Source organism: Spirosoma migulaei, assembly GCF_054776855.1.
Window position 1 is genome coordinate 431163 of the sequence record NZ_BAAHBG010000002.1, and the last position, 57553, is coordinate 488715.

Genomic DNA, 57553 nt, shown 5'->3' on the forward strand with positions numbered 1-57553 from the left:
CCTCGATGCACTAGCTGCGTTGAAAGAGCAAATGGAAGGTCGTAACTAAGCTTTTTAGCTTTGGATTATAGAATGCCCCTGGACTTTTTTGGTTCAGGGGCATTTTTTTGCAATTGACTTTTCTACATTAAAGATAAAATCGTATGTTTGCACTCCCGAATCCAAGACCTGTCATGTATTCGGTTTTATAAGGTTCCGTGGCCGAGTGGCTAGGCAGAGGTCTGCAAAACCTCGTACAGCGGTTCGAATCCGCTCGGAACCTCAAATGCATACCTTATTACTACGTTATTTTTGCCATTTTGCTACCGCTCAAAATTGAGCCTAGGCAAAATGGCATTTTTTGTAGTAAAAACATCATTGCTAAGCAGTTGTATAGGGAAAAAACGTGGTTATTTTTGTCGTTAATTAGAACCAATATAAATAAAAACGGTGGCACAAATAACTAAACATCAATTTTTGCCTATACAGTAATCGTGTCGTACTTTTGGGCGCTAATAAAAAAGCAGTGGTGATTATGTTGATTCACTCAATTAATATAGTTCATAAAATGAGTTGTTTATACAAGCTTTGCGGAGTCGTAGTTCTATCACTTATGCTGCTGGTTTCCGGTGGCCAGGTGAAGGCACAAGATGCTGCCCCGGCTGCAGCTGCTCCAGCAGGCGGTGGTGATGCTGAAAAAGGAAAGACCCTCTTTACAAACAACTGCGCCCAATGTCACGCAGTAAGTGCTGAAAAAGTTGTAGGACCTGGTCTAAAAGGAATCGAGAGCCGTGCTCCAAGTAAAGATTGGCTGCACAAATGGATTCGGAATTCATCTGCTGTTATCGCTACAGGTGATGCCTATGCTAATCAGGTATTCAATGCAAACGGCAAGGTGCAGATGTCTAGCTTCCCGAACTTAACGGATGCTGACATTGATGGAATTCTGGCCTATATTGACCAGGCTAACAAGCCAGTAGTAGCCTCTACAGGAGGTGGTGACGCTAAAGTTGCTCAAAATACTGGTGGTGGTTCTGCATCGACAGGAGGTCCATCAGAACTCTTCACATTTGTACTGATTGCCCTCCTACTTGTTATGTTGCTGGTACTGGGCGTTCTACTGGTAATCGTGACCATTCTGTCGAAAGCTGTAACACCTGCTACGGATGGAACCCAGGTTACTTCTTCGTTTGGTCAACGGTTAAAGACAGGTTTGTCGGATGCCTTTAACAACCCAACTCTTCGTTCTATCGTAATTTGGTTGTTTCTGTTAGTGGCAGCAAAAGAAACGATTGATGGAGCTTATGGAGTTGGTATTCAACAAGGGTACGCCCCTAAGCAACCAATTGCTTATTCACACAAGCTTCATGCAGGTCAATATAAAATTGACTGTAATTATTGCCATACCGGTGCTCAGAAAGGTAAGAACGCTACCATTCCTGCTGCCAACATCTGTATGAACTGCCACGGTGTAATCAAAAAAGAATCGCCAGAGATTCAAAAAATTTACACCGCTATTGAAGAGAATCGCCCCATCGAATGGATTCGGGTTCACAACCTGCCTGATCTGGCTTACTTCAACCACGCCCAACACGTAAACGTTGGTAACGTAGCCTGCCAGACCTGCCACGGCGAAATCGAGAAAATGGAAGTCGTTGAAGCTCGCTCGTCGTTAACTATGGGCTGGTGTATCGACTGTCACCGCCGGACGGAAGTGAACACCAAAGACAATGCTTACTATGACAAGCTCGTTGCTCTTCACCGGAAAGAAAGCAAAGAACCACTCAAGGTTGCCAATATCGGTGGTCTGGAATGTTCTAAATGTCACTATTAATCCACGGGGCCATATAGGCCGGGCCTCATAAGGCCAGCTCATCCAATAGGGTACTTACCGCATACAACACGCATGGAAAATACATCTAAACGGTATTGGAAAGGGGTTGAGGAGTTACGCAATGACGCTACGTTCGTTAAGAACGCAAATAGCGAGTTTGCTAACCCTGACCTGAGCGAATCGTCGAACGACCTGGATGGTTTGCTCGGTGGTTCGAACACCCAACGCCGTGACTTCCTCAAAGTAATGGGCTTTGGTATGGCTGCCGTATCGCTGGCAGCCTGCGAAACACCAGTCCATAAAGCCATTCCGTATATTAACAAACCGGAATTTACATTCCCATCTATATCTGATTATTACGCATCTACCTTCAGTGAAGGTGGCGATTATGCGGCTATTCTGGTAGAAACCCGGGAAGGGCGACCCATTAAAATAGAAGGTAACCCATCATCGAGCATATCAAAGGGTGCTACTACCGCTCGTGCTCAGGCATCGGTTCTGTCACTTTATGATATCGACAAGCTGAAAGGACCAAAGCGTGGCGAATCAGATATTGACTGGGCCACTGCCGACAAGGAAATTATCAGTCAATTGAATTCGGTTGCTGCCAAAGGGGGCGCTATTCGTATTATTACGTCTACCATCCTTAGCCCAGCAACCAAAGCTGTGGTTGCTGATTTCGTTGCAAAATATCCAACCACTCGCCACATTACCTACGATGCAAACTCCGTATTTGGTCTTGTACAGGCCAACCAAGCGTCGTTTGGCAAAGCGGTTATCCCATCGTATGATTTCAGTAAAGCCGAGACAATTGTTAGTGTTGGGGCTGATTTCCTGGGAACCTGGATTGCGCCTATCGAGTACATGGGGGCTTATGCAAAAGGTCGCCAAATTGGTGCAATAGGTGGTGGTAAGAAAACCATGTCTCGGCATTACCAGTTTGAGACAGGGTTGTCCATGACGGGCTCTAACGCTGACTATCGGGCACCTATCAAGCCATCTCAGGAAGGACTGGTTGTTGCTGCTCTCTATAATAAGGTAGCCGCTAAATTAGGTGGAACGGCCATTAGTGCTCCATCTGTTGAGGTTGCGCATTTAGATAAAGCTGCTACTGATCTAGCAAATTCGCGCGGTAAAGCATTGGTCGTATCTGGATCAAATGATCCAAACGTACAGATTGTTGTTAATGCGCTCAATAATTTACTAGGTAGCTACGGCTCAACAATCGACATCAACTCGCCGGTTAATTACCGTCAGGGTAATGACCAGCAGATGAATGCCTTTATCAATGAGGCTAAATCGGGTCAGGTTGGAGCTGTATTGTTCTTCGGTGCAAATCCAGTTTATGACCACCCGCGCGGTGCTGAACTGGCTGAAGCATTGCCTAAAGTTGCTCTTTCTGTTTCATTTGCTGATCGGGCCGATGAAACCGCTTCATTATCGAAGTATATAACACCAGCTCCCCACTTCCTGGAATGTTGGAATGATGCTGAGCCAAAGCAAGGTTTTTATAGCCTAACGCAGCCAGCCATCACGTTGATTTTTAAAACCCGTCAATTCCAATCGAGCCTATTGACTTGGGCTGGTAAGCCAAGTGATTATCAGACGTATCTGAAAAATTACTGGCGTTCAACGCAGTATCCAAAAGCTTCGGGCTTTAGCTCGTTCGATGCCTTCTGGGTAAAATGCCTTAACGATGGCGTATTTGAGCCAAACAAAGGGGCAGTAGCCGCTGGTGGCGCTTCGTTTGCTGGAAATGTGGCGCAAGCCGCTTCGGGAATCGCACAACGCTACAAACCAACGACCGGTATGGAGCTGGCGTTGTACGAAAAAGTTGGTGTTGGAACAGGGTCTACCGCAAATAACCCCTGGTTACAAGAGTTACCTGATCCCGTTTCAAAAGCGTGCTGGGACAATTATGCGGCCATTTCTCAAAAAACGGCTCATGATATGAGCCTGGCTCAAAATGATCTGGTTACGGTAACAGTAAATGGTAAATCAGTTGAATTGCCTGTATTAATTCAACCCGGTCAGGCCGACAATACGGTTTCCATCGCTATCGGTTATGGTCGTGAGAAAGCAGGTAAATCAGCCAATGGAGTTGGTAAGAATGCCTACCCATTTGTAAGCATCACGGGTGGTTACATTACTTATTCTGCGTTTACTGCAAAAGTAGAAAAAGCAAGTGGCTCACATGTGATTGCTCAGACCCAGACTCACGATACTGTAATGGGTCGTCAGGCTGTACTGCAGGAGTCTATTCTGGCTAAATACCAAAAGAATCCGAAGGCAGGTCGTTATGAGCCTAAAGTACAAACATCAGTAGGTCCAACCGATCCAAACGATATTACCCTGTGGAACGGTTATGGTAAACCAACCCATTCCTGGGGTATGGTTATCGACTTAAATTCCTGCATCGGTTGCGGTACTTGTGTAGTTGCTTGTAATGCGGAGAATAATATTCAGGTAGTTGGTCGTCAGGAAGTAATTAACCGTCGCGAAATGCACTGGATGCGTATCGACCGTTACTATAGCAGCGATGGCGAAGCAGAAAACTACTCAGCAATGGAAGTGGCTTCGGCTAATCCAGAAGTAACGTTTCAACCAATGCTTTGCCAGCATTGCAGTAATGCTCCCTGCGAAACGGTTTGCCCAGTTCTTGCTACTACGCACAGCACGGAAGGTCTAAACCAAATGACCTATAACCGTTGTATTGGTACCCGTTATTGCGCTAACAACTGCCCTTATAAAGTACGCCGGTTCAACTGGTTCAAATACTTTGATAATGATAATTACGATTATCATTTCAATAATGATCTTGGCAAAATGGTCATTAACCCAGATGTAACTGTTCGTTCACGAGGGGTTATTGAAAAATGCTCTTTCTGCGTACAGCGTATTCAGGAGAGCAAACTGACTGCCAAGAAAGAACGCCGTAAGTTAGGAGCTGATGAAGTTCAGACCGCTTGTTCGCAGTCTTGCCCTACTCATGCTATTACCTTCGGTGATATGAACAATCCAGAGAGTACAATCTCTAAAATACTTGAGGTTGAATTAGACGGGCGGGCTTTCCATGTGCTGGAAGAAATCAATGTGAGACCACAAATCTCATACCTGACAAAAATTCGGAACAAGGACGAAGAGCCTGAAAAGGAAACCAGTAAAGAGTCACACGCATAAACTAATTACGATTTATAACAAGTGAGTTGCAATCAGTAAAACATTGTAATTTCACAAAGCGTAAATCGTCTATCGTAAATCGTAAATACAATAAGTATATGTCGCATGTTACATCAGCCGTAAGAACTCCCCTTATCACCGGTGGCAAAACCTACGCCGACGTGACGGAGGATATCAGCAAGCAGGTTGAAGGCAATCCCACACGCGAGTGGACCATCGCCTTTACCATTGCGGTGATTGTGCTCATTTACGGAGCTGCCTGCGTATTCTGGACCTGGTGGGAAGGCTTAGGCGTTTGGGGCCTGAACAAGACCGTTGGTTGGGCGTGGGACATCACTAACTTCGTTTGGTGGGTTGGTATCGGACACGCCGGTACGTTGATCTCGGCTATTTTGTTATTATTTCGCCAAAAATGGCGGACAGCTGTAAACCGGGCGGCAGAAGCTATGACCATCTTCGCTGTACTATGTGCAGCCAGCTTCATTATGATGCACGCGGGTCGCCCATGGGTAGCTTACTGGTGTTTACCATTGCCTAATACACTGGGCTCGCTTTGGGTAAACTTCAAATCTCCGCTCGTTTGGGACGTATTTGCGATCAGTACCTACTTTACCGTATCGCTGGTATTCTGGTACATGGGTCTTATTCCTGACTTGGCTACAATTCGCGATCGAGCAAAGAGCAAAGTATCCCGTTATATCTACGGTGCCTTCTCATTAGGCTGGAATGGTTCGGCCAAAACCTGGGCTCGTTATGAGTACATGAGTTTAATTCTGGCGGGTCTTTCTACTCCACTTGTACTTTCTGTACATACGATTGTAAGTATGGACTTTGCTACATCGGTTATTCCGGGTTGGCACACCACTATCTTCCCTCCTTACTTCGTTGCGGGTGCTATCTTCTCCGGCTTTGCCATGGTACAAAACCTGGTACTGATTATCCGGGTCGTATTCAAGCTTGAAGATTATATTACGCTAGAGCACATCGAGTCAATGAATAAGGTCATTACCCTGACCGGTTCGATTGTGGGTGTTGCTTATCTTACAGAATTCTTCATTGCCTGGTATTCTGGTGTTGAATTTGAAAGCTATGCATTCATTAACCGTGCTACTGGACCATATTGGTGGGCATATTGGGCCATGATGACCTGTAACGTAATTACACCGCAGCTTTTCTGGTCTCGTGCTATTCGTCGAAGCATTGTTTGGACGTTCGTGTTATCGGTAGTTGTAAACATTGGTATGTGGTTTGAGCGCTTCGTAATTATTGTAACCTCTTTACACCGCGATTACCTGCCATCGAGCTGGGCCATGTTCCACCCAACGCTGTTTGATATTAGTGATTATATTTTCTCGTTCGGTTTCTTCTTCACTTTGTTCCTGTTGTTCTCGAAATTCCTACCAGTTGTGAACATGGCTGAAGTTAAAACGATCATTAAATCATCGTCTGAGAAACTGCCAATTTCGGTATCTGGCGTTGCTAAAGGCGAGCGCGTTGCTAACCCAACGTTCAATAAAGACGTAGAATAAAACAGTTATAAGTTTCTGATTTCAACCTCTAAGCAGTGGAGGTTGAAATCAGAAAATCTGAAATAGACGAACAAAAGGTATGTCAGACGTACATGGTAGCGGTAAATTCTTAGTCGGCATTTTTGATGATGACGATGTAGTATTAGCGGCCGTTAAAGAGGTTAAAAATGCAGGGGTGCGGATTCACGAAGTCTACACGCCATTCCCGATTCACGGATTAGATGTTGCGCTTGGTCACCCACGTAGTCGTCTGGGTATTGCTGCTTTTATGTTTGGCCTGTCGGGGACGCTCACAGCCCTTGCCTTGACATTTTACACAGAAGGCTTTGACTGGCCAATGATTGTTGGGGGTAAAGATTCTTACTCACCAGTCATATACGTACCGGTTATTTTTGAGCTAACCGTTCTCTTTTGTGCCTTAGGCATGGTTGGTACATTCATCGTATCAAATGGTATGGGACCCACGGTAAAACCGTTAATGTACGATCTGAGAACGACCGATAATAAATTTGCAATGGCTATCGACCTAAGCAAGAATAATATTGGTGAGGGTGATATTGAGCAGATTCTGAAGAAATCAGGCGCTGCTGAAGTAAATGTTAAGCAGTTCTAATGTTCAGGATGGGAATGATTACTAAACATACGAGCGTAACAGCACTGGCTATTGCTGGACTCCTATTTGTGGGAACATCCTGCAAAAAGGGACATGATAACACAGGCGTTGAGTACGCCCCGCAGATGTATGATGCTGTAGGTTATGAACCCTATCGTCAGATCAAGGCAAACACCATAAATCCTCAGGGGTTAAATATGCGCCTTCCTGCACGTGGTACAGTAGCCCGGCCTAATTATCATACTACATTTGGTGAAGGCAGTGATGCTAAAACCGATTTAATGATGTACAACATTCCGGCTGATAGTATCGGAATAGCAGAACGAGTATTGATAAATCCGATTCCGGAGACTGAAAAAACGCTCGCAGAGGGTAAAATCATATATACCCGTTATTGCAGTCATTGTCATGGTGAAACAGGTAAAGGTGATGGGCTAGTTGCGGCACAATATAAAGGTGTACCTAACTACTCGACTGATGCTTATAAGACAATGAATGATGGCCATATTTTCCATGTAATTACACACGGAAAAGGCCGGATGTGGCCTCACGGTTCACAAATTACGCCAGAGGATCGATGGAAGATTGTGCAATACGTGCATAAACTTCAACAAGGTTAACACAATGCCAGACGCAGTGATAGACACTGACATAGGCAGTTTCTACTAATAGACGTCAAACGTCTTTTTATTAATTGACAACCAAATAAGAATGGCATCGGCTCACGCAATACCGTCCTTAGACGAAGAATTTGAATTTACTGCGGAATCCAAGCGTCGGCTTTTGATCGGCATCGGAGCAGGGGTCGCGATGGTAGCAATTGGCGCGTACCTACTGGCATCAGGTGCTGGTTCGCATGAAGCCCACGGAGCTGCCCACGCTGCAGGAGCGCATGAAGCCCATGGAGCAGGGCATCATGAGTACAAATGGACAACCCGTATTTGGGCTAATGTCTGGCTTAACGCAATTTATTTTACAGGAGCATCTGTTATAGGCATGTTCTTCATGTCTTATAATTACTTAGCACAGGCTGGGTGGTCAGTTGCTTTTAAGCGCATTCCAGAAGCAATGCCTGCCTATTTGCCATTTATGTTAGTAGCGATCCTGGCTACATTTTTTATTGCTGGGCATGATATGTTCCACTGGACAAACCCAGCTTTATACGACAAAGCCAGCCCTGAGTTTGATCCCATTATCAATGGCAAAAAAGGTTTTTTAAATACGCCTTTTTACTTAGGCCGTATCATAGTCTATTTTGGTCTTTGGTACTTCCTCTGGCAAAAGTTACGTAGTTTTTCACTTCAGGAAGATTTGTATGGTGGTACATCTTACTACGAAAAGAGTATCAAATTTGGTGTCGCATTCCTATTAGTCTTTGGCGTAACCTCCTCTACTTCAGCTTGGGATTTTGTCATGTCTATTGACACTCACTGGTTCAGCACCATGTTTGGTTGGTATACATTGGCAAGCTGGCACGTAACTGGTTTGGCTATCATTACCTTAACGGTAGTAACGCTAAAAGAGCGAGGTTATATGCAGTGGGTCAATGAAAGCCACTTACATGATCTTGGTAAGTTCATGTTTGCCTTCAGTATTTTCTGGACGTACGTGTGGTTTGCCCAATTCATGTTGATTTACTACGCGAACTTACCAGAAGAGACAATCTATTATCGGGAGCGCTTTAGCGGTTACGGGGGAATCTATAAAGCTCCATTTTTCGTAAACATATTCTTAAACTTTGTATTTCCATTCCTCGTTTTGATGACACGGGACGCAAAGCGTACGTATATTATTTTGAAAGTTGCCGCCTGGGGTATTATTGTAGGTCACTACTTTGATTTTTACACCAACATTATGCCAGGAACAGTAGGTGCGCACGGTGGTTTCGGCTTCGTTGAATTTGGCATGATTCTGATTTTTGCCTGTGGGTTTATCTGGAGTCTTTATTCACAACTGACAAAAGCAAACCTGATTCCTAAGAATCACCCAATGTTAGAGGAAACTCTGCACCACGATATTTAATCCTTAATCCATATTAAATCATGGTTTATATAGTCGCTTTGTTATCGGTAATCTTTTTGGGACTAGCGGCAGTGGTCGTTTCCCGAATGGCCACCGTTGTAAAGAACGCCAATGGCCCGGTTGAAGAAGGGCATATTGGAATGAGTAACCGAATCAATGGGTTACTTATGATTGTCTTCTTTGTTGTAGGCTTAATTGCTGCAGTATGGTCATTCCTGCATGCTAAACAATTTTTTCTACCAGAAGCGTCTTCGCCACACGGACGTCATACCGATTTTCTGTTTTGGCTGGGAATGAGCATAATTACGGTTGCTTTTATTGTAACCAACGCTTTGTTATTCTTTTTTGCTTGGAAATATCAACATAGAGAAGGGTATAAAGCAGCTTACTACCCAGAGAATCATAAGTTGGAATTAATATGGACAGTTATTCCTGCTGTTGTCATGGCCTTGCTAGTTTTCACCGGATGGAGAGCCTGGCGAGATATCATGGCTGAGGCCCCTGAAAATGCGCAAGTATTTGAAATTGTGGGTAAGCAATTTAACTGGATTGCGCGTTACCCTGGTGTTGACAACAACAAACTGGGAAGCTTTAACTATAAGTTGATTGACAATAATAACGAGACGGGAATTGACTATACAGATGAAGCATCGTTCGATGATTTTGTATCAACTTCTGAACTGCACATTCCTGTTAATAAGCCAATTTTGTTGAAGATCCGCGCTCGGGATGTGTTACACAGTGTATTTATTCCTCACCTACGGGTGAAAATGGATGCAGTACCAGGTATGCCAACACGCTTTCAATTCACTGCTGATAAAACAACAGATGAAATGAAAAACATTACGGGCAATCCTAACTTTACCTACGAAATTGCTTGTACAGAAGTCTGTGGGCAAGGACACTTCTCAATGCGTATACGATTGGTTGTTGAAGATGAAGTGTCATGGCAGGCATGGTGTAAGAGCCAAAAACCTTTGCTAACCTCAACTCCAGAATTAGCAAATCGGATACCTGCAAATTTAAAGGCTAAGGCTGCGAAATATTTGCCAGCCGACGCTACGGCTGCACCAGCAGATAGTGTAACCGCATCCGTATTACCATTACCAAAGGGCGTAACAGTAGCTAGTGCTGTACTCCATTAATTTCTAAACTTACAACAAACCAAAACTATGGCGACTGTATCAGCTAATTCGGCAACCGTGGCACATGCAGCAGAGCATGAGCACCATGAGCCGCAAAGTTTTTGGCGCAAATATATTTTCTCGGAAGACCATAAAACCATTGCCAAGCAATATCTGATCTCGGGTATCTTTTGGTCAATCATAGGTATTAGTTTATCGGTCATGTTTCGACTTCAGTTAGGGTTTCCTAATATGAAGTTAGATTTCTTACGGCCAATTCTAGGTACCTGGATTAACGATACCGGTAAGCTTGACCCTGATTTCTATTTGGCATTAGTAACAATGCACGGTACGATAATGGTGTTCTTCGTACTTACGGCAGGTTTGAGTGGCACATTCTCTAACTTCCTCATCCCGTTACAAGTAGGCGCACGTGACATGGCTTCAGGCTTCCTGAACATGTTATCGTACTGGTTCTTTTTTATGGCCAGCGTTCTAATGTTCGGCTCATTGTTTATCGAAACAGGGCCAGCATCGGGTGGATGGGTTATTTATCCACCACTAAGTGCTTTACCACAAGCTCACAAAGGGTCTGAACTGGGAATGACGCTGTGGCTGATTAGTATGGCTCTATTTATCGTATCGCAGTTGCTGGGTGGTATTAATTACATTACTACCGTTATTAACTTGCGAACGCGTGGTATGTCATTCAGTAAGTTACCATTAACAATCTGGGCTTTCTTATTGACTGCTGTTCTTGGCCTAATCTCATTCCCTGTATTATTATCGGCGGCCCTGCTTCTTATTTTTGACCGTAGTTTTGGAACTAGCTTCTATCTGTCTGAGATTTATATTAAAGGAGAGGCATTGCCAAATGTGGGTGGTAGTCCAATTCTGTTCCAACACTTATTTTGGTTTTTAGGACACCCTGAAGTATATATTGTATTGCTCCCAGCGCTCGGTATGACTTCAGAAATCATTGCAACAAACTCTCGGAAACCAATTTTCGGGTATCGTGCCATGATTGCCTCTATGATGGGTATCGCGTTTCTGGCCTTTATTGTATGGGCGCACCATATGTTTGTGACGGGGATGAATCCATTCCTGGGTTCTATATTCATGTTCCTGACACTTATCATTGCGGTTCCATCTGCTGTAAAAGCTTTTAACTACATTACCACGCTGTGGCGAGGCAACATCCGGTTCACTCCAGCTATGTTGTTCTCAATTGGCCTGGTATCATTCTTTATATCAGGCGGTCTAACCGGTATTATTCTGGGTAACTCAGCACTTGATATTCAACTGCACGATACCTACTTCGTAGTAGCTCACTTTCACTTGGTAATGGGTGCTGCATCGGCTTTTGGCTTACTGGCGGGTGTTTACCATTGGTTCCCCAAAATGTTTGGCCGCATGATGAATGAGAAGCTTGGTTATATTCACTTCTGGCTGACGTTCATTGGTATCTATCTTGTATTTTTCCCAATGCACTATATAGGTATTGCTGGTTTTCCTCGCCGATATTATGCGTTTACAAGCTATGATTTCACGAAGAATATCTTTGCTGATATGAACGCGTTTATCAGCTTGGCCGCTATTTTTACCTTTACAGCCCAGTGGATATTCGTCTATAACTTTGTTTATAGCTTAATTAAAGGAAAGAAATCTCCACAGAATCCTTGGAAGTCGAACACGTTGGAGTGGACGGCACCGATCAACCCTGGGCATGGCAACTGGCCTGGTGAAATTCCAGCTGTATACCGGTGGCCATATGATTATAGCAAGCCAGGTGCAAAGGATGATTTCATTCCCCAAAACGTGCCATATTCACAAACTCCAGAATCCAACCTGCCCCATGAAAATGAGCTTATAGGTTTGGAAAAAGAGATTGAGGCACAAAACCTGAATGACCAGTTTAATCAGCCTCACTAATAAACAAGAACAGCGTTTCCGGAGCCTGGCGTTTCTGACAATTATTGTTATCTATCTGGTTATTTTGGCCGGTGGGATTGTTAGAAGTACAGGCTCTGGAATGGGCTGTCCAGATTGGCCAAAATGCTTTGGACGTTGGGTGCCCCCTACGGAAATCTCACAGTTGCCGGTAAATTATCAGGCAATCTATGGCGCAAAGCTGAAGGGAGAGGTTGAATTCAATCCCTTAAAAACCTGGATAGAATACGCCAATCGACTAGTAGGTGTCTTATCCGGTTTTTTCGTTTTTGCTACTCTTATTGCTTCTTTGTCCTATCTACGCAGAGACAAAGTCATTTTCTGGGGGAGTCTTGGTGCTTTTTTACTGATTGGCGCTAATGGTTGGCTGGGTTCTCGAGTGGTGGCTACTGAGTTAGCTCCTCATATGATAACAATACACATGTTATTAGCCATTGCCTTAGTTTTTGCCCTCCTGTTTGTACTACTTAGAGCAAGTGCACCAAAACAGCCTAGAATACTTAATGCAGCATCACAGCAACGGTTATTACTAGTTGCAATAGCTCTAACGTTAGGGCAAATTGTATTGGGCGCGCAGGTGAGAGATGCGCTTGATGTAGTAGCTAAAAGCTTTGATTATACCAATAGAGAAAGCTGGATTGATCAATTAGACTGGCGGTTTTATATTCATCGTTCATTCTCATTGGTACTGCTCGCTTTTCATCTATTTGTCATTTACCGCCTTCGTAAACTAAATGTAGTTGGTAGAATATCAGATTTGATAAAAGCGCTATTCGCTGTTGTTGTCATCGAAATAGGAACTGGTGTCTTGATGGCATATTTCGGTGTCCCGGCAGTAGCACAGCCAATCCACTTAGTACTAGCCTTAGTCATGATTGGATTACAGTTTTCGATATGGTTTCTGGTAACGCCAACGTTATTAGTGGCTAATCAACTATCTCAGAAATCTCGATTTGTAGAGGTATAATATGGAAAAGGTAGTAGCAGTAACACTTACTAGCGTAAAAGCGAAAGCGTACATTGAGTTATTGAAATTAAAACTTACGCTGGCGGTCGTATTCTCTGGCGTATTTGGATATTGTCTGGCTGTAGATCAGATTAGTTGGTTGAAAATTGCCATTTTGGTTATTGCTTCAATAAGCATTACTGGTGCTGCAAATATTATCAATCAAATTATCGAGAAAGATTCAGATAAAGTAATGAAGCGGACGGCTACACGCCCCTTGCCAACTGGCCGATTAACCGTGCGTGAAGCAGCTACGTTTGCATTTGTTTTGTTTAGTGCTGCTTGCTATTTATATGTCCAGTTCTTTAATATTCGGGCAGCTGCACTAGCTGTACTATCCTTATTGCTCTACGGGTTTGTTTATACTCCATTAAAACGTAAAGGTCAGATTGCCGTATTTGTAGGTGCCTTACCAGGTGCATTTCCGCCAATGATTGGTTGGGTAGCAGCCACAAACCACTTTGGCTGGGTACCAGGAATATTATTCGCTGTACAGTTTTTTTGGCAGTTTCCACATTTCTGGTCAATTGGTTGGTTAGCTTTTGATGAGTATAAAAAAGCTGGGATACAGATGATGCCTGGTGATGGAAAGACAACCGAAACAGCCTTCAAAATCATGATTTATACACTATTCCTGATTCCTGTAGGTTGGTTGCCTTATCTACTTGGTGTAACAGGAATTACATCGGCATTAGTAGCTATGCTGGGCGGAATCTTGTTCCTTGCACAAACGTTTCACTTGATGAGAACCTGTACCGATAGGGCCGCCCTGCAAATGATGTTCGGGTCATTGCTGTATTTGCCTATCGTACAGATTGTATATCTGTTAGATAAAGTATAACAACAAATCATGAGTGAATTAGTAAATGACATTTCAATCCTAGAAGAGCCTCAGGAAACGCTCTCAATGAATCCCAGAAAGTTTATACTCTGGTTGTTCATCGTTAGTATTATCATGCTCTTCGCAGCTATGACCAGTGCCTATCTGGTACGCAGAGCCGAAGGAAACTGGCTGGAATACGATATTCCTTCCATATTTTCTTACAGTTCAGTGGTTCTTATTATGAGTAGCCTGACAATGCATTGGGCCTACTTATCTGCAAAAAAAGACAACTTTGGCAGTTTGAAAATTGCGATAACTGTTACTTTTGTGCTTGGAGTGATTTTCCTATACATGCAGTTTCAGGGTTGGGTTGAATTAGTGAATGAAAACGTGTTTTTTGTTGGAAATCCGGCGGGCTCGTTCATGTATATATTCACAGGATTGCATGGGTTCCACCTGATATCAGGACTAGTTGTATTAGTGGTTGCATTAATAGCTTCTTTCCGGCTACGGATTCATGCCAAAAGCCTGAATCAAATTGAAATTGCTGCCGTTTATTGGCATTTTTTAGACATTTTGTGGTTGTATTTGTTTTTCTTTTTAGTCTATTTTCATTGATAATCTCTTAGACGCATGGCGGCTACTGTAACACACGATACCTTGACGACCGACTCGGAACAAGTGTTCGACAAAAAAACCTGGATGGGTGGTGTTGAACCTATGAAAGTGAGCTACGGCAAGCTGATGATGTGGTTCTTCCTAATCTCTGATACCTTCACGTTCTCTGCCTTACTGGTTACGTATGGCCTGATTCGCTATAGCTATCCAGCTTGGGATCCGGCCATTTATGGGGAAGTGTTCAAATTTTCGAACCTTTATTGGCCAACACCCGAAATGGTGTACGCATCTGTACCATTTTTACATGGTGTACATGCGCCACTGATTTTCGTCGGGATCATGACATTTATCCTCATTTTTAGTAGCGTTACTATGGTACTTGCCGTAGAAGCAGGCCACCGTATGGATCGGGCTGATGTGGAAAAATATATGCTCTGGACGATTCTGGGTGGTTTGACTTTCTTGGGAAGTCAGGCTTGGGAATGGTCACACTTTATCCATGGGACAGAAACCGGTACAACCATTAGCGAAATTGTGAATGGCCAAACCATACAACGCACTATTTTTGGTGCTAACTTGGTAGAAAATCAATATGGCCCTCCAGCTTTTGCCGACTTGTTTTTCTTTATCACAGGTTTTCACGGTACGCACGTATTTAGTGGTGTTGTGCTCAATATTCTGATTTTCTATCGGGCTGCAACAGGTTTATATGATCGTCGTGGTCATTATGAAATGGTTGAGAAAGTAGGTCTATATTGGCACTTTGTCGATCTTGTTTGGGTATTTGTTTTTACGTTCTTCTATCTGGTCTAATAACTGCATTTCTACAATGTCTGATCACTCACACGGAACCCACGAGGTTGGAGAAATTCCACCCGCTAATACAGGTCTTATCTGGCGTACGTTTATAATTCTATCTGTCATTACAGCATTTGAATTTACGCTGGCTTATTTAATGAAAGCTGGTGGTTTACGGACTTCCATCTTCGTCCTAATGACGTTGGTAAAAGCTTTCTATATTGTTGGCGAATTCATGCACTTAAAGCATGAAGTTAAAAGCCTCATTTGGGCCATTGTCATTCCGGTAGTTTTTATCATCTGGTTACTGGTTGCTCTATTAACTGAAGGTGGTGCTATAGGCAACGCAGTTTTTGGATTTCATTAACGTATGACAACTACTCGGAAAGCCGGGATCCTGCTCGCTACGCTGCTGGTCCCGGCTTTGCTGTATCTATTCCTCAGGTTTGGTACGCAGAATCACTATGTATTGGGCAGGTATTTACCCAAAATAGACTCAACAAAAGGTGAACCCCTAATGGGCAAGGTCAAACTCCCAGATGGAAGTGTAGTAACCGATACCCTATATAATCATATTCCTGACTTTAAGCTGATTGATCAGGACGGTAAAACGATTGATCAATCTATAGTAAAGAATAAGATTTACGTAGCCAGCTTTTTCTTCACACGCTGTGGTACAATTTGTCCTCGAATTTCATCTCAGCTTACCCGAGTACAGGATATTTTTATTAACAACCCTACAATCCTGTTTCTATCACATACGGTAGATCCAGAACATGATCGCCCGGAACAACTTAAAGCCTATGCGCAGAAATACCATGCTATCCCTGGCAGATGGTATTTTCTAACGGGTAACAAAACAGATATTTATAATCTGGCAATGCATGGGTATTATCTGCCAACCGTAGATGCAGGCTTAAAAGAGGGCAAACCCGACGAAACTTTTATCCATAGCGAAAAGTTGGTATTGGTAGATAAAGAGGGGATTGTCAGAGGATTTTACGATGGCACAGATAAAGAAGATGTAGACCGTTTAGTGCTAGAAATTAGAGTGTTATTGGATATTTACAGTAAAGAATAATTCATTGAAGCATGCAAACTGTACAACCAGTTCAGGAACAAAAAGCGAATCGAGTAATTAATGCGCTGGCACTGGCTATCCCAATTGCTGTAGCAGTCTTATTAGGTATACGCCAGAAAGTTGATTTGGGAGATTGGACAACTTATTTACCACATATAAATGGCATTATTAATTCACTAACGACAGTCTTACTATTAATGGGATTTTATTTCATTAAACAGAAAAATGTGGAAGCGCATAAGCGAACTATGTTAACCGCTTTCGCCTTTGGGTCGTTGTTTTTAGTGAGTTATGTGCTCTATCATCTAACAAACGAATCAACACCGTTTGGTGGAGAAGGATGGATTCGTCCGGTCTATTATTTCCTGTTAGTATCACACATTGCCCTGTCGGTGGTTGTTGTGTGGTTTGTATTAAGGGCCGTTTATTATGCCATAAGTGGTCAAATTACACGCCATAAGCAGACGGTAAAATATGCCTTCCCAATCTGGTTATACGTTAGCATTACAGGAGTGATTGTATATTTGATGATTAAACCATATTACCTTCACTAATTAAGAAAAGGTATGAGAAGCTGGAAAGTATGTTTGGTAGTTATAGCATTATTGGCTGTTACGCCTGACTTGATGGCACAATGCGCCATGTGTAGAGGGACCGTTGAGAGCACCGTTAGCAATGGGCGTAGTATTGTAGCATCTGACCTGAATTTGGGCATATTATATTTATTAATGGCTCCTTACCTTATTGTTGCGTCAATCGCCTATCTATGGTATCGGAACAGTAAACGAGAGCATGGAAGACGTATCGAAATTACAGGCCGCGTTAAACGGGCTTTGTCCCAGGTGTAGAAAAGGCAAAATTTTTAAAAAGCCATTCTACTCACCAAAAGGATTTGATGAAATGTATGAGCATTGCCCGCATTGTGGGCTACGCTATGAAGTTGAGCCAGGCTATTTTATTGGAGCCATGTATGTCAGTTATGCCATTTCCGGTGGAGTGGCTTTAGTAATTGGCTTTTTATTGTTTTACCTGGGTCATGATCCAGAAGGCTGGGTGTATGCAGCCGTGGTTGCACCTGCGATGCTCGTAATTGCTCCAATAAACTTTCGAATATCGCGCGTTATTTGGCTACACTATGTAGCAGGTATTAGATATATAAAAGGGCTTTAAGAAGCCCTTTTTTTATGGGCAAAAAAAAATTGTAGCTCATGCAACCTATACACTACTATCTTGCATCTTGCCAGTGAACCTAAACAAATATGCTTCGACTTATACCGTTTTTTACGACTGAAGCGCAGTTGATTGCTGCCTTAAAGCGTGGTGAAGGCCGCGCTCATAAAGTCGTATATGAGCGGTTTGCCGGTAAGATGCTAGCCGTGTGCACACGTTATTGTGCTAACCGGGACGATGCCGAAGAGGTAATGCTGGATGGGTTTATGCGGGTGTTTGAAAAAATTGAACAGTTTCGGGAGGATGGGAGCTTTGAGGGCTGGATACGGCGTGTGATGGTGACAGAATCACTTATGTTTTTACGGAAGAATAAACAGTGGCGACAGGAGATACCAATTGAGGATGTTGTGGTAGAGCCTGATTATGTCTGGGCAGACACGGCAGTCAATGAAAATGATTTACTCCGAATTGTGAATCAATTACCCGATGGCTATCGTACTGTGTTTAACCTGTATGCAATTGAGGGGTATGCACATGCCGAAATCGCGGAAATGTTAGGTATTTCTGAAGGAACATCAAAATCACAATTGAGCCGGGCAAGAACGTTGTTACAGGCAAATTTGAAGAAATTAGAACACGAACCATCACTGCATCAGCGGGTTGGCTAACATAATTGCTATGAAAAAACAGTCAGAAAATCAGCCAATTGATGATCTGTTTGCCCGGAAATTGGGTAATATGTCCCTGCCGCCAAGCGCTGATGGCTTTGAGCGGCTACAGGCGCGTATGGGCAAAGGTAAACAGGAGGAACGGGTAGTATTCTGGCGTAATCCAGACATACAGCGCTATATGGCTGCTGCTGCCTGCCTGCTCTTAGTGTGCTTGTTTGGATGGCTATATTGGCCATCAGGTAGTAAGGTCACTATTGATGGAATACAAGTAGCGACTACTCAAACGCATAAAACCACTTCAACGGTTAAAAAGCCAGATCAACATGTAGAGAAGCGTGTGGATCAATCAATCGACCCAGACGCAATCCATACTCGTCCAAAACAGAATATAGCTGCCGAACAGCTGGCGGAGGTGAATAAACCACAGACGATTCATGAACGAAATATCGTTTCCAAGAACCCGTCTGCTGACGTTTTTAAACCAGCTCGTAAGTCTGTATCAATTGACCGAAATGAACCAGTTCTGGCGCAGACAACCCCAGTAGCTCCTAAACCCAAGCCAGATGTAATAACGCCAGTTGTAGTACTACCAACTAACCCGTCAACAACTGAACAGGTAGCCGACAATAAGCAAGTGATAAAATCTGCACCAGCCGCTGAACGGGTTCTGGTTGTAACGATTGCTGAACCGGAAGCGTTAGTTGCTGCTCGCCAGGCTGCTAAGGCGTCCATTGATGAGAAGCCCGTAGTGGCAGTCAGTGACAAACCAGAAAAAGAAACCAAAGCGGGTGGTTTGTGGCAGCAGGTCAAACGGATTAAACAAGGGGAAGTATTTGCTCGTCAGGATAACCCAAGCGATGATGAACGGGGTTTACTCGGCCGGGCATATAGTGGGTTGAAACACAGTTTAGATAAAGATAAATCAGCTAAACAATGAATAGGGGATTGTTTTTGGTCGCAGCAGCAACCATATTTTTCATGACGTTAGCGACTCAGGCTAAACCACTCAGCCCAACCGATTCGTTGGTCATTCGGTTTGCGAACCGCACGCGTTTGGTAATTTATGGGCCGGATAAGGCTAGTATTCAGGCCTTGTCGAATTATGACCTCAATAAAATCGTGCGCGAAATGGGCATGAAACTGGATTCTGTACCCGGTGGGCCAACCGCTATTTCGCAGGATGGTGGACGCTTTCTCAAAGATACCGTTCTTGTCGTAACCAAGAAAAAAGATGGGGTTACGATTGTTATTAATGGTAATAGCGACACGACTAAACTAGCTGAATCGCAAAAAGATAGAGATAAAAAGCAGTATGAAGAAGCCTCTCAACGAGCGAAACGTAGGAGAGAGGGAGGGAATTTTGATTATGGGGTGAGTATTGGGTTGAACAACTTCATTCAGCAAAGTACATCCGTTGCATATCCTGAAGATAGTTATGATCTACAGCCTTTGGGTTCACGTTACTTTGCACTATCTATGGGAGCAATGCCAACAATTATCCGCGGAAAATATGCATCATTGAAGTTATACTACGGCGTTGAAGTAGCCTGGAACAACTTCATGTTTGAAGGAAATAACGTGGCCGAAAAGACGGCTACAGGTGTAGCTTTTCCTGATGCAGGCCGTGATCTACAAAAAAGTAAGTTGACCGTTTGTACCATTGGGGTTCCGGTTGTGCCACGGGTTACGTTCTATAATAGTGATGGCCGCAAGGTTTGCCACATCGGCCTGGGTGGTTATGTAAACTACCGACTTGATAGTTATCGGAAGATCAAAGAAGCGGATGGAAGCAGAGACCGTCGGCATTCGGATTATTACCTAACTAATATTCGCTACGGGTTGATGGCTCATTTGGGTATTCGTAGCCTGGATTTTTTTGTGAAGTATGACATGAGTCCATTATTTGAAGCAGGTAAAGGGCCGGATGTTCGCACTTTAGCATTTGGTATTGGCTTCTAAACTATGCCAGAAAAATCTATTTCTATCATTGGCCTGGGTTGGCTAGGGCTGCCATTAGCTAAGCAATTACTAGTGGCAGACTTTCGGGTAAAGGGCAGTACAACATCAGTTGAGAAAGCTACTTTGTTAAGACAGAATGGCATCGAGACATATTCACTCCAGCTAACCCCTGAGCCAGTTGGCGACCTTACTCAATTACTTCAGACTGATACGCTGATTATTAATGTTCCACCCAAAGCTGGAAAACTAGGCGAAGATTTTCATCCGACACAGGTTAATTCTCTAACGGATGCAATACGCCAATCGTCAATAAAGCATATCATCTACGTTAGCTCCACATCCGTTTATCCTGAACTAAATCGGATTGTTGTCGAACAGGATGTTACAGAAATTCAGCAATCTGCCTCACAAGGAATAACTAAGGCTGAACAGTTGGTGCAAAGCCTTACTCCCAAACGGCTTGTAACGATACTCCGCTTCGGAGGGCTGATGGGTTACGATCGTATTCCAGGTAAATACATTGCTGGACGGACGGTTGACAGTGGAAATGTACCCATCAACTACCTTCATCGCGACGATGCTGTGGGAATCCTGACAGCTATCATTCGACAAAAAATAAGTGGAACGTTCAATGCTGTTGCGCCGGAACATCCTACGCGCGAAGCGATCTACCGGAAAAGCTGCGCTGATTTTGGGTATGAACTGCCCACATTCATTATTCCTGCTGACCCAGTCCCATACAAAGTAATTGGCGTACAGAAGCTGATTCAGGAAACGCAGTATCAGTTTCGGTACGCTAATCCACTAGATTTTTTTTATCACCTATGACCGAAGTAAATGCCGAAGTCGAGTTTGCAAGAATCCTCCCGATGATGGCTTGCTTCGTGGGGTGATTGCACGGTTTAGCGAGGCCAGAAACAGAAAGTAGCCCTGGGCGTGCCAGGTTCGAAAACGCTCGCTAAGCTGTTTATCATACTGAGGTAAGTAATCTATCAATTTGGTCAAGTCAAAGCGGTCTGAGGCCACACCAACGCCCGCACGCTGACCGTCGATGGCATTGCAAGCCTGTTCATAGTGATTCGATTGGGGAATCATGAGCGCGGGTTTACCAAGATAAGCCGCTTCACACACAGACTCGAAGCCCGCTGTAGTCACAATGGCCTTGCAACGGGCCATAAATTCCAGAAAGCGTTTGCCATCAATCGCATGAAAGGTTAGTGTTTCGTCAATAACCTGATCGGCAACAGGTACCCCAGAATGAAATCCGTCCATGCGGATGTCAGGATGTTGTTCATGCGCTTTAAGTAGCTCTACTTTCAGGCCGGACTGCGTAACATAGGCCAATAGGAAATCGCCCACAGATGGTTTCAGTTCTGTTACTTCCTGCCGAAGCAAGGGCGGTACAATACGCAGTCGCTGGCGGGGCTCGTCAGCTTGCTTGTCGAAAGACAAGGCGAGTAGCTCTTGCGCGCCAAAACAGGTTAGCCGCGTATTTAGTTTGAAGGCCTGCCGATAAAACCATTGTCCTTTGGGGCGTTGAAAATTCGGATGAAAAGCCATGTATTGGTGGGCAATGCAGATCATCGGCACGGATGGGCGCAACAAAGCATAAGTCATTCCCCCAAGCATTTCGAAGAAATTAACGACCACATTGGGCTGCTCTGTTTCAATTATATCGCGCACTTTTTGCAGGCTACGCCAGAATGGTTTAGCGTAGCGGATCCCCTGCATAGTAGTTTTGAAGGGTTCGAGTTCATTAGTACCCGCATTATAAACCAACCCTGGGCTAAAAACCGGGGTAATGGGGGCAGTGAATTTCTCACTAAAAAATGCGGGCACATCCCGTTCAGCAGTTACTCCAACGATGGCGCCAATAACTTCATGACCCGCTATTTTTAACAGCTGAGCCAGCGATAGAGCCTGCGTCAAATGGCCTCGTCCTTCACCTTGTACTAAGAATAAAACACGCATAAATCAAAGAGAGATTAAATTGTCGGGATAGGAAGTGCGCTATTAATGAGGTTAGTAACTGGCCTGCTGGATTGTATTTGTGAATTGATTTCGGCCTCTTGCGTTAAATCCATCGTGTAGTACAGAAGACTCCAGTTGCCATCATGGTCTTCAACCAATGCACTCAGCGACTCAACCCAGTCGCCGGAGTTCATGTAAATAATACCGTCGAGTTCTCGGATGGCGGGTTGGTGAATATGCCCGCAGATCACTCCGTCGCAGTTACGAGCGCGGGCTAGCTCAGTTAATTTTTGCTCGTAATCAGAGATATAGCTAACAGCCTGCTTGATGCGCGATTTAATCAGTTGAGATAGGGAATAATAGGGTAGACCGCGCCAGTTTCGGTAGTTATTATAAAACTTGTTGACCCAAAGCAGAAAGGTGTAACCTATATCGCCCAGATAGGCCAGCCACTTCATTTGGGAGGTAATAGAATCGAAGACGTCGCCATGGGTGACGTAGAACTTTTTGTCGCCTGAGCTGAACGTATAATCTTTGCGAATTGAAAAATTCTTACCCACTTTGAGGGGCATTACCTGATCCAGAAAATCGTCGTGATTACCCCGTAGGTAAACAACTTTTGTATTGTAGTGAACGATTTGTCGTAAAACCGTTTTAAAAAAAGCAGTGTGTTTTTTCTTCCAGGTACCGTATTGTTTCAATTGCCAGCCATCAATGATATCGCCATTCAGGATAAGCTTTTGACAAGAGTAATTTCGTAGAAACTCGGTGGCCTCTTTTGCTTTCGACCCGGCAGTGCCGAGGTGAATATCGGATAGCACAATTGTGCGGAACTGGGTGCTTACTTGCATGAACGAAACTAGACATCATACATGACGTAAGATTTATCACACTGTTACTAAATTGACAAGATTATAGCTCTAAGAGCGCAATGGTTCATATTGACTTAACAAACAACAACTAATGGAGAATCCAGTGCTTATTTTCGGGGCGGGGAGCCTGGGCCTGACGGCTTTAGACCTGTTTCAGCGTAACAGTGTGGTGGTTTACGGACTGCTGGATGATAATAAAGAATTGCACGGTAAAGAGTTTGGCGACGTATCGGTGCTGGGTGAAACCGATGATGACGGCTTCCTGAAACTAATAGGACATAAGTGCGAAGCCTTCGTGGCTATTAGTGATGCCCGCGTACGAAAACGCTTAGTCAAGATGCTGAACGAACGACGGAAAGTGCAACCGGTAAATGCAATTCACGACACGGCAACGGTTTCCATCATGGCTACAATTGGCCACGGAAACCTGATTGCAGCCCGCGCCGTCATTAATCCGTATGCAGAAGTGGGGCAACACTGCATTATTCAGTCCGGTGTAATAATTGAAACCCAGGCAAAACTTGGTGACTACGTCCAGGTTGGAACGGGTAGTGTAGTAAACAGTGGCGTAACGATTGAAGAAGGAGCTTTTATTGGCACCGGTGCCATATTAATTTCCGGCATTACAGTTGGCAAAGGGGCACGCATTGGAGCGGGATCAGTTGTAGTAGAAAACGTAGAGGCTGGAGCAACCGTATTTGGAAACCCTGCTAAGAAATTGTAAGAAGCGTATTTAAGTGGAGTAGGTAAAGTAAGTGGAGTGAGTTTAGTGAGTGCGTTAGATGTCGTCCACTCGCTAAACTCACTCCACCTACTTTACCCAAATACTATTATTCGACATAGAGAACCTCATTGGCCAGAAAATCCTGGTAGGTGCGTTCGAGGCCCTCTTTTAGTTCGGTTTTGTGTTTCCAACCCATATTATGAAGACGGGAAACATCCATAAGTTTTCTTGGGGTACCGTCTGGTTTATCAGTATTCCAGCGTAGTTCACCTTCGAAGCCTACGATTTCTTTGATGAGTTCGGCTACTTGTTTGATCGTTACATCTTCGCCCGTACCAATGTTCACGAACAACTCGTCGTTATAATGTTCCATTAAAAAGAAACATGCGTCGGCGAGGTCGTCGGCGTGGAGAAATTCGCGCATCGGCGAACCCGTTCCCCAAACTTCTACCGTTGGCTGGTTGTTAATTTTTGCTTCGTGGAACTTCCGGATCAACGCAGGCAATACATGTGATCCTTGCAGATCGTAATTGTCATTTGGGCCATACAGATTAGTGGGCATGGCCGAAATGAAGTCACAACCATATTGGCTTCGGTAAGATTCACACAATTTAATACCCGTAATTTTGGCAATAGCGTAGGGCTCGTTCGTTGATTCAAGGAAACCGCTCAGCAGGTATTCTTCTTTGAGGGGCTGTGGGGCTAGCTTTGGGTAAATACATGATGAGCCCAGGAACAACAACTTCTTAACACCTGTTTGATAAGCATGATGAATAATGTTCGATTCAATCATGAGATTATCGTACAGAAATTCGGCACGATAGGTGTTATTAGCCATAATGCCACCGACTTTGGCCGCAGCCAGAAACACATATTCGGGGCGTTCCTGCGCAAAAAAGTCGGCAACAGCCGTCTGATTACGCAAATCCAGCTCAGACGATGTTCGGGTTATAATAGTAGTGTAGCCTTCAGCTTGAAGTTTACGAGTAATAGCCGAACCGACCATGCCTCGATGTCCGGCAACATAAATACGGGCCTGTTTTTCCACGAGAATTGATTATAAACAAACCGCCAACTATTGGCGGACGAGTTGATAAAATAATAAGACTTTATAAAGCGTTGCAAAACTAACAAACTTCAGGGACCAATCGTTTGCCCGTACTATGTTTGCTTATACCTTAAAACTACCGATTTTTTTCATACTGGCAATCGGTATGACCATTTCTGGTGCTCAGGCGCAACCTGCAAGTACTGCGCCGTCTTCACTCACAACGGCGTCGAAACCAGTTTTGGCTCCATCCGGTGCGGCTCCATCGCCCTTTGCCCCGTTCACATCTGTGCCTTCATCACTTACAACGCTTGGTTTACCAACCATGTCGTCGTTAAAGGAGCAAAAGGATGCTTACGTTGCTGGTATAATGCCCGATTTAGGCCTGAAAGTGAAGCAGTTAAAGAAGCTAAAAGCTGAGAAAAAATCTAAAAACAAGCTATCGAAGACCGAATATGAAGGCTTGTCGATGGTCAAGGCATATACAAAATTCGGCAGTGGAGATCGGACTATTGTTGAGGAGTTTCACGTCCTGCGCGATAACGATGCGGCTAAACCGTTGCCTTACGTTCGGGAAATCTTTCGGTATTATCAGAAATCAGCCCGGGTAACAAGTTCAATTGTCAAGGACGAAGGCGCTGGATTGTTACTACACGGTTCTTATAAACGCTATCAGAACGGTGATTTGGTAGAGGAAGGATTTTATTATGCGGGGATGAAAGATGGCCGTTGGGAGAAGTATGATGCTAACTTTATGCTTGTCGACAAAACCCACTGGCATTGGGGCGTACCCGCCGAGTCACAGTTAGTGTATTATGATTCTACCCACCGTAAGATCAAGGAAATTGTTCCGAAAGAGTACGGGAAGGTAAAAGGCACCTACATGGCGTTCTATGAAAATGGTCTGCTAGCCGAAGAAGGAAAGTATGACAATGGCGTAAAAGTTGGCCGCTGGACAGAGTATTATCCTATTAATGCAAGTGGCCGTCGGATGCGACGAAAACTCATTCAATACGCCAGCGACCAGTGGGATACCGAATTTGAACCTTACACCATAACCGAATGGGACGAAAAAGGCAAAGTTACCTTTGAGCAGTCGAAGAAAAAGATTGTACAGGACGACGAAACGGAGAATTAGTTTTGGTGGAGTAAGTAAAAAAGTGGAGTGGGTGTAGTAAGTGCAGTGAGTTAATCAACTCGCTGCACTTACTACACCCACTCCACTTTTTTACTTAAAAACCCCCTTGGGGTCTGGCTGTTTAGCCATTAATTCGTTGAGGTAACCAAAGTCGAGCACCGAAAGATCAAGCTTGTGAGCCTGGTGAAAATACTCCCACGCTTTGGGGTAATCTGCTTTTAAATACTGGACAAGCGATAGTTTTTGAAAGGATAAGGCATTCGGATTAAGGGATACCGCTCGCTCCAAATGCCCTTCGGCATCTGACAATACATCCTCATTTGGCTTTTCCTGATATTGCTTAATTTCTACAGTTGCCAGATCGGTCATCAGAACGGTATTAATATCGTCAACAGCTATTCCTTTCTTCATCATTCGGATAGCATCGGGTAAGCGATTCTTCTGATAACAGACCACGCCTAATCCCCAGTAGGCATCGGCGTTTCGGTCGTTAAGCAACCAGGATAAATTGAAACGGTGGGCGGCTGTATCTAACTGGCCGCTGGCAATATAATCCCAGCCCCGAGCTGCAAAAAAAACACTAGCTTCGGTTCGAGTGCCGAAATTACGATCGCAATCATTCAGAAAATGAATTTCCTCATCGATCTGCGCTGTGGTTTTTGGCCGTTCACCAAACAGAGGGAGCGTATTGACTGATTCACCCGTATCGGCAGGGCCGCCAATTGACGTGGATTCCGTTGCTAAAGCAGCTTCCTCCAGATTTTCGTGTACCGATTTAGACTGCCGAACCGGGTCGCCCGAACGTGCCGACGTAATGAACTGCTTAGTTTGTGCAGCCGCCAAAAACGGTAACGCAACTAAAGTACACTGTATCAGCTTGATCCGAACGCTCATAGGAAATCACTATACCTAAGGTATATGCTTTGGTAAAACGAAAGGAGCATCTAAATTAGTGCATTATCTGCAAATTAGCGACGCCCACCCCGAGGCCCAGACCGCTTTGCCCCGCCAACTTTATGGCTGGATCCACCCGGACGAGGTCCTGGTTTACGCGAGAAGGGTTTCTTGACACCGGCTTCTTTTGCTTCGGCTATTGATCTGGCTTTTCCGGGGGGTAGATTTTTTGCTTTCTTGTCATGAAAAGCGCCCAGAAACTCTGGATTATCTTTTCGGCGTTGCTCATCAATTTCCCGAAGCATTGCCTGTTGTTCATCAAACGGAGTTTCTGTAACCTCAACATTAGCCGGGAGCGGTTCCCTGGGAATAGTCATGCGGATAATTCGTTCAATTTTCTGCACATGATACTCCTCTGCCGTAGTCAGAAACGTAATAGCCGTTCCCGTATGATTAGCTCGACCAGTCCGACCAATCCGGTGCACATAGTCTTCGTAGATCAGCGGTAAATCGAAATTGATAACATGACTCACTTCGGCCACATCAATGCCTCTGGCGGCCACGTCTGTAGCTACCAGCACCTGCACGTTCCCTTCTTTAAACGCATCCATGGCATTGATCCGTGTATTCTGGCCTTTATTGGCATGAATAACCCTGATCTTATCGGTCTCTACCACTTTACGTGCCAGAAATTTATAGATGTTCTCCGCAGTGCTTTTCGTTCGGGCAAAAATGATAACCCGTTGGAAGGCATCTTTATTAATCAGATAATCCAGGAGATTAATTTTCGTGCGAAAATTTGGCACTTCATAAATTACCTGACTCACCATTTCGGCAGTTGATGCCTGTGGAGTTACTTCTACTTTGACCGGCGCTTCCAGAAACTCAGCCGATAGCCGTTCAACCCGTCCACCGAATGTTGCTGAAAAGAGCAAGTTTTGCCGTTTTGTTGGAATAATCTCCAAAATTGACCGGATTTGGGGCATAAAGCCCATGTCCATCATTTTGTCAGCTTCGTCGAGCACCAGTGTACGAATATCTTTTGTGACGATCTCGCCAAGCCGGTACAGATCCATAAATCGCCCAGGTGTAGCAACTAGTAAATCGACTCCTTTGCGAAGTGTTTCAATTTGTGTTTTAGGACCTAAACCACCGTAAAGTGCCAGATGGCGTAAGCCAGTATATTTGCCTAACTCACTCACCGCTTCATTAATCTGCATGACTAATTCACGCGTTGGGGCCAGAATGAGCGCGCGAGGAGCAGTACCTTGTGCGTACTTAATTTTCATGAGCAGCGGTAGTAAGTAAGCCGCCGTTTTTCCTGTGCCGGTTTGGGCAATGCCCAGCACGTCATGATTACCCAAACTCAGCGGAATAGTTTGCTGCTGAATGGGGGTTGGTTCTGTATAGCCGAGTTCCGCCACAGCATTAAGTAGCTGACGGTTCAACTCGAACTGCTCAAAAGAGGTGATTTCCATAGGAAGCAGTCGGTAAGTCGGTAAGTGGGTAAGTCAGTAAGTGGCTGGTTCGAGCAGGATACAATTGTGTCAGCCACTTACTGACTTACCGACTTACCGACTTATCAACTTTTTTAAAACTGTTTCAGTATTCGTTCCACGCCACTAACGTAACCTGACCCAAAGAGATTCACATGAACGAGTAGTGGGTATAGATTATAGATGCCAACACGTTCATTAAAACCACTCTGAAGTGGGAAAGCTTCATCGTAGGCATCATAGAATCGCGCATCAAAGCCAGCAAATAATTTAGTAAAGGCGAGTTCGGCTTCCCGGAATCCATAATAAACGGCGGGGTCAATCAGTGCCGGAAGCCCGCTTTCATTAATCAGTACATTCCCCGACCATAAATCGCCGTGTAGGAGCGCCGGACGTTCGTTCGGAATCAAATCAGGTAAGCGTAGACGTAAGCGAAACAACGCATCATAGGCCTGTTTCGATAGCAAACCTTTGTACAGCGCTAAACCGGCCTGAGGTAGCAGCCGGTGTTCGAAAAAGAAATCAAAACCATCTGCGGTAAGCTTATTGGTCTGGGGTAAAGAACCAATGTAGTTATCGAAGTTTAAACCAAATTTAGGTTGCGTACAGGAGTGTAAAACCGCTAATTTCTGGCCTAATGTTTCCCAGTATGTTTTGGCGGGTTTCCCAAAGTCAATGTATTCCAGAATTAAATAAGACTTGCCCAGGTGACGTCCATGCCCAATCACTTGCGGAATCTGAAATGCGTTAGTTGGGCGAAGCAAATCAAGCCCCATTGCTTCAGACTCGAACATGCTTGGCGGTTCTGTAGACTGGTCCTCGAACTGATTCCATTTAATGAAGAATACCCCTGCCGACGAAAATACCTGAGCCGCCGTATTGATGTCACCGCCCGATAAAAACTGGGTTTCGATTACATCAACGGATTGGCCTAATACAGAAAACAAGATGTTTTCAAAGAAGGAGAATTGCTCGTCGCCCCAGAAATCCATGCGTTATATAGTGAATGATTTACGCGGTTCCCTGTCGCGATTTTTGGTAGTTTTCCGGTCCAATTAATCAATGGCCCAGTAAAGGGGAACTGTAAACGGTAAACCAGGAACCATAAATTTAAAATGAACGCTCAAATTCAGCAACTATATCACATTGCTCAGAAGCCCACACGCCGAATTATTGGCCTTATGTCGGGTACCTCACTCGATGGCCTTGACGTAGCCTTATGCCGAATTTCAGGTGCCGGACCAACTACTCAAGTCATACTAGAACGCTTTTCTACTGTGCCTTATGATGAAGAGCTGAAAGCTGATATCCGAACAATCTTTGCCAAGACCGAAATTGAATTTGAGCACCTATGTTTGCTAAATCCATATATCGGCCGGTTACATGGGCAGATGATTCTCGATTGCCTGCGTAACTGGGCTATTGAACCTGAAGCCGTCGACATTGTTGCCAGCCACGGCCAAACGGTATATCATGCCCCCAAAAGTCAGCACCAGCGTGATAAGTTCCCGAATGCTACCCTCCAGATTGGCGATGGTGACCATGTTGCCGCCATCACCGGTGTGATAACAGTTAGCGATTTTCGTCAGAAACATGTTGCTCACGGTGGCGAAGGAGCTCCCTTAGCTGTTTATGGAGACTATTTTATGTTCTCAAAAAAGGACGAAAATCGCCTTCTGCTTAATATGGGCGGTATTGCTAACTTCACCTACTTACCTGCCGATGAGGATGCGGGGAGTGTATTTACAACCGATACAGGACCGGGGAATACAATTTTAGATGCTTATGCCCGAAAATTGTTGAACAAGCCTTATGATGAAGATGGTAAACTGGCCGCTCAGGGTAAGGTGAACCCGATTTTGCTCAACGCTCTAAAAACAAACCCTTTTTTCGACGCGCCATTCCCAAAAACAACAGGTCCTGAAGTGTTTAATATGGCTTACGTTGAAGAAGCTCAAAATCGCAGCCGAACCACCGATTTATCAGATGCCGATTTAATGGCCACCCTGGTCCAGTTCAGTGCCGAAACCATAGTTGATACTATTCGGCGCGTGATGCATTCTAACGAGACATACAGTGTCTATATGAGTGGCGGAGGCATGCACAACCCTGTACTGACGGCTTCACTAAAGCAATTGTTGCCTAACTGTACCTTTAGCATCACCGATGAGCTCGGTATCAGTGGTGATGCTAAAGAAGCCGTTTTATTTGCCGTGTTGGCTAATGAAAGTCTGGCCGGAGGAAACACGTCATTTGGCAACAGGCAGGGCGTGCCAAGCGTGACGATGGGAAAAGTTAGTTTTCCCCGTTAGCTTTTTGGCCGAAATACCTTCATCTTATCGGCATCTGTAGTCAGAAAAGGTCCGCCAATCAGGTCAATGCAGTAGGGTATCGCCGGGAAAACAACCGACAGGCATTGACCTATGGCGGTTGGTTTTCCCGGCAAATTAAGCATCAGTGTCTGGTTACGGATACCCGCCGTTTGGCGTGATAAAATGGCTGTAGGAACGTATTTAAGGCTTTCCTGACGCATCAACTCGCCAAAACCGGGCATCATTTTCTGGCAAACAGCTTCGGTGGCTTCCGGTGTAACGTCGCGTAGAGCGGGACCGGTACCCCCTGTCGTTACGACCAGACAGCAACCTTCTACGTCGGCCAGTTCGATTAATGTGGCTTCGAGTTGATCCTGTTCATCGGGAATAACGCGATACACAGGTTCCCATTGACAGGTGAGCCAATCCGTCAATAAGCTAACAACCGCCTTGCCCGGAATGTCTTCATAAACACCTGCACTAGCGCGATCCGAAACATTTATAATGCCGATTTTAATCATGATTTGTAATTAATGTAAAATGAATAATGGTTAATGTATAATGATTGACAAATCTGCCATTACACATTAACCATTATTCATTTTACATTTTAAACTTAAGGTTTCTTTCGTTTCAAAGCCAAGTCGTGCGCCGTGTCGTAGTAGGAACGTAAACTGCTCCAGTCGAACACATCGGCAATGCTTTCAACCCGGTTACGTTGCTTGATGCGGTCGCGCTGGGCCATTCTTACGAAACGGTAAAGTACATCAGCTAACTGGTCAGCGGCTTCGTTGAATGACTGTGTCCGCCGATTGATCACGTAAATACCCCGATTTTCGTAGTCGCGCATGATTTGCATGATGAAATCACCAAAGCCCGACTGGTCGCTTGTAACGGTTGGGATACCGCGGACAACGCATTCCAGAGGAGTATAGCCCCAGGGCTCGTAATAGCTTGGGAATACGCCCAGGTGGCACCCCCGTACAAACTGGCTGTAATCCAGACCAAACAATGGGTTTGTAGATGCTATGAAATCGGGGTGATAAACGATTTTAACCCGGTCGTATTCATTATTGACCAGGTTTGCTTTCTGGATAAACCGGGTCATATCATCCTCCTGCACCAGATTATGGGTTACAAAAGGAGGGAGATGTTTTGTTTTCCAGCTTTGAACGGTCCGCCGAAGGCGAAGCCGCCAATACTCATCCACAAAGCTGTTTAAATCAGGCAAGGTTGTGCTCTGCGTGTTCGAAGCCGCTGCCTGGAACAGGCGCTCACCTACTTGTTTTTCAATACTTTCGCAAGTCTCCTGGATTTCATCAAGCAACGCACGGGAGTGAAGTACATCGGGATTTATGGATGTATATGGCTGTTTGGTAACCATGAACATAACAACTGTTGTGTCCATATTGGCTTCACGCATCCGGTGATTCAGACGGGCAAGAGCTTCGAGCGTAAGATCATATCCCTTGTTAGAAAACTCGAAACGGCCTGAGGTAAAGAAGTATAGCGTTTTTTCCAGGTCGAATGAATAGCTCTGGAAAAAGTGGCCCATGATAAACTCATGGATTTTCTGTTTATATCGAACGTGCAGATTCTGGAATTCATGAACAGCAGCAAACCGAGTGACGTTCAGGCCATTGGGTAAAACCAGGTCAGGATTTCGACCCAGAAATACCTCGCATTCACGTGCTGTTACATCGCTGACGGTAGTGAAAACGTGCGACTGTAAAGCCGCCAGCCGCTCAACCGTAGCCTGTGTTTCAATACCGTAGTGCTGGGCTTCACGCTTCCAATCAAAAAATGGGAGTTTACCGTAAAATCCAGGCTCGTTTTGGGCAAGATAACGCCCAAGCATGGTGGCGTGGGTGGTAAAGACAGTGGCCACTTTAACGTTATCACGACGCAGATCAGGCAAACCCGTGCTGGCCATCCATTCGTGGAAATGAGCGACGAAATCAACACGTCGGGCATGATCTTCGGCTAGCAGCGTGATAAAAATCCGCACCATTTCACCGAAGATAATTGTCTGATTGACAAGTTCCTCAACGTTGAGGGTTGAGAGTTGATGATTTAACCAAAGCTGTGTTTTTATTTGGTTCAACTGATCAATACCAATGCTGTTAAGATCGAACAGGACAACACGCGGGCGACCCGTAACAAGCCAATAACCATACTCAACTGTATAGCCTAATTCCCGCATTTTACGAACCGTTTGCCCAATTTCTGTTTCGTCGGGTTCGGTAATGGGTTCAAATTCAGCGGCAGACCGTTGGGGGAAGTAGGGCCCCAGTGCCACGTAGTTATCATCCCACTTTTCGACCATCGCTGGCACTTTCGACCGGATAACCGTATAAATTCCACCTACCTGATTACACACCTCCCAGGCTATTTCGAGTAGGAGCTTCCGCTTCGATGTTGAAAATACCGATTCCAATGTAGTTCGTGATTTTAAATAGTTGTATAGTAGCCGTAATTGCCCACTTTTGGGACGGCAATTAAGTACTATAAACAATAAAAGAAAAACTTGTTTATTTCAAATATGACTTTGCGTCGGTAACCTCTGTCTTTTTTTGCGTTGATAACGTATAGTTAAATCCCGGCTGAATACTATAGGCTCCGTGCTCACCTTTCTTATTTACAGCTAGAAAGCCAACCTGTATATCTTTATAATCTTGTTTTTTTATAATTCGTGAAGCGGCTTCTTCACAAGCTTGTTGAGGGGTGTGCCCCTGACGCATTAATTCGACCACCAGGAATGCACCACAGGTTCGCATAACTAATTCGCCTAGCCCGGTGGCACAGGCTCCACCAATTTCATTATCGACAAACAGGCCCGCACCAATAATAGGTGAGTCACCCACACGACCCCGCATTTTGTACGCTAGTCCACTGGTGGTACAAGCGCCTGAGATGTTGCCTTTATCATCAATGGCCAGCATGCCAATCGTGTCGTGTCGTTCGATATTGGCGATGGGTTTGTATTTGGCTGTTTTGAGCCATTCACGCCATTCTTTCTCCGCTTTTTTCGTGAGCAGATTTTCCTTTTTAAACCCCTGAGAGAGCGCAAAGGTTAGGGCTCCTTCGCCACTGAGCATCACGTGCGGTGTTTTTTCCATAACCGCCCGCGCTACCGAAATTGGGTGCATAATATGCTCCAGAAACGTAACAGACCCCGCATTGCCTTTCTCATCCATGATACAGGCATCAAGCGTTACATGCCCATCCCGATCAGGACGACCTCCGTACCCGACGCTCATGTCTTCTGGATCGGCTTCAGGAACTTTCACGCCTGCTTCTACCGCGTCCAATGCCCGCCCACCCCGATCTAATACGGCCTGGGCGGCTGCATTGGCCTTAGGTTGTTTCCAGGTTGAAATGACGAGAGGGGTACTAAGTAAAGGGGCTTCATTTGTAGTGAAGTCAACTTGGCTATTGGTGCCATTAGTAGTGTCAACTGATTCAGTAGAACCGAATGATAGCGAGGGGAGTAGCCCGGCCAGCGAGCTGAGAGTTAAAAAACGGCGTCGATTTACCATAGATAGGGTGCTTATGACCCAAAATAAAGGAATAAACGGCTGGCATTTGCTACTTTTAGCCAATTTATTCAAAACCAAGCATGGCGCTTCCTGACAAACATATATTACTTATGGATGGCCCCGATAGTAAGGGCCTGATTTACCACGTAACGGGCGTACTATTCCGACATAACTTAAATATCATCCATAATGATGAGTACGTTAGTCCGTCAGGCCGTTTCTTCATGCGTACTGAATTTGAGGCCGGGGTCGCGCACGACATGTTTGATAGTGCATCTTTACTACATGAATTAAAAACCACATTGCCCGATTTAGCAAATCAGTCTGAAATTACGTTTCGACTGAATCCCAAGCGTAAGAAAAATATTGTCGTGATGGTGACTAAAGAACACCATTGCCTTGGCGAATTACTGATTCGGTACGCGTTTGATGAACTAGACGCTGATATTCTGGCCGTTGTGAGTAACTACAATCTGCTGCAGCCCTTAGTCAGCAAGTTTGGCATTCCATTTCACTACATTTCTCATGAAGGCCGAACCCGTGAAGAACATGAGGAAGCCATTCTGCGAACAATGGCTATTTATGAACCCGAATATGTGGTTTTAGCTAAATATATGCGGGTGCTCACGGCTGGTTTTGTGAATCATTTCCCGAATCGGATTATTAACATTCACCATTCATTTTTGCCCGCCTTTATTGGCGCAAATCCGTACCGGCAGGCCTACGAGCGGGGTGTTAAAATCATCGGAGCTACGGCTCATTTCGTAAATAACGACTTAGACGAAGGGCCAATTATTGCCCAGAATGTAAAGGAAGTGGATCATCGACACACTGCTGCCGATATGGCAACGGAGGGGAAAGATGTAGAAAAAATTGTCTTGTCGCAGGCGTTGAAACTGGTTTTTAACGATCGGGTATTTATCTCCGGTAACCGGGCCATTGTCTTGTAACGCGGACAGGATGTCGGATTGCCGAACCACCGCGTTACACCTGCCGCACCACGGCCTTTATTTTTGCCTCATTAGCTTCTAGATATTCATACTCATCAGGAATACTGGTAGCCATTGATACCGACGGTTGCCGGAAAATCATGCGGCTGTCTTCTTTCTGACTACCACTCAGGTGCAACGCATCGACACCCGCTTCTATTAATTGACTGGCATTTTGGGCATTCACACCAGCTCCGGCCATAATCTCAATACGTCCTGCTGAAGCCTCTGCCAATTGGCGAAGGACTGGTAAACCCAGGTCAACGGTTTGCTGCTGGCCAGAGGTTAGAATGCGAATGGCGCCCGTACGTATTACGGCTTCCAGCGCTTCAATCGGATCACGCGTCATGTCGAATGCACGATGGAATGTAATGGGCAAGGGGTGGGCCAACTCGACCAATTCTCGTGTTTGGGCTTCATTTACCTGGCCATCAGGCTGCAAAATACCCAGTACTACGCCATCAGCCTCCAACGTTTTGGCCATTAAAATATCAGCTTTCATAACGGCCAGTTCGGTTTCGGTATAAAAAAAATCGCCCCCGCGTGGCCGAATCATTACATAAAATGGAATGGTCAGGTGCTGGCGAACCAGTTGAATCAGGCCTGCGCTGGGTGTCGTTCCTCCTTCGGCAAGGCCCCCGCATAATTCAACACGTCCGGCTCCGGCTCGCTGCGCTGTGAGGCATGAATCGAGCGAATAAGCGCATACTTCAATAAGCATAAGTAAGTGATAGAGAGGTTAAGCAAAGGCCATATAACCGGGGGCGAAATAAATAGAAACAGTATTTACTAGTTTGTCTCATAAAATTTATTTACTTCGCTACAAACAAACGGCGTTATTGCGCGTTAAAGGCCTAAATCCCGGCAGAATAACGATTGCGAACATTTTTGCCTAAAATAGCTTGGATATTACCGATTTTTTTACTTTTGCACCCTCATTGAAAATAGACATCAAAATACGAACACACTATGTACTGGACACTCGAACTGGCATCCTATCTGGAAGATGCCCCCTGGCCTGCCACCAAAGACGAACTGATTGACTATTCAATTCGCTCAGGTGCCCCCCTCGAAGTAGTTGAAAACTTACAGGAGCTCGAAGACGATGGGCAACCCTATGAGAGCATCGAAGAAATCTGGCCGGATTATCCAACCAAAGATGATTTCTTTTTCAACGAAGACGAATATTGAGTCGTTCGGGAATTTTTTGATAAAAAAGGCGTAACCCTCTTTGGATTACGCCTTTTTTATGCAATACGGGTTTCTACCGAAACGACCGACCGTCCTCATTACAATGATTTCGATTCCGTCTCGGGCTTTTTACTTTTTACGGCCCGGTCATATTTTTTTGGCGCATACAGGAAACCGAATGCTTCGGCACCTTCCCGAGTATGTACTTTATGGTGAATGTAATGCGCCCGCATAATGCGTTGCATGTACCGCCCACTGGTATCAACTTTCAACTTTACGCGCCGATGAACAATGACGTCGTGGAAAACGAAATAGAAGAAACCGTAAAGCGTAACGCCAGCTCCAATCCAGGCCAGAAATTGCCATTCTGGAAATTCGACACCAATAAGAATCAAACTAATAGCGGTCAGGCTAAACACAACGGCAAATAAATCGTTGATTTCAAAAAAACCGTTGTGATGGTTGTGATGGTCGCGATGCCAACTCCACAAAAAGCCATGCATGACATACTTGTGTGTAAACCAGGCAACGCCTTCCATAAAACCGAACGTCCCTAAAACAAGCGCAACGTTTACCAGCATTTTTATGTTTTCTATAAAGTAAGAAGTACTTTAGTAACGGTTAACTAAGTCGAAAAGTTGACGTAGGCAAGCCGAGTTTTTAATGAAAGATAGAGATATGGGCTGGACATTTGCAAGTTTGCAGAAAAGCCGTATATTTATCCCTAGTCAGTGTACAACCAGATGAACCCATCGGTTATGGACTATCAAGCGCTCAAGAACCTGGTTAAACGGGGAGAGGGTAGCAGTTTAGAGTTCAAGCTGAAAACAAATCATCCCGAGAAAATAATCCGGGGCGTGGTCGCTTTCGCTAATACAAACGGAGGAATCATGCTGATCGGTGTCGGCGACGACAAGAAGATCCAGGGATTGAAATATGCCGATGAGGACGAATACCTGCTCGTCCGGGCTATTAATAAATTTTGTTTTCCCCGAATTTCCTACACTATTGATCGGGTACAACTCTACGACGAACGGGAAGTTCTCGTGATACGTGTGCCCCGAAGCCCAACCCGTCCTCATTATATTATTCCCGATCCGACAGAACCGGACAACAAAAAGGTGTACGTGCGCGTCGCTGATAAATCGGTGCAGGCCAGCCGTGAAGTGCGCGAGATTTTGAAAGGCGAGCAAGCCGAACGCGACATCCGCTTCAGCTATGGCGAGAAAGAACATAAGCTCATGCAGCACCTTGGCGAACACGACAGTATTACGGTTGACCTATTCGCGAATATTGCAGGCATTTCGCGCCGTATTGCCTCCCGAACGCTTGTGTTGCTGGTGCTGGCGAATGTACTTGAAATTCATCCGAGCGATATCGTGGATCAATACACTCCCAGGGCCATTCAGTAGAGTTGGGTATATGTTGGGAATGTCTTACTTTGTGAAGCTCAGAAACGATGCATCACAAAACCAACGACTATGTCTCAGCCCCCAATTACTCACAAACCGTTTGTACCCGCCACCGAATCACCCGCTGAGTTTACCCTAAAAGCGATCATTACCGGAGCGGTGTTTGGTGTATTGTTTGGAGCCGCAACGGTCTATTTATCCCTCAAGGCCGGGTTGTCGGTATCGGCATCCATCCCTATTGCGGTATTGGCCATTTCCCTCGGTCGTCGGTTTCTGAACACGACCATTCTCGAAAACAACATTATTCAAACGACGGGCTCTGCGGGTGAGAGTATTGCCTCTGGGGTGGTATTCACTATGCCGGGCTTTCTTTTCCTGACTAACGGGAGTGGGGCTGATTTCTTCAATTACTGGACAATCCTGACGCTGGCCATTCTGGGCGGCCTGATTGGTACACTGATGATGATTCCATTGCGTCGGTCATTGATTGTACAGGAACACGGCACATTACCCTATCCTGAAGGCACAGCCTGCGCATCGGTGCTGATTGCGGGCGAGAAAGGTGGAGATTTTGCCAAAACAGCTTACCAGGGATTAGGAGCCGCGTTGCTCTATGCGTTTCTACAAAAAGTACTGCACGTGATTGCCGAGGTGCCCGTTTGGGCCACAAAACAGGCTAATCGGTATTTCCCGTCGGCGCAGGTAGCAGGCGAAATAACACCGGAATATCTGGGCGTTGGCTATATCATTGGATTCCGGATCTCAGCAGTTTTAGTGGGTGGGGGAATTCTGGCGTGGTTGGGGTTAATACCTCTGTTGGCTTCTCTGGTGCCGGGCGATACGATTGCGCTACAACTTCAAAAGCTTGGCTATTTAACGAATCTGCAAACGGCGGGTGGACCTGGTGGCTGGAATCCAACGACACATACGTTTACTGATACGGCTGCGGCTGTATATCGAGCGTATATTCGACAAATTGGTGCAGGAGCTGTTACGGCGGGCGGTTTTATGACCTTAATCAAAACGATTCCAACGATTGTCTCATCTTTTAAACAAAGTTTCAGCCGCTCGTCGTTGAGTGCTATTGAAACAGAAGACGAATTAAGCTTTGGTAGCCGGACACCGCGTACCGAACAGGATTTAAGTGTTCGAATTGTAATTATCGGCAGTATTTTGCTTACTGCTTTAATGGTTGTGTTGCCTCAAATTCCTGGCGATTCCATTATCACCAAATTATTGATTGCCATACTGGTTATTGTATTTGGGTTCTTCTTTGTGACCGTTGCCAGCCGGATTGTGGGACTGATCGGCTCCAGCTCCTCTCCTGTTTCCGGGATGACCATTGCTACCATTATGGGGACGTCGCTGGTTTTCATTGGCTTTGGGTTAACCGGAAAGGTATATGAACCTGCCGTATTGGTGGTTGGCAGTATGATCTGCGTAGCGGCTGCCAATGCGGGTGGTACGTCGCAGGATCTTAAAACGGGTTATCTGGTTGGTGCTACACCAAAATACCAGCAAATGGCCTTGTTTATTGGCGTCATTGTGTCATCGCTAGTTGTGGGGGCAACGGTAAAGATTCTCGACACGCCCACCCCCGATTTGCTGGCCCAGGGAATTACACACGCTATTGGCTCCGACAAATTTCCGGCCCCCCAGGGAACGCTGATGGCCACACTTATCAAAGGCCTGCTCTCGTTTAACCTCGACTGGCAGTTTGTGCTGGTTGGCGCGTTTATCGCCTTTGTATTCGAGTTAGTAGGTGTTAGTGCCTTAGCTTTCGCTGTAGGACTTTATCTGCCTCTTTCTACAACGCTTCCTATTTTTGCGGGCGGCCTGGTTAAGTCGATTGTTGACTGGAACGCCAAACGCAAGGGTACTGTAGAAGAAGATGCAGATCTGGGCAAAGGGAATCTCTTCGCAACAGGTCTGGTAGCTGGTGGCGCGTTGGCGGGCGTTGTTGTGGCGTTGCTATCTGTCAACGAGTCGATTTATAATGGATTGGCATCGCTTACGCTGGAACCCGCGTTGGCAAGTGCACTAGGTGAAGGCGGCTATGAATTGCTGGGTGCACTCGCTTTTGTCGGATTGGCAATTGTATTATGGCGGGTGGCGGAGAGCAGACGTTGAGCTGATTTGCGACCGCTTACTAAATGGAGAGGTGTGAGTAGATAAGTAGTTAGGAGTAAGTGCTTTATTAAAAGATAATTAAGCAACCCTCTCCTTAATTACTATCAATCATGCTGAATACGCTCTCGTCGTTTTTCTATCGCATTGCCTCCTGGAAGACACTTTTTCTAGGAGTTGTTCTGTACATGCCTTTCCCAGCTTATTTATTCCAAAATCTGGAAGCGCAGATGAATGCGCTAGCCGGAAAGATAGTAGGGCCAATTGACCTGTTGTTGGGTTATAACCCGGCAAAAATCAGCCAGATGGTTGCGGACTATGGTTCTGAAGGGCGGGCTATTTATGCGCAAGGTGAACTAACAACTGATATTGTTTATCCACTTATTTACACCTTTCTGTTCTGCACCATACTCTCGTTGCTGTTCAGGAACCGAACGTATGCCCCTTTCCAGTTGGTGAATGTATTGCCGGTTGGGATATGGGCATTCGATCTGATGGAAAATGCCTGCATTGTGTACCTCCTTAAAAGCTACCCTCAGGCGTCGGAAGCGGCTGCCCTGCTTTGTTCCGTAGTTACCAACCTAAAATGGGGTGTGACGCTGGTAGTTGCAATTGTATTTGTATATGGACTAATACGGCTGGTAGTCGGTAGTCGGCAACGGACCCAACAAGCTTCGGCTAGTTGAATTAACGAATAAGATAAAACGTAGTCGATTCGTGACTTAACCAGACCCGGCTGTTTATACCTTTAGCGAGCCTGGCCTGCCTTTTTTAATAAGTCAACCACTTTATTGATCGGTAATTGGTCTACCTGATGTCCCTGATCTCCTATAACGGTTTGGGCAGCAAAGAGTGAATTGATAATCGCTTCTTCTGTGGCTTCGATAGCGGCCATGAAAAGTGGCGATACATTGTCGTTACGGAGTACGTTCACTTCATCGAACGAGCTTTGGGTGTCGTGCAGAATTTGATAGGCAGTCGATACCGCAATCACGTAATCACCACTACCGTTAGAGGCAATGCCCCCCGTTCTGGCTAGTCCCATAAAGGCGCGTTTGGCCAGACGTTTGAGATTGCGGGCATCCAACGGTGCGTCGGTTAAGACAACCATCATACAGGAACCATCCAGATTTTCTTTGAAGGAATACTTGCCCAAAGCCGCGCCAATAGGGACGCCAGCTAGTTGCAAGGCACCGCCGAAGTTTGTCTGTACTAAAACGCCGACTGTATAATTTCCCAAAGAGACAGGTAATTTACGGGACGACGTACCAATGCCACCCTTAAACCCAAAGCAAACGGTTCCTGTACCAGCGCCAACATTGCCTTCGTCTACGGGGCCGGTTTTAGCCTGTTTAATTGCATCCAGTACGTGCTGCTTTGTTACGTGTCGGCCACGAATGTCGTTTAGGAAGCCATCATTGGTTTCGCCCACAACCGAGTTCACGGATCGTACCTGTTCGTTGCCTGCCTGGGTTAGCGTATAATCAATCAGTGCATCGGCAGCCGTGGGGACACTTAAGGTATTGGTTAAAACGATGGGCGTTTCCAGCGTACCGAGTTCTTCGATCTGGCTATAGCCCATCAGTTTACCGAAACCGTTGCCAATGTAAATAGCAGCCGGGCTTTTTTGCTGAAACTGGTTGCCCGTATGGGGGAGGATTGCCGTAACACCCGTACGAATAGTCTGCCCCTGCTTGAGGGTAACCTGACCTACCCGAACGCCTGGTACATCGGTAATGGCGTTGAGCGTACCCGTTGGCATTACGCCAAATCGGATGCCGTATTCGCGCGGACGTTTAGGTGTTTGGGCCATAATAAAGCCAGTAATAAGCAGCAAGTACGTTGTTGAGACAAGATTATAGCGGGAGGATAAGGCCATTTGACAGGTCTATTTACTTGCTGCTCAAGTTACTGGATTATGGCATTGAATAGCCAGGCAGGCCCAATTTTATTGGCAATCTGTTTTCAGTAGTACATACTCGTAGCCTTGAGCTGGATTTTTTAGCACCCATTTTCCTTCCTTTTCAACACGTTCTCCATCGCGCCAGATTACTGAATCGCCTTTTAGCGTGAAAACAACTTCGTATGCCTGCGTTACACCCTCGCCCGACCGCTGCCAGTCGGCCTGAATTTGGTTGTTGGTTCGTGTGCCATGTATGGAGCCACGGGCCCGATCTTTCTCAAAAGGGATTACATCTAGCTCACCCGTTACTATTGAATCTTTAATAACCAACTGGAGCGTAGTGGAATCCCGCCCAACGATTTGCCGGAAGCATAGTGTATCGGGTAGGGTCTTTTCTACTGCGTTAGTACGTACTGTCGAGTCGCCTAGGGTGGCTGATTCAGTTTTTGCCGAACGCTGACCACAACTCGTAAGAAGAAATAACAAGGCGATAGGAGCGAAGATGAGACGCATTTTTATCGTTGACGTTTAATGATTGTACTGGTTAATCCGGCTACTATTCCTTCGACTGTGATCATGATCGTTTGGGGCGTTTTTACAACCTGTAGTACCATGCCATTGCAGGTGGAGCAGCGAAGTACTATGCCCGGCCCCCGGACATAAGCCAGCAGAGTTGCAAATTGGCCTTCCTTTTGGCAATGGCTGCACGTTGTCTGGAGCACGGTAACGTCAAAGCCGAGCAGCATTTGCAATTCACCAGCTACGGCATTGCCATCCAATCGAAAGGCTTCATTAATCGTATCGGTTTCTGTATTCATAGTAGGGCCAGATTTAGTGTATACATCAGGCACCGGTTGGGCCAAATCGTTCCGTACGAATCGTATAAGTTGGTAAGCCTACATCAACCAGCGTATTCGCTACCTGCTCTACAAGGAGGGTAGGGCCGCAGACAAAACAGATTGGCTGACTGGCAAACTGGTTCAGCACTTCAGTTAACATTGTACGATCTACCCGACGTTGGTAGCCGGTCCAATTTGGTGGGGCCTGACGTGTATAGGTGAGCAGTAATGTAAAATGAGCATCCTCCTCGGCTAACTGTCTCAGCTCCTGCCCATAAATGGTTTCCTCGGCTGTGCGGACACTAAAGAGTAGAATCGTCGGGTTTGTGGCACCAATCCGAGCCCGGTGGCGAAGCATAGCCATGAGCGGTACAATGCCAGACCCCCCTGCAATCAGCAATAGGGGCGTAGTGGCCAGGTTATCTTTCCAGACAAAATAGCCGCCAATGGGCCCCCGTACTTCCAGCGGATCACCTATCGAAATGCCTTCATGCAAATAGGAAGATACTTCACCGTCGTCAATTAATTCAACTGTGAGGTCAATTTCACCCGTTTGCTCAGGGGGCGATGCAATTGAATAACTACGTTCGGCCTGGTAGCCGTCTTCTGCCGTTAGCCGAAGATCATAGTGCTGACCAGCTATATGAGCAATCCACTGCGGTAGTTGTAGGGTAAAGGTTTTTACACGAGGTGTTTCCTGCGTAATGGCTTTTACCTGGGCAATCTGCCACTGAAATTTTTCCATGCTGTTGTTCAGTCGTCCGTCCGATACCGTTGTTCCTTCCAGGGATCACCGTACATACTGTAACCTCCGCGTTCCCAGAAGCCAGGCTTATCTGATTCCATAAACCGTAAGCCCTTGATCCACTTGGCGCTTTTCCAGAAATACAAATGAGGGACCACTAGCCGGGCGGGGCCACCGTGTTCGGGAGTTAAGGGTTTTCCATCGAAGTTTATACCGATGAATGCTTTACCCAAACGGAGGTCATCAAGCGGAATATTGGTTGTATAATCGCCATAAGAGTAGGCCATTACGTAACGAGCTTCAGGCTTTAGGTCAACATGTTCAAGCAGCGTTTCTATGCTGACGCCTTCCCAGTGCGTATCCAGCTTCGACCACTTCGTTACGCAGTGAATATCGTTCGTAAACGATTGCTTCGGTAGGGCATTGAACTGCTCCCAGCTCCATTGGATGGGTGTTTCTACGAGCCCCTCCAGCGCGAATGACCAGGTAGTCAGTGGAATACGAGGTGTTGGGCCAGCTGTTAATACGGGGAAATCGTAGGTTTCGTATTGGCCAGGTGGAATCCGTTCACTGGATGTGGACTCGCGTTTTCGTCCGAACCCTTTGTTGAAGAATGAAGCCATGATCTTAGTTCTTAGAAAATTGAAGGAAGGATATGGTCAGGTAATCAGCCTAAACTAGTCACAATCTGCTAAAAAAGAATGAGTTCTGAAACTACTGTTGCTGGCAGCCATAGTTAATTAGTAGAGGATTCATAGAAAATCAGTCGATTTTGCAACTGGGAAAGTTGTTGCTGTAAGTCTTCTACGCGATCCAGCAAATCACTGACTACGTCCAGATCGTCGGCATGAATTGCCAGATCCTGATGCAGGCGGACTAGCTTCTCCAAGCGGCCCAGTTGCTCGGGTTGGACATAAGTGGTTTGCTCAACAATCGTTGTTTCGATCAGGCCATTATCGGCTAGGGTTTCAACAAACGTGATTTCAACATGATGATACAGGCAAAATTCACGGACTGAGATCAGATGGGTCGTTTGCATCTTTTCTAGGGTTAAAGGGTCGATAATTGGCGGAATAGCTCTTTTTGCTGATCTGTTAGATTGGTAGGGAGCTTTACCTGCCAGGTAATGTACAGATCGCCAAAGGAACCTTCCTGTTTGTAGATCGGGAAGCCTTTGCCTTTCAAACGAACTTTCGTGCCTGATTGCGTTTCTGGTTTTACGGTCAGTTTTACTTTGCCGTCCATTGTTTCAACGATACGTTCGCCACCGAGCATAGCCGTATACAGGTCAATTTCCTCATCGACATACAAATCATTGCCTTTTCGCTTGTAGCGGCTATCATCGGCAATAACGAAAGTAATGTACAGGTCGCCGTTAGGGCCACCATTTACGCCTGGAGCGCCATAACCCGCCAGCTTTATTTTTTGACCGTTTTCAATACCTGCTGGAACCGTAATTCGGATGTTTTTTCCATCGACGGTCAGGGTTTGTTTATGCGTGGTGTACGCATCACGTAGATTGAGCGTCAATTCGGCCTGGTAATCCTGTCCTTTAAATTTAGCCTGCCGCCGACCTCCGCCCATTCCCGCATCCTGCCCAAACATAGACGAGAAAAAATCCGAGAAATCACTTCCCCCGAAACCGCCCGAGAAATCGTAATCGCCGGTATCTCCCTGGGCGTATTGTGGACGTGAACGCTGTTGCTGTTTAGCTTGCTCAAACTGTTCAGCATGTTGCCAGTCTTTGCCGTATTGATCGTATTTCTTGCGCTTTTCGGGGTCGCTCAATACTTCATTGGCCTCATTGATCTGCTGAAATTTCTTGTTGGCCTCCGTATCATTTGGGTTCAGATCGGGGTGGTGTTTCCTGGCCAGTTTCCGATAGGCTTTCTTGATGTCTTCGTCCGACGCCGTTTTCGGTACGCCTAAAACGCTGTAGTAGTCGATAAAATCCATAAGAGGTGGGTGTGTTTTGGGTAACAAACACGCTTACTAAACACAGAAGAGGTAGGTATGGTTGTAAAATTAATGGGCGATAAGTTGCCGAAGGAGGTGATTCTTATCAACTCATATTTCCGTAATTTGCTGCGCTTAAGTCTAATCCTGAAACCTCATGAAACTAATCCGTCAACTCGTTTTTTGCATCGTTAGTATTCTCATTAGCCTATCTCTTCACGCTCAAACAAATGCTAAAACCGGCTCATTAGCTGATGTTGCGTTTATGGAAGGGCGTTGGCTGGGAACCTTCAATGGTGGGCCTATTGAAGCGGCCTGGATAGCCCCCGTTGGCGACAACCTGACTGGGTTTATGCGCATGATGCGCGATAATAAAGTTACCATGTACGAAATGCTGATTTTTGAGCAGACGGAGCAAGGCCCGATCGTTCTGGTAAAGCATTTCAAGCCTGGCCTGATTGGGCAGGAGGAAAAAGACAAATCGGATCGCTACCGGTTCATCGAAGCTGGAAAAGATAAAGCCATCTTCGAGAAAGAAGACGGCTCTATTCGCATTATCTACGAAAAACGATCGGCAGACCAACTGGCTATTCAACGGGGCCAACTGAAGGATGGAAAGTGGGCATTTACCGACCTGTTTGTATTCAATCGCTTCGGGAAATAGGCTACTTCTATTAATGCTCAAACGAATAGGTTTTGCCTGGTTCTAACAGCGGGTGCGGGCCTTCAAATCCAGTTTCGGAAAGTGTGTAGGTTACGTTCTCGAAAAAAGCCTCTGCAATCCAGGCTTCAAAGCGAAATTCGAAATAGTTGTGTGCCGTATTGGTGATGGAGAAAACCGAATAGCGATCCGGGCAAAGTTCGAATCGGAGCGAAATGGCTTCGGGGGCTTGTTGAGTAAAATGGACTTGCCCATCTGAATTGGTCATTTCCCGCTGAATGGCTTTTCCGTTTTTAATGGCGCATTCCACATAGCGCAGAATTTGTTTATTCGGGTCAACGATACGAATGGTTAGTCCAGTGCCGGGAACGGTTCGGCTGGTAACTAGTGCAAAGTCTCTCAGCGGACGTGGGCGACTGTTCAGTATTATCTGCTTGCCCTGCTGTTTCCAGGTACCCTGACCCATTCTGTCGAGTGCACCGTAGGAGAAGAAAAAGTCAAAGGTAGAATCGGCGTTTAGTTTGATGCCTGAGCCTACTTCACGAACACCGGATAGGTAATATTCGCCAGTCATTGTTTTTTTAGAGGATTGCGCAACGGATTTACCTGCCATTAGGCAGATTATCAATCCAATCGCTAGTGGACGAATGAGAAACATGTTGAATCTATTTATGCCGGAAAGCTATAGGTTCCATTCGCCAATTAAGAGCCCCACTTGGTAACAGGAGGAGATGGGTAAACAAAAAGGGGAGCGTGACAAGTAAATCACGTCCCCCTTTTTATTCTCTGGGGTTTGGGCGGACCCGTCGCGCCAGACTATCTTACTTCCCGGTGCTGAGTTTGGATGCTTTCGCTTCGTTCAACTCGTTAAGTAGTTCCGCTACGGCTTTATCTAACTGAACGTTTTTGTCGGTATAGCTTTCGCCAATTGGACGCGCTACCAGAATATCGACCGGGCGAGGAGCTAGTTCCATATTTTTACCTGTGTTGTCCGTAATTTTAATGAACGGCAGGCGTAGGTTCGATCCATCAATGAGTTGTGCGGCAGACGTGTAGATAATCCAGCCTCCTGTAGGTTCACCCACCACTTTACCCAGCTTGAGGGTCCGGTAGCCTTCCGTAAAGTCTTCCGCATCCGAAAGCGAGTGTTGGTTCGTGACCAGAATCGTAGGTCGTTCCAGCGCCCGTTGGCCTAGCTGAGTTCGCGCCGGGGCCGATGGTAGTCCGCGTGGGGTCATGGTCATGTAGCCTTTACGCGTAAATACGTCCAGCGCATAGGCGTTTACGAACCCCCCATTATTATTCCGAACATCGACCACAACACCTTCACGAGCATGGTTGTCAGCGTCTAAATCAATGTTCAACTGCGCCAGCGACTCCGCCGACATATCGAATAAATGCACATAGCCGAGTCGTCCGTTACTGGCTTTATTTACGTACTCGCGCTGCTGCTGTACCCATTGCTTATACAGAAGTCCTTTCTCGGTGGCCAGATTAACGGGCCGTACCACTACCTCGCGCGGGGGAGCCGTTGCCGACGAGGCAATCATCAGCGAAATCCGACGATTGATCTGGTTTTCCAGCAATTGATCCAGATTTGTAGTCGCGTTGATTTTCGTATCATCGACGCCCAACAGATAATCCCCTACCTTAATCGTACCTGCTATATCGGCGGGACTCAACGCAATCACTTCGGTGATTCGTAGTCGACCGGTGGTTTCATATTCTGTGCGGTCGAAACGGAGTCCAAGACGTCCCGTTGTTGTCTGGACAGACCCCGCAGGTGCCGAAATGCCCGAGTGAGATGCATTCAGTTCGCCAAGCATCAGGCTGATGAGCCGACGTAATTCATCAGGTGTGCGAGCACCCGCTGCCAGGGGCTCGTATTCGGCGCGAATGGCTTTCCAATCGGCTCCATGAAATGTGGAGTCATAAAAGCCTTTGCTCTGAATGTCCCACGCCTGGCGGAATACCTGCACTTTCTCATCGCTGAAATCAACATCCATTTCTGCAGTAATACTCAGTGGTTTCGGCTCCCGTCGATCCAGCGCAACGGATTGGATTCGGCCTTGCTCGATGTAGAAAATCTCTTTGCCATCGGAGGAAAACTGAGCCCCGCTTTTGTTGCCTGGTGTTGACGTTAACTGCCTGGCTACGCTTTGTTCTCGCCCTAATTCATCGAGTGAATAGGTGTATAAATTCTGCTGGCCCGCCACTGTAGCAATTAGCAACAGCGTTTTGCCATCCTTGCTAATGGAGTGAGCATCTACATCGACACCCACCGGCAATAAGCTGAGCCGTTGCCGAATGTCCTCGAAAACGATTTTGGTTGCTCCACCTTTACTGGCTTTGTCGGCAGTATCTGCTCGCGCTGTGGTGTCACGAGCCGGGGTTTTTGCGGTTGTGGACGGTGGTGTTGTGGGTTTTAGTGTTTTTGGAATTTCTTCATTGAACAGATCCCGGAACTGATCTTCCCGGAATTTGGGCGGACGAGGTACTAAGTCAATTCGGGCAATTTGCGCTGTTTCGGTACGCTGGGTTGTACTGAACAAAATGTATTTTCCATCAGGACTCCAGCTCAGATTACCACCAAATGTATTGGCCAGAAAACTAATGGGTTTACTATCGCCACCAGCAGCCGGGATAACCGAAATATTCCGAAAAGTTTTAGCCCCGTACGATGCAAAGGCAATCCATTTCCCATCCGGCGACCAAACGACTGAGCCAGACGAAGCCAACGGTGGGCGACCCAGATACGCCTTTTTAAGCAGCCGTTCTTTTTTTGTGGCCATATCCAGTACGCGTAATTCTTGCCCATTTCGAATGAACGCCAGCAATTTCCCATCGGGCGAAAACACAGGTGAGCTATCATCAGTGAGGTCGTTGGTTAGTCGGGTCTCATCGCGTGTAGCAAAATCGTACCGATAGAGATGTGTGGCCCCATCCCGCCCTGACAGGTACACAAGTCCCCGGCTGTTGGGTGTCCAGATAGGTTGCGATTCATTGGCCGCGTTATGGCTGATCCGCGTAGCATCGCCCCCATCTTTGGCCGAGGCCGCAAATACTTCGCCATGCACCGTGAAAGCTACTTTCTTGCCATCCGGCGATAACGCCAGTTCCCTGAATTGGCTGGTCTGTTTCAAGTGTTCCACTGCCGGGCTGGCAGCAACGCCCCGGAGCCGGATTGAAATTGGGCTGGCCTGACGACTGGCGATGTCATATTTCCAGAGGCCAAAATCGCGCTCAAACACGATTGTTCGACCGTCGTAACTAATGGATGGCCACAACACCCGACCACTGGTAAACGTAGTTAGCAGGGTTGGTTTACCAGGCAGCGCCTGCGACCACAGGTTTTGTACCTGGTTCCGATCTGATACGTAATAGAGTGTTTTACCATCCTGGCTCCACATGGGCCAGAGTTCTTTGGCACCACTTTCCGTGATTCGCTCGTAGGCCGTGTCTCCTTTTTTTGCATCCAGATGATAGAGCCAGATTTCAGCTTCATCGAGGTGGCTTCGGCCTTTCCGCCACCACTGGTTAGAGGCAATTCCCCGTGCCGAAAAGGCCAGCGTTTTGCTATCGGGGGAGGGTGCGCTATAGAACTCATTCGCGTAGCGATCTGCCGTAACGGGCATAGGCGTTCCGCCTGTAATACTAACCCGGTAGATATCGTTCATGCCGGAAATGTCACGGCTGGTCGATTGGAAATAAACTAGTTTGCTATCGCGTGACCAGGCATTCAGCACCTCGTTGCCATCGTCATAGGTAAGCCGTTTGATCGTGCCGGTTTCCAGGGTAAGCAGATAAATGTCGCCGTTGCCGGTACGTGATGAGGAAAAGGCTACGTATTTGCCATCGGGCGAATAGAGTGGGCGTGATTCGTTGTCAGGATGGGATACCAGCAAACGGGCTTCGCCACCACCCGTTGGCACGGTCCAGATGTCGCCACCCGATACAAATGCTAGTTCGCTCCCATCGGGCGAAAGGCTGGGTTCGGCATAAGCAAATTTGGGTGCTGGCGTAGGTGGCTGCGTTTGCCCAACGGATGGAATCGCAACTAGCGTGAGTAGTAAGCAGTGAAGTAGTAAACGTGTTGGAGAAGTGTGCATTGGGGAAAAGAGGATTTTATATCCTCTAAAATTAAACATTATGCTCGATTCGCCCTACACTGTACTGAATCAGATTAGGTGAATTTTATCGAAGCAATTCGGCTGGTAACTGGCTAATACTGCGAATCTGAATGTTCTTATAAAACACTTCTGCGCCTTCCGATTGCAATTGAATTTTACCTTTCGTGAGCGGCACCACCTGCCCATCGACAAGGTGGCGCGTGTGGGTCAATACCAGATTGACTTTGCCATTCATGACATGCAGGCATGTATCGCCGACACAATATAGCTCCAGTACATTCCACTGGCCCGATGGTTTTTCGGCGTCAGGATATTTAAGGCATGACCGACCAACGGGTGTTTTGTCCTGAAATATAATTGGCGTGGCTCCTGGCTCATACCTATAAGTCCCTTTATCCGTTTTACGAGCTGATATGTCCGCCAGAACGTTCATAACGCCCCAATAATCACCACAGTCGCCCTCCTGTACCTGCAATTCAAACGACTCCATCCATAACATGGGGGTTCCGTGCGGGCCTACGCTATGATATAGTAGCCCACTATCGCGGGGGCGGTCGAGTTTGGGAGGCCACTTTAGTGTTCCCCACTTGAATTCCATTCGGAGATGGTAATTCTCAAACTCAGCCAGCGTATTGATACCGCCGAAGGTTTCACCCGATATCCGCAGGGCTGGTTGGCCCTCTACGGTCGTTACCGAGAAAACATGATTTGGGTCGTTATTGAGGCCAATGGGCGGGCTTTTTTCTGCCTGATTATCTTTCGCATAAGGGCGATCAAGGTAGGTTTCCCAACCACTTAAGTTTTTTCCATTGAAAAGAGATTGCCACCTGTCTGGCTGAGAAGAGGGTTGCGCACGAAGGGAAATGAGCGAAATCAGACTGAGGCATATCGGTAAGAAGAATTTCATTCGCGTTAAGGGGTTTTGGGAAGAGGAAAAGGGGATAACGAAAAGTGGTAAAAATAAAAATGCATAACTCAGCAGTTATGGCATTTTTATTTTTACAATTCCTGCAACTTCATATTCCGCCAGCGGACTTTAATACCGCCACCATCATGGATTTGTAAGGCTACAGAGCCTTCGCCTTTACCAATTTTTTCGTCTGTTAAATCAACCATAGGTGTACCGTTCAGGAAGGTTTGAACATGATCGCCTTCTACCCGAATGCGGAGTTTATTCCAATCGGTAGGTTTCAGAATGGTTTCTTTTTCGTCGGGAATCTGCACCAGCCAGCCACGACCGTATGATTCATAGATACCGCCCGTATCATGATTGGGTGGAGCCACTTCTACCTGCCAGCCATTCACTTTAGTGCCCTCTACCGTTGACCGGAAAAATACACCACTATTGCCATTGGCTTCCTCTTTGAATTCCAGTGTCAAGTCGAAATTCTTGTAGAATTTCTCGGTAGCCAGATAGCCGTATTTCTTGTCAGGACCGCTTTCGCAGATGAGTTCGCCGTTTTCGACATACCATTTTTCGGTACCGTAAATTTTCCACCCGCTTAGATCTTTGCCATTAAACAGCTTAATGGTTTTGGTTGGGGCTGTGAAGGCCAGTACAGTTAACATAAGGCCGAAAGCAACGCAGTATTTCATTGATTAGAAGTTTGGGGTGTATTATTGATTTTTGGGTATATAATTACCGACTGGCCATGATTACGCAGACGGGAGCGGGTACTTTCACGGAGTGACCAGTATAGGTTAGTTTTCCGGTTTTTTGATCGCGTTTGAAAATCGTGATGTTATCCGAATCCTGATTGGCAACAAAGACAAAATCCCCTTTGGGATCAATCAGGAAGTTTCGGGGTGTTTTCCCTTCCGTAGATTGATCGCCCACTTTGGTCAGCTTGCCATCGGTACCGATGGCAAAAATAGCCAGCGAATTGTAACCCCGGTTTGACTGATACAGGAATTTGCCTGCCGGGTCAATATGAATATCGGCACTGGTATTCTCACTGGTAAAACTGGGTGGTAAGGTCTTCACATTGTCTTCCAGTAAGGTTAGAGCACCCGTTTTGGCATTTCGTGAAAACACAGCCACCGAGGAAGTCAGTTCTTCTACTAAATAGGCGTATTTTCCATTAGGATGGAATGTAAAATGGCGGGGGCCCGATCCAGGCTTTACAGCTACATAGGGTACTGTTGCTGGTTTTACTTTGCTGGCCTTAACGTCAATGTCGAAGATCGTAAGCTTATCAATGCCCAGATCGGCCACATACAGGAATCGGTTATCAGGGGCCAGTGTCGCGGAGTGAACGTGTGCTTTTTCCTGCCGCTTGGCATTAGGCCCAGCCCCTGTATCCTGAACAGTATCGGTTGCCGGGGCCAGCGTACCATCTGCCTTGATAGGTAATACTGTTAGGCTCCCTCCGCCGTAGTTAGCAACGAAAGCTGTTTTTCCCGTCTGGTCAATACTAACATGGCAGGGGGCCGAGGCTAGAGAAGGCTGGCTATTCAGAAGGGTTAGTTTACCTGTAGTCCGGTCAATGGAATAGGCGCTCACACCGCCTTCCGTTTTAGCCGCTGCTTCGTTTGCAGAATAGAGGTAGTTACCTGAAGGGTGAAGGGCCAAAAATGATGGACTTTTTGCATTAGAGACCGATTGGACCGGTTGCATGGTACCTGCTTTTCGGTCGAACTCAAACACATAGATACCTTCGCTTCCCCGCGTGGAATAAGTACCAATGTACATGATTTCTTTGGCCGACTGAGCTTGTGCGGCCAGGCTTAGGCCAATCAAAATGGTTGTTAAGGGTTTATTCATAAAAACAATGATGAGTCAAATTAATAAGAGCAAAGCGGCTTTAAACTACCGATGTCATTTTTGTTCATCGTAGGGTAGGGTTTGCTGCTTATAGCGATCTAAGCAAATTCTAATTAATTTCTAAGGAAAAAAGCGGATAGAATAGCTTTACATGAAAATTGGTATTAAAACGATTAGTCAGAATCTTGTACTTTTGCAAAACGATTCAGTTTATGCTGGGTGTATATTGTTAATAACCTAACTTTTTCGTTACTAGTTACTATTCTTCTCTATCAGTATGAAACGATTTTTGATTATCATTGCTGCTGTGACTATGCTGGCTTCCTGCAATAGTAAGAAGCGGCTGGCTGAAATTAAATCCCTACAAGACGCTCGCGACAAGGCTGTTGCTTCGTTGAACGATTGTGACCAACGCACGGCTGATCTGAAAACACAACTGGCAGCTAAAGACACAGACCTGCAAGGTAAAGATAAGCAGGTTACCGATTTGCAATCTCAGATCGACTACCTTAAAAAGACGAACACGAACCTCCTCGACCGGATGTCGGATTTGTCCATTGTGAGTAAGTCGGGTGCCGAAAGTATTAAGAAATCACTCGAAACCCTGAACGAGCAAACCAAATACACCAATAACCTCAATGCTTCTATTCAACGGAAAGATTCAATGAATCTGGCGCTGGTGATGAGTCTGAAGCGGTCTTTGGATGATATTAACGACCAGGATGTTCAGGTTGAAGTGAAGAAAGGAGTTGTGTATGTTTCTCTTTCAGATAAACTGCTCTTCAAATCAGGTAGTTTTGAAGTATTGCCAGCTGCTGAAACCGTACTGGGCAAAGTGGCTAAGGTCGTAAATGATCACAAAGATCTCGATATCTTAGTAGAAGGTCATACGGACGTTGTCCCCATTGCTACATCGTCTATCAAAGACAACTGGGATTTGAGTGCATTACGGGCTACATCTGTTGTTCGGACGTTGCAGAAGAAATTTAGCGTAGCGCCTGAGCGTATGACTGCTGGTGGCCGTTCTGAATTTGCTCCTAAAGATGATAACACGACCGACGCCGGTCGTCAGCAAAACCGCCGGACGGAAATTATCATTACGCCCAAACTCGATCAGTTCTTTAACTTGCTTTCGAGCGGTCAGGCTGGCGGAAGCAAATAATAGCTGGCTTCTTTCGAGATTGATATTAAAAAAGGCTTGCCATATGGCAAGCCTTTTTTAATATCGTCAGTTCGGAATGCTATTCCGAATGCTTTTCCTCATCAGGTAGAACGGATTCAGGAGTATCCTGCTGATTCTCAGCTGCTGGTGTCTCTCCCTCAATTTCATCTTGTGTAGATTGTGACTCCTGGTCACTATCCATAAATTCTTCCGTTGGTAATACGGATGCTTCAACCGGATCTGGGCCAGAAACAGGAAGCATATGGTCTTCAACGTGCTGATCACCGAAGAACCGACGCTGGAAGAATAGAATTAGGCAAACGCCGATGAAAATACAGGAGTCGGCTACATTAAAAATGGGCGTTGAATAATATTGACCTCCCCAGACAGGTACCCAGTCAGGAATAAACCCTTCCCAAACATCAACAAAAATCATATCAATCACCTGCCCATGAAACCAGGGAGTAGGTGACCCATAGGGAGCGTTATTCAGAAAAACCCCATAAAACGTACTGTCAATAACATTGCCAACTGCTCCGGCCAAAATCATGGACATTGCCCATAAAAGTCCGTTGGGAGCACCACGATGGGCCAGATTCACCAAATAATAGCCAATGCCGACCATCGCAAAAAGCCGGAATACACTCAATAACAGCTTGCCGTACTCGTGCCCCAACTGCATCCCAAAGGCCATGCCCGGGTTCAGTACATAATGTAGCTTGAGCCAGTCGCCAACTACCTTAACCTGACCGGCAAAACCAGGAGCCATGTACTGATGAACAGCCAGTTTTACCCCCTGATCAAGAGCAATCAGGACTAGCGTAAGCAGAAAAAATTTAAAGGGACTTTTCTGAATCATAATAAAAAAAGGTGGCACAGCATGGCTCGGGTTGCCCGGCTTGCTGTGCCAGTCATTAAATACTTGTCATATGTAGTCAAGCGTATCAAGAGTAGTCAGGTTGTAAGGATAACCCTTGACCATCAATGACAACCTCTGACCATTATTGACCACTTATCTTGACCGGCAGTTTCTCCGCCGTTTCAATTCATCACTCACCAATGTGAACTCTCTGCTGCTCTGTCCGGCAATGGATTTATTTTCATCGGCCCTCCGGAACAGATAGGGCATTACCGTGTCAACAGGGCCATAAGGCACATATTTAGCCACATTATACCCTGCATTGGCCAGGTTATAAGAGATGTTGTCACTCATTCCCAACAACTGTGCGAAATAAATATGGGAGTCGTTTGGAGCTATACCCAGTTGTTTCATTTGCTGGATACAATACTGACAACTGTCTTCATTGTGAGTACCAAGACATACTGAGATGGTATCCCTATGCTCTAAACAAAAGTCGATGGCTCCGTTAAACGCCTGGTCAGTATCTTCTTTGGTAGGCTGAATGGGATCCTGATATTCTTCTTCGTGGGCACGTAACCGTTCTTTTTCCAGATAGGCACCCCGAACCAATTTTACCCCTAGATAATACCCTTTGGCCTGGGCTTCGGCGGTGTCACGGCGTAAATGATCGAAGCTTTCCCAGCGGTACATCTGGTACGTATTGTAAACAACGGGGCGCTCATGATTATAGCGATCCATCATTTCATACGCCAGCGTATCAATCGTGTCCTGAATCCAGCTCTCTTCGGCGTCAATAAAAATGCGGACATTTCGTTCGTAGGCGCGCCGACAAAGCGTATCGACCCGCTGCATGACCCGGTCAAATTCAGCCTTTTGCGCCTTGTTCAACGAGTCGCCAATCTGAACAGCTTCAAGCAGTTCCGTAGAAGCAACGCCTGTTACTTTGAAAACCGAGAAAGGAATGTCTTTGGATTCGCTGGCGCGTTCGATCGTGCGGAGGATTTCGAGCGTTGTTTCATCGAAACTTTTTTCAGTTTCTTCGCCTTCAACAGAATAATCGAGGATAGTACCAACATGGACGTCGTGGAGATGGCGGATGGTTTGTTCGCAATCGCGGATACTCTCTCCTCCACAAAATTGTTCGAAAATAGTGTTTTTAATGAGGAATTTGATGGGAAGGTGAAGGCGTAAGGCGATCTTTATAAAAAAAGTACCTAAATTTACCAGCCATCCCTTATTCATCAACGCAAATAACCAGTAGGTCTTTCGGAGTTTGAAGTCCGACTGGGACGAAAAAGCAATCGAAGTGTCCTCAAATGAAACGGGTTTTACATCAGTAAGGCCCTGGACTGTCTCCGGCATTAGATTACTTCGGTTCGACATATTAGTGCTCCGTTTGGGCGGTGCTACTTGCATAACTTAAATGCGTGTCGGCTAACACGACCGAAATATATAACGAAATTTCGGTCAATCGGTTAACTCACCGGCGCGGCTTATTTGGACAAACTAAAAATGGTTTTAGACAAATTAAGGAACCGGCTTGAAATACAGCCAATTCCCTTGCAAATATACCATAAAATTAAATTGAAAGTTCCCAATAGAGTAGATCGGTATTACTCTTAGATTAAGCGTTAAGTATGAAAGTCGAATTAGCCGTAGAGCCGCTGGGATCGTGGATTGAGACCAACGGCAAACCTCTGATCATTGCGGGCCCCTGCAGTGCTGAGACCGAAGATCAGTTAGTTGAAACCGCTCGCCAGTTGAAAGCACTGGACGCGGTTCATGTTATTCGCGCGGGCGTTTGGAAGCCCCGCACCCGGCCGGGTAGTTTTGAGGGTATGGGCGAAGCCGCTCTGCCCTGGATTCAGCGCGCCAAAGCCGAAACGGGTCTGCCGTTTGCGGTTGAGGTAGCTACCCCCCAGCACATTGAATTGGCTCTGAAATATGGTGTTGATATCCTGTGGATAGGTGCCCGTACCACCGTTAATCCATTTAATGTACAGGAAATTGCGGATGCTCTTCGTGGAGTTGATGTACCTGTATTGGTAAAAAACCCTGTAAACCCTGACTTAGCTCTTTGGGTTGGTGCCTTTGAACGTATTGCCGGAGCCGGTATTACGAAATTAGGAGCTATTCACCGTGGATTTGCAACAGGTGAAGCCAGCAAGTACCGTAACGTACCGATGTGGCAGATGGCCATTGAACTGAAGTCGATTTTCCCACAATTGCCTATCATTGGCGATCCAAGCCACATGGCTGGTAAGCGGGCTTATCTGAACGAACTGGCTCAGATGGCACTCGATCTTAACTACGATGGCCTGATCGTTGAATCGCACATCGATCCAGACAAAGCATGGAGTGATGCTGCACAGCAGTTGACCCCTGCTGCTTTTGGTGAGATGCTCGATCATCTGCAAATTCGTCAGGTTGAGTCGCAAAATCTGGAATTTCAGAGCTTTAC

General features: G+C 46.0%; 57 protein-coding genes and 1 tRNA gene (2 of these 58 only partly in view). 33 read left to right on the top strand and 25 right to left on the bottom strand.

Going from position 1 to position 57553, the window contains the following annotated elements:
- The 22 genes from rpsA to ACYVGO_RS03010 all read left to right on the top strand — a co-directional run.
- A protein-coding gene (gene rpsA / locus ACYVGO_RS02905; protein ID WP_142770342.1) for a 30S ribosomal protein S1 crosses the window boundary here: on the top strand, positions 1 to 49 show its 3' end. 1739 nt of this gene lie to the left of the window's left edge; the window shows 49 of its 1788 coding nt (coding positions 1740-1788); the start codon falls outside the window, past its left edge; its stop codon occupies positions 47 to 49.
- Positions 50 to 191: 142 nt separating this feature from the next.
- A tRNA-Cys gene (locus ACYVGO_RS02910) sits at positions 192 to 262 on the top strand.
- Positions 263 to 514: 252 nt separating this feature from the next.
- Entirely contained in the window at positions 515 to 1813 is a 1299-nt protein-coding gene (locus ACYVGO_RS02915) for a c-type cytochrome (protein ID WP_142770343.1), read from the top strand.
- Positions 1814 to 1885: 72 nt separating this feature from the next.
- A complete protein-coding gene (locus ACYVGO_RS02920; RefSeq protein WP_460967446.1) occupies positions 1886 to 4993 on the top strand; it encodes a TAT-variant-translocated molybdopterin oxidoreductase in 3108 nt (1035 codons plus the stop codon).
- A gap of 98 nt (positions 4994 to 5091) precedes the next feature.
- Entirely contained in the window at positions 5092 to 6522 is a 1431-nt protein-coding gene (gene nrfD / locus ACYVGO_RS02925) for an NrfD/PsrC family molybdoenzyme membrane anchor subunit (protein ID WP_142770345.1), read from the top strand.
- Between the two features lie 79 nt (positions 6523 to 6601).
- The gene (locus ACYVGO_RS02930) at positions 6602 to 7135 is read left to right on the top strand and encodes a DUF3341 domain-containing protein (RefSeq protein WP_142770346.1); all 534 of its coding nucleotides are present in this window, start codon (positions 6602 to 6604) and stop codon (positions 7133 to 7135) included.
- Positions 7136 to 7149: 14 nt separating this feature from the next.
- Positions 7150 to 7755 (top strand): c-type cytochrome, encoded by a 606-nt coding sequence (locus ACYVGO_RS02935; protein WP_142770347.1) that lies wholly within the window; start codon positions 7150 to 7152, stop codon positions 7753 to 7755.
- A 91-nt stretch (positions 7756 to 7846) separates the two neighbouring features.
- The gene (locus ACYVGO_RS02940; protein ID WP_142770348.1) at positions 7847 to 9157 is read left to right on the top strand and encodes a quinol:cytochrome C oxidoreductase; all 1311 of its coding nucleotides are present in this window, start codon (positions 7847 to 7849) and stop codon (positions 9155 to 9157) included.
- A gap of 20 nt (positions 9158 to 9177) precedes the next feature.
- Positions 9178 to 10302, top strand: a complete 1125-nt coding sequence (locus tag ACYVGO_RS02945) for a cytochrome c oxidase subunit II (RefSeq protein WP_142770349.1) — start codon at positions 9178 to 9180, stop codon at positions 10300 to 10302.
- 27 nt (positions 10303 to 10329) lie between these two features.
- Positions 10330 to 12213, top strand: a complete 1884-nt coding sequence (locus ACYVGO_RS02950; RefSeq protein ID WP_142770350.1) for a cytochrome c oxidase subunit I — start codon at positions 10330 to 10332, stop codon at positions 12211 to 12213.
- Entirely contained in the window at positions 12188 to 13198 is a 1011-nt protein-coding gene (locus ACYVGO_RS02955; protein ID WP_460967450.1) for a COX15/CtaA family protein, read from the top strand. The genes ACYVGO_RS02950 and ACYVGO_RS02955 overlap by 26 nt, the downstream gene beginning before the upstream one ends.
- 1 nt (position 13199) lies before the next feature.
- Positions 13200 to 14078, top strand: coding sequence for a heme o synthase (gene cyoE, locus ACYVGO_RS02960; RefSeq protein ID WP_460967452.1), 879 nt, complete (start codon positions 13200 to 13202; stop codon positions 14076 to 14078).
- A 9-nt stretch (positions 14079 to 14087) separates the two neighbouring features.
- Positions 14088 to 14678, top strand: a complete 591-nt coding sequence (locus tag ACYVGO_RS02965; RefSeq protein ID WP_460967454.1) for a cytochrome c oxidase subunit 3 — start codon at positions 14088 to 14090, stop codon at positions 14676 to 14678.
- Positions 14679 to 14693: 15 nt separating this feature from the next.
- The gene (locus tag ACYVGO_RS02970) at positions 14694 to 15491 is read left to right on the top strand and encodes a cytochrome c oxidase subunit 3 (RefSeq protein ID WP_142770354.1); all 798 of its coding nucleotides are present in this window, start codon (positions 14694 to 14696) and stop codon (positions 15489 to 15491) included.
- A gap of 16 nt (positions 15492 to 15507) precedes the next feature.
- On the top strand, positions 15508 to 15843 hold the full coding sequence (locus ACYVGO_RS02975; protein ID WP_460967456.1) for a cytochrome C oxidase subunit IV family protein: 336 nt from the start codon (positions 15508 to 15510) through the stop codon (positions 15841 to 15843).
- A 3-nt stretch (positions 15844 to 15846) separates the two neighbouring features.
- Complete coding sequence (locus ACYVGO_RS02980; protein WP_142770356.1) at positions 15847 to 16557, top strand: SCO family protein; 711 nt, start codon at positions 15847 to 15849, stop codon at positions 16555 to 16557.
- An 11-nt stretch (positions 16558 to 16568) separates the two neighbouring features.
- On the top strand, positions 16569 to 17111 hold the full coding sequence (locus tag ACYVGO_RS02985) for a DUF420 domain-containing protein (RefSeq protein WP_142770357.1): 543 nt from the start codon (positions 16569 to 16571) through the stop codon (positions 17109 to 17111).
- A 238-nt stretch (positions 17112 to 17349) separates the two neighbouring features.
- Complete coding sequence (locus tag ACYVGO_RS02990) at positions 17350 to 17727, top strand: DUF983 domain-containing protein (protein WP_142770359.1); 378 nt, start codon at positions 17350 to 17352, stop codon at positions 17725 to 17727.
- A gap of 89 nt (positions 17728 to 17816) precedes the next feature.
- Positions 17817 to 18395, top strand: coding sequence for an RNA polymerase sigma factor (locus tag ACYVGO_RS02995; protein ID WP_142770360.1), 579 nt, complete (start codon positions 17817 to 17819; stop codon positions 18393 to 18395).
- Positions 18396 to 18405: 10 nt separating this feature from the next.
- A complete protein-coding gene (locus ACYVGO_RS03000; protein WP_460967460.1) occupies positions 18406 to 19335 on the top strand; it encodes a hypothetical protein in 930 nt (309 codons plus the stop codon).
- A 41-nt stretch (positions 19336 to 19376) separates the two neighbouring features.
- Positions 19377 to 20357: a hypothetical protein gene (locus ACYVGO_RS03005; protein ID WP_246859392.1), complete on the top strand. Its 981-nt coding sequence runs from the start codon at positions 19377 to 19379 to the stop codon at positions 20355 to 20357.
- A 3-nt stretch (positions 20358 to 20360) separates the two neighbouring features.
- Entirely contained in the window at positions 20361 to 21185 is an 825-nt protein-coding gene (locus tag ACYVGO_RS03010) for an NAD(P)H-binding protein (protein ID WP_460967462.1), read from the top strand.
- Here ACYVGO_RS03010 and ACYVGO_RS03015 read toward each other — a convergent pair.
- Both ACYVGO_RS03015 and ACYVGO_RS03020 read right to left on the bottom strand, forming a co-directional pair.
- Positions 21180 to 22328, bottom strand: a complete 1149-nt coding sequence (locus ACYVGO_RS03015; protein ID WP_460967464.1) for a glycosyltransferase family protein — start codon at positions 22326 to 22328, stop codon at positions 21180 to 21182. The two genes, ACYVGO_RS03010 and ACYVGO_RS03015, sit on opposite strands and share 6 nt — an antisense overlap.
- A gap of 14 nt (positions 22329 to 22342) precedes the next feature.
- A complete protein-coding gene (locus tag ACYVGO_RS03020; RefSeq protein ID WP_142770365.1) occupies positions 22343 to 23179 on the bottom strand; it encodes a UDP-2,3-diacylglucosamine diphosphatase in 837 nt (278 codons plus the stop codon).
- A 112-nt stretch (positions 23180 to 23291) separates the two neighbouring features.
- Between ACYVGO_RS03020 and ACYVGO_RS03025 the strand changes: the two genes are divergently transcribed.
- On the top strand, positions 23292 to 23924 hold the full coding sequence (locus ACYVGO_RS03025; protein WP_460967466.1) for an acetyltransferase: 633 nt from the start codon (positions 23292 to 23294) through the stop codon (positions 23922 to 23924).
- 106 nt (positions 23925 to 24030) lie between these two features.
- Here the strand turns inward: ACYVGO_RS03025 and fcl are convergent, their stop codons facing one another.
- Positions 24031 to 24972: a GDP-L-fucose synthase gene (gene fcl, locus ACYVGO_RS03030; protein WP_142770367.1), complete on the bottom strand. Its 942-nt coding sequence runs from the start codon at positions 24970 to 24972 to the stop codon at positions 24031 to 24033.
- Between the two features lie 166 nt (positions 24973 to 25138).
- Between fcl and ACYVGO_RS03035 the strand changes: the two genes are divergently transcribed.
- Positions 25139 to 26110, top strand: a complete 972-nt coding sequence (locus ACYVGO_RS03035) for a toxin-antitoxin system YwqK family antitoxin (protein ID WP_460967468.1) — start codon at positions 25139 to 25141, stop codon at positions 26108 to 26110.
- 90 nt (positions 26111 to 26200) lie between these two features.
- Here ACYVGO_RS03035 and ACYVGO_RS03040 read toward each other — a convergent pair whose 3' ends face one another.
- From ACYVGO_RS03040 to ACYVGO_RS03050, 3 genes are all read right to left on the bottom strand, one after another.
- Entirely contained in the window at positions 26201 to 27004 is an 804-nt protein-coding gene (locus tag ACYVGO_RS03040) for a tetratricopeptide repeat protein (protein WP_460967470.1), read from the bottom strand.
- 74 nt (positions 27005 to 27078) lie between these two features.
- Positions 27079 to 28482 carry a DEAD/DEAH box helicase gene (locus tag ACYVGO_RS03045; protein WP_142770369.1) on the bottom strand — a complete coding sequence of 468 codons (1404 nt, stop codon included), beginning with the start codon at positions 28480 to 28482 and terminating at the stop codon, positions 27079 to 27081.
- A gap of 113 nt (positions 28483 to 28595) precedes the next feature.
- Positions 28596 to 29492, bottom strand: coding sequence for a fructosamine kinase family protein (locus ACYVGO_RS03050; RefSeq protein WP_142770370.1), 897 nt, complete (start codon positions 29490 to 29492; stop codon positions 28596 to 28598).
- Positions 29493 to 29615: 123 nt separating this feature from the next.
- On the opposite strand from ACYVGO_RS03050, the gene ACYVGO_RS03055 reads away from it, so the two are divergent.
- Positions 29616 to 30812 (top strand): anhydro-N-acetylmuramic acid kinase, encoded by a 1197-nt coding sequence (locus tag ACYVGO_RS03055; RefSeq protein ID WP_460967472.1) that lies wholly within the window; start codon positions 29616 to 29618, stop codon positions 30810 to 30812.
- On the opposite strand, the gene mog is transcribed toward ACYVGO_RS03055, so the two are convergent.
- The 3 genes from mog to ACYVGO_RS03070 form a co-directional block, all read right to left on the bottom strand.
- Positions 30809 to 31333 carry a molybdopterin adenylyltransferase gene (mog, locus tag ACYVGO_RS03060; protein ID WP_142770372.1) on the bottom strand — a complete coding sequence of 175 codons (525 nt, stop codon included), beginning with the start codon at positions 31331 to 31333 and terminating at the stop codon, positions 30809 to 30811. The two genes, ACYVGO_RS03055 and mog, sit on opposite strands and share 4 nt — an antisense overlap.
- A 95-nt stretch (positions 31334 to 31428) precedes the next feature.
- The gene (locus ACYVGO_RS03065; protein WP_460967474.1) at positions 31429 to 33249 is read right to left on the bottom strand and encodes a glycosyltransferase; all 1821 of its coding nucleotides are present in this window, start codon (positions 33247 to 33249) and stop codon (positions 31429 to 31431) included.
- A 94-nt stretch (positions 33250 to 33343) separates the two neighbouring features.
- Positions 33344 to 34351 carry an isoaspartyl peptidase/L-asparaginase family protein gene (locus ACYVGO_RS03070; RefSeq protein WP_460967476.1) on the bottom strand — a complete coding sequence of 336 codons (1008 nt, stop codon included), beginning with the start codon at positions 34349 to 34351 and terminating at the stop codon, positions 33344 to 33346.
- Positions 34352 to 34461: 110 nt separating this feature from the next.
- Here ACYVGO_RS03070 and purU point away from each other — a divergent pair, with 110 nt between their 5' ends.
- On the top strand, positions 34462 to 35301 hold the full coding sequence (gene purU, locus ACYVGO_RS03075; protein ID WP_460967477.1) for a formyltetrahydrofolate deformylase: 840 nt from the start codon (positions 34462 to 34464) through the stop codon (positions 35299 to 35301).
- Between the two features lie 34 nt (positions 35302 to 35335).
- On the opposite strand, the gene ACYVGO_RS03080 is transcribed toward purU, so the two are convergent.
- Positions 35336 to 36061 (bottom strand): copper homeostasis protein CutC, encoded by a 726-nt coding sequence (locus ACYVGO_RS03080; RefSeq protein WP_460967479.1) that lies wholly within the window; start codon positions 36059 to 36061, stop codon positions 35336 to 35338.
- A 248-nt stretch (positions 36062 to 36309) separates the two neighbouring features.
- Between ACYVGO_RS03080 and ACYVGO_RS03085 the strand changes: the two genes are divergently transcribed.
- Entirely contained in the window at positions 36310 to 36531 is a 222-nt protein-coding gene (locus ACYVGO_RS03085; RefSeq protein ID WP_009284883.1) for a DUF2795 domain-containing protein, read from the top strand.
- Between the two features lie 98 nt (positions 36532 to 36629).
- Here ACYVGO_RS03085 and ACYVGO_RS03090 read toward each other — a convergent pair whose 3' ends face one another.
- On the bottom strand, positions 36630 to 37112 hold the full coding sequence (locus tag ACYVGO_RS03090; protein WP_142770377.1) for a sterol desaturase family protein: 483 nt from the start codon (positions 37110 to 37112) through the stop codon (positions 36630 to 36632).
- A 162-nt stretch (positions 37113 to 37274) separates the two neighbouring features.
- Between ACYVGO_RS03090 and ACYVGO_RS03095 the strand changes: the two genes are divergently transcribed.
- The 3 genes from ACYVGO_RS03095 (at position 37275) to ACYVGO_RS03105 (ending at position 40756) form a co-directional block, all read left to right on the top strand.
- Positions 37275 to 37943: an AlbA family DNA-binding domain-containing protein gene (locus ACYVGO_RS03095; protein ID WP_460967482.1), complete on the top strand. Its 669-nt coding sequence runs from the start codon at positions 37275 to 37277 to the stop codon at positions 37941 to 37943.
- A gap of 69 nt (positions 37944 to 38012) precedes the next feature.
- Positions 38013 to 40073, top strand: a complete 2061-nt coding sequence (locus ACYVGO_RS03100) for an OPT family oligopeptide transporter (protein ID WP_460967483.1) — start codon at positions 38013 to 38015, stop codon at positions 40071 to 40073.
- A gap of 110 nt (positions 40074 to 40183) precedes the next feature.
- Entirely contained in the window at positions 40184 to 40756 is a 573-nt protein-coding gene (locus ACYVGO_RS03105; protein WP_460967485.1) for a hypothetical protein, read from the top strand.
- A 62-nt stretch (positions 40757 to 40818) separates the two neighbouring features.
- Here ACYVGO_RS03105 and ACYVGO_RS03110 read toward each other — a convergent pair whose 3' ends face one another.
- From ACYVGO_RS03110 to ACYVGO_RS03140, 7 genes are all read right to left on the bottom strand, one after another.
- Entirely contained in the window at positions 40819 to 41883 is a 1065-nt protein-coding gene (locus ACYVGO_RS03110; RefSeq protein ID WP_460967789.1) for a DmpA family aminopeptidase, read from the bottom strand.
- A gap of 135 nt (positions 41884 to 42018) precedes the next feature.
- Complete coding sequence (locus tag ACYVGO_RS03115; protein WP_460967487.1) at positions 42019 to 42486, bottom strand: hypothetical protein; 468 nt, start codon at positions 42484 to 42486, stop codon at positions 42019 to 42021.
- 2 nt (positions 42487 to 42488) lie between these two features.
- Positions 42489 to 42791, bottom strand: a complete 303-nt coding sequence (locus ACYVGO_RS03120; RefSeq protein WP_460967489.1) for a DUF6510 family protein — start codon at positions 42789 to 42791, stop codon at positions 42489 to 42491.
- A 25-nt stretch (positions 42792 to 42816) separates the two neighbouring features.
- The gene (locus tag ACYVGO_RS03125) at positions 42817 to 43557 is read right to left on the bottom strand and encodes a ferredoxin reductase (RefSeq protein ID WP_460967491.1); all 741 of its coding nucleotides are present in this window, start codon (positions 43555 to 43557) and stop codon (positions 42817 to 42819) included.
- 8 nt (positions 43558 to 43565) lie between these two features.
- On the bottom strand, positions 43566 to 44180 hold the full coding sequence (locus ACYVGO_RS03130; RefSeq protein WP_460967492.1) for a sulfite oxidase-like oxidoreductase: 615 nt from the start codon (positions 44178 to 44180) through the stop codon (positions 43566 to 43568).
- A 113-nt stretch (positions 44181 to 44293) separates the two neighbouring features.
- Positions 44294 to 44596: a chaperone modulator CbpM gene (locus ACYVGO_RS03135; RefSeq protein WP_460967494.1), complete on the bottom strand. Its 303-nt coding sequence runs from the start codon at positions 44594 to 44596 to the stop codon at positions 44294 to 44296.
- 11 nt (positions 44597 to 44607) lie between these two features.
- Positions 44608 to 45513 (bottom strand): DnaJ C-terminal domain-containing protein, encoded by a 906-nt coding sequence (locus ACYVGO_RS03140; protein ID WP_460967495.1) that lies wholly within the window; start codon positions 45511 to 45513, stop codon positions 44608 to 44610.
- A 157-nt stretch (positions 45514 to 45670) separates the two neighbouring features.
- On the opposite strand from ACYVGO_RS03140, the gene ACYVGO_RS03145 reads away from it, so the two are divergent.
- Entirely contained in the window at positions 45671 to 46177 is a 507-nt protein-coding gene (locus ACYVGO_RS03145) for a DUF6265 family protein (RefSeq protein WP_460967497.1), read from the top strand.
- Between the two features lie 10 nt (positions 46178 to 46187).
- Here the strand turns inward: ACYVGO_RS03145 and ACYVGO_RS03150 are convergent, their stop codons facing one another.
- The 5 genes from ACYVGO_RS03150 to ACYVGO_RS03170 all read right to left on the bottom strand — a co-directional run bounded on the left by ACYVGO_RS03150 (position 46188) and on the right by ACYVGO_RS03170 (position 53068).
- Positions 46188 to 46832: a hypothetical protein gene (locus ACYVGO_RS03150; protein WP_460967499.1), complete on the bottom strand. Its 645-nt coding sequence runs from the start codon at positions 46830 to 46832 to the stop codon at positions 46188 to 46190.
- Positions 46833 to 46995: 163 nt separating this feature from the next.
- Entirely contained in the window at positions 46996 to 50283 is a 3288-nt protein-coding gene (locus ACYVGO_RS03155) for a S41 family peptidase (RefSeq protein WP_460967501.1), read from the bottom strand.
- A gap of 85 nt (positions 50284 to 50368) precedes the next feature.
- Positions 50369 to 51211, bottom strand: a complete 843-nt coding sequence (locus tag ACYVGO_RS03160; protein WP_460967503.1) for a 3-keto-disaccharide hydrolase — start codon at positions 51209 to 51211, stop codon at positions 50369 to 50371.
- A gap of 92 nt (positions 51212 to 51303) precedes the next feature.
- On the bottom strand, positions 51304 to 51900 hold the full coding sequence (locus ACYVGO_RS03165; RefSeq protein ID WP_142770392.1) for a 3-keto-disaccharide hydrolase: 597 nt from the start codon (positions 51898 to 51900) through the stop codon (positions 51304 to 51306).
- A 43-nt stretch (positions 51901 to 51943) separates the two neighbouring features.
- Positions 51944 to 53068, bottom strand: a complete 1125-nt coding sequence (locus ACYVGO_RS03170; RefSeq protein WP_460967505.1) for a lactonase family protein — start codon at positions 53066 to 53068, stop codon at positions 51944 to 51946.
- 277 nt (positions 53069 to 53345) lie between these two features.
- Here ACYVGO_RS03170 and ACYVGO_RS03175 point away from each other — a divergent pair, with 277 nt between their 5' ends.
- A complete protein-coding gene (locus ACYVGO_RS03175) occupies positions 53346 to 54230 on the top strand; it encodes an OmpA/MotB family protein (protein ID WP_142770394.1) in 885 nt (294 codons plus the stop codon).
- Between the two features lie 79 nt (positions 54231 to 54309).
- Here ACYVGO_RS03175 and ACYVGO_RS03180 read toward each other — a convergent pair whose 3' ends face one another.
- Together ACYVGO_RS03180 and ACYVGO_RS03185 are read right to left on the bottom strand one after the other, a co-directional pair.
- The gene (locus ACYVGO_RS03180) at positions 54310 to 55089 is read right to left on the bottom strand and encodes a lipoprotein signal peptidase (RefSeq protein WP_460967507.1); all 780 of its coding nucleotides are present in this window, start codon (positions 55087 to 55089) and stop codon (positions 54310 to 54312) included.
- A 153-nt stretch (positions 55090 to 55242) separates the two neighbouring features.
- Complete coding sequence (locus ACYVGO_RS03185) at positions 55243 to 56454, bottom strand: proline dehydrogenase family protein (protein ID WP_142770396.1); 1212 nt, start codon at positions 56452 to 56454, stop codon at positions 55243 to 55245.
- A gap of 275 nt (positions 56455 to 56729) precedes the next feature.
- Here ACYVGO_RS03185 and ACYVGO_RS03190 point away from each other — a divergent pair, with 275 nt between their 5' ends.
- Positions 56730 to 57553, top strand: the 5' portion of a protein-coding gene (locus tag ACYVGO_RS03190; protein ID WP_142770397.1) for a chorismate mutase. 280 nt of this gene lie beyond the right edge of the window; only the first 824 of its 1104 coding nucleotides appear in the window; the start codon lies at positions 56730 to 56732; its stop codon lies beyond the right edge, outside the window.

Bases quoted from the DNA above. Each gene is read 5' to 3' on its own strand.
- ACYVGO_RS02950 (WP_142770350.1), top strand. From the start codon at position 10,330: ATGGCGACTGTATCAGCTAATTCGGCAACCGTGGCACATGCAGCAGAG.
- ACYVGO_RS03125 (WP_460967491.1), bottom strand. From the start codon at position 43,557: ATGGAAAAATTTCAGTGGCAGATTGCCCAGGTAAAAGCCATTACGCAG.
- purU (WP_460967477.1), top strand. From the start codon at position 34,462: ATGGATGGCCCCGATAGTAAGGGCCTGATTTACCACGTAACGGGCGTA.
- ACYVGO_RS03085 (WP_009284883.1), top strand. From the start codon at position 36,310: ATGTACTGGACACTCGAACTGGCATCCTATCTGGAAGATGCCCCCTGG.
- ACYVGO_RS03110 (WP_460967789.1), bottom strand. From the start codon at position 41,883: ATGGCCCAAACACCTAAACGTCCGCGCGAATACGGCATCCGATTTGGC.
- ACYVGO_RS03135 (WP_460967494.1), bottom strand. From the start codon at position 44,596: ATGCAAACGACCCATCTGATCTCAGTCCGTGAATTTTGCCTGTATCAT.
- ACYVGO_RS02995 (WP_142770360.1), top strand. From the start codon at position 17,817: ATGCTTCGACTTATACCGTTTTTTACGACTGAAGCGCAGTTGATTGCT.
- nrfD (WP_142770345.1), top strand. From the start codon at position 5,092: ATGTCGCATGTTACATCAGCCGTAAGAACTCCCCTTATCACCGGTGGC.
- ACYVGO_RS03100 (WP_460967483.1), top strand. From the start codon at position 38,013: ATGTCTCAGCCCCCAATTACTCACAAACCGTTTGTACCCGCCACCGAA.
- ACYVGO_RS03115 (WP_460967487.1), bottom strand. From the start codon at position 42,486: ATGCGTCTCATCTTCGCTCCTATCGCCTTGTTATTTCTTCTTACGAGT.
- ACYVGO_RS02980 (WP_142770356.1), top strand. From the start codon at position 15,847: ATGACAACTACTCGGAAAGCCGGGATCCTGCTCGCTACGCTGCTGGTC.
- ACYVGO_RS03020 (WP_142770365.1), bottom strand. From the start codon at position 23,179: ATGCAAGTAAGCACCCAGTTCCGCACAATTGTGCTATCCGATATTCAC.
- ACYVGO_RS03185 (WP_142770396.1), bottom strand. From the start codon at position 56,454: ATGCCGGAGACAGTCCAGGGCCTTACTGATGTAAAACCCGTTTCATTT.
- ACYVGO_RS02975 (WP_460967456.1), top strand. From the start codon at position 15,508: ATGTCTGATCACTCACACGGAACCCACGAGGTTGGAGAAATTCCACCC.
- ACYVGO_RS03055 (WP_460967472.1), top strand. From the start codon at position 29,616: ATGAACGCTCAAATTCAGCAACTATATCACATTGCTCAGAAGCCCACA.
- ACYVGO_RS02955 (WP_460967450.1), top strand. From the start codon at position 12,188: ATGACCAGTTTAATCAGCCTCACTAATAAACAAGAACAGCGTTTCCGG.
- ACYVGO_RS03140 (WP_460967495.1), bottom strand. From the start codon at position 45,513: ATGGATTTTATCGACTACTACAGCGTTTTAGGCGTACCGAAAACGGCG.
- ACYVGO_RS02990 (WP_142770359.1), top strand. From the start codon at position 17,350: ATGGAAGACGTATCGAAATTACAGGCCGCGTTAAACGGGCTTTGTCCC.
- ACYVGO_RS03105 (WP_460967485.1), top strand. From the start codon at position 40,184: ATGCTGAATACGCTCTCGTCGTTTTTCTATCGCATTGCCTCCTGGAAG.
- ACYVGO_RS02965 (WP_460967454.1), top strand. From the start codon at position 14,088: ATGAGTGAATTAGTAAATGACATTTCAATCCTAGAAGAGCCTCAGGAA.
- ACYVGO_RS02935 (WP_142770347.1), top strand. From the start codon at position 7,150: ATGATTACTAAACATACGAGCGTAACAGCACTGGCTATTGCTGGACTC.
- ACYVGO_RS03155 (WP_460967501.1), bottom strand. From the start codon at position 50,283: ATGCACACTTCTCCAACACGTTTACTACTTCACTGCTTACTACTCACG.
- ACYVGO_RS02985 (WP_142770357.1), top strand. From the start codon at position 16,569: ATGCAAACTGTACAACCAGTTCAGGAACAAAAAGCGAATCGAGTAATT.
- ACYVGO_RS03025 (WP_460967466.1), top strand. From the start codon at position 23,292: ATGGAGAATCCAGTGCTTATTTTCGGGGCGGGGAGCCTGGGCCTGACG.
- ACYVGO_RS03050 (WP_142770370.1), bottom strand. From the start codon at position 29,492: ATGGATTTCTGGGGCGACGAGCAATTCTCCTTCTTTGAAAACATCTTG.
- ACYVGO_RS02920 (WP_460967446.1), top strand. From the start codon at position 1,886: ATGGAAAATACATCTAAACGGTATTGGAAAGGGGTTGAGGAGTTACGC.
- cyoE (WP_460967452.1), top strand. From the start codon at position 13,200: ATGGAAAAGGTAGTAGCAGTAACACTTACTAGCGTAAAAGCGAAAGCG.
- ACYVGO_RS03170 (WP_460967505.1), bottom strand. From the start codon at position 53,068: ATGAATAAACCCTTAACAACCATTTTGATTGGCCTAAGCCTGGCCGCA.
- mog (WP_142770372.1), bottom strand. From the start codon at position 31,333: ATGATTAAAATCGGCATTATAAATGTTTCGGATCGCGCTAGTGCAGGT.
- ACYVGO_RS02915 (WP_142770343.1), top strand. From the start codon at position 515: ATGTTGATTCACTCAATTAATATAGTTCATAAAATGAGTTGTTTATAC.
- ACYVGO_RS02930 (WP_142770346.1), top strand. From the start codon at position 6,602: ATGTCAGACGTACATGGTAGCGGTAAATTCTTAGTCGGCATTTTTGAT.
- ACYVGO_RS03000 (WP_460967460.1), top strand. From the start codon at position 18,406: ATGAAAAAACAGTCAGAAAATCAGCCAATTGATGATCTGTTTGCCCGG.
- ACYVGO_RS03165 (WP_142770392.1), bottom strand. From the start codon at position 51,900: ATGAAATACTGCGTTGCTTTCGGCCTTATGTTAACTGTACTGGCCTTC.
- ACYVGO_RS03175 (WP_142770394.1), top strand. From the start codon at position 53,346: ATGAAACGATTTTTGATTATCATTGCTGCTGTGACTATGCTGGCTTCC.
- ACYVGO_RS03095 (WP_460967482.1), top strand. From the start codon at position 37,275: ATGAACCCATCGGTTATGGACTATCAAGCGCTCAAGAACCTGGTTAAA.
- ACYVGO_RS03160 (WP_460967503.1), bottom strand. From the start codon at position 51,211: ATGAAATTCTTCTTACCGATATGCCTCAGTCTGATTTCGCTCATTTCC.
- ACYVGO_RS03040 (WP_460967470.1), bottom strand. From the start codon at position 27,004: ATGAGCGTTCGGATCAAGCTGATACAGTGTACTTTAGTTGCGTTACCG.
- ACYVGO_RS02970 (WP_142770354.1), top strand. From the start codon at position 14,694: ATGGCGGCTACTGTAACACACGATACCTTGACGACCGACTCGGAACAA.
- ACYVGO_RS03070 (WP_460967476.1), bottom strand. From the start codon at position 34,351: ATGGTAAATCGACGCCGTTTTTTAACTCTCAGCTCGCTGGCCGGGCTA.
- ACYVGO_RS03180 (WP_460967507.1), bottom strand. From the start codon at position 55,089: ATGATTCAGAAAAGTCCCTTTAAATTTTTTCTGCTTACGCTAGTCCTG.
- ACYVGO_RS03080 (WP_460967479.1), bottom strand. From the start codon at position 36,061: ATGCTTATTGAAGTATGCGCTTATTCGCTCGATTCATGCCTCACAGCG.
- ACYVGO_RS03045 (WP_142770369.1), bottom strand. From the start codon at position 28,482: ATGGAAATCACCTCTTTTGAGCAGTTCGAGTTGAACCGTCAGCTACTT.
- ACYVGO_RS02940 (WP_142770348.1), top strand. From the start codon at position 7,847: ATGGCATCGGCTCACGCAATACCGTCCTTAGACGAAGAATTTGAATTT.
- ACYVGO_RS03015 (WP_460967464.1), bottom strand. From the start codon at position 22,328: ATGCGTGTTTTATTCTTAGTACAAGGTGAAGGACGAGGCCATTTGACG.
- ACYVGO_RS03145 (WP_460967497.1), top strand. From the start codon at position 45,671: ATGAAACTAATCCGTCAACTCGTTTTTTGCATCGTTAGTATTCTCATT.
- ACYVGO_RS03090 (WP_142770377.1), bottom strand. From the start codon at position 37,112: ATGCTGGTAAACGTTGCGCTTGTTTTAGGGACGTTCGGTTTTATGGAA.
- ACYVGO_RS03120 (WP_460967489.1), bottom strand. From the start codon at position 42,791: ATGAATACAGAAACCGATACGATTAATGAAGCCTTTCGATTGGATGGC.
- ACYVGO_RS03010 (WP_460967462.1), top strand. From the start codon at position 20,361: ATGCCAGAAAAATCTATTTCTATCATTGGCCTGGGTTGGCTAGGGCTG.
- ACYVGO_RS03035 (WP_460967468.1), top strand. From the start codon at position 25,139: ATGACCATTTCTGGTGCTCAGGCGCAACCTGCAAGTACTGCGCCGTCT.
- ACYVGO_RS02945 (WP_142770349.1), top strand. From the start codon at position 9,178: ATGGTTTATATAGTCGCTTTGTTATCGGTAATCTTTTTGGGACTAGCG.
- ACYVGO_RS03150 (WP_460967499.1), bottom strand. From the start codon at position 46,832: ATGTTTCTCATTCGTCCACTAGCGATTGGATTGATAATCTGCCTAATG.
- ACYVGO_RS03130 (WP_460967492.1), bottom strand. From the start codon at position 44,180: ATGGCTTCATTCTTCAACAAAGGGTTCGGACGAAAACGCGAGTCCACA.
- ACYVGO_RS03005 (WP_246859392.1), top strand. From the start codon at position 19,377: ATGACGTTAGCGACTCAGGCTAAACCACTCAGCCCAACCGATTCGTTG.